The organism is Rhodopseudomonas sp. BAL398 (assembly GCF_033001325.1).
Taxonomy (GTDB): Bacteria; Pseudomonadota; Alphaproteobacteria; order Rhizobiales; family Xanthobacteraceae; genus JARJEH01.
Map to the genome: position 1 here is coordinate 5,174,257 of NZ_CP133111.1, position 57,110 is coordinate 5,231,366.

At 63.4% G+C, this 57,110-nt stretch carries 50 protein-coding genes (2 of these 50 only partly in view); 32 read left to right on the top strand and 18 right to left on the bottom strand.

Annotated features, from left to right (window positions below):
* The 3 genes in view from RBJ75_RS24325 to RBJ75_RS24335 are tightly spaced (at most 33 nt apart) and all read left to right on the top strand, a layout consistent with a single transcriptional unit that may run on beyond the window.
* On the top strand, positions 1–181 hold the 3' end of the coding sequence (locus RBJ75_RS24325; protein WP_044405191.1) for a M20 family metallopeptidase. It extends 1,091 nt beyond the left edge of the window; 181 of the gene's 1,272 nt are visible here — the last part of the coding sequence; the start codon falls outside the window, past its left edge; it ends in the stop codon at positions 179–181.
* Positions 182–214: 33 nt separating this feature from the next.
* Positions 215–1,879, top strand: coding sequence for an amino acid ABC transporter permease/ATP-binding protein (locus RBJ75_RS24330; RefSeq protein ID WP_044405188.1), 1,665 nt, complete (start codon positions 215–217; stop codon positions 1,877–1,879).
* A gap of 31 nt (positions 1,880–1,910) precedes the next feature.
* Positions 1,911–3,041 (top strand): M24 family metallopeptidase, encoded by a 1,131-nt coding sequence (locus RBJ75_RS24335; protein WP_044405185.1) that lies wholly within the window; start codon positions 1,911–1,913, stop codon positions 3,039–3,041.
* A 46-nt stretch (positions 3,042–3,087) separates the two neighbouring features.
* On the opposite strand, the gene RBJ75_RS24340 is transcribed toward RBJ75_RS24335, so the two are convergent.
* Positions 3,088–3,360, bottom strand: a complete 273-nt coding sequence (locus RBJ75_RS24340) for a GTP-binding protein (RefSeq protein ID WP_044405182.1) — start codon at positions 3,358–3,360, stop codon at positions 3,088–3,090.
* A gap of 303 nt (positions 3,361–3,663) precedes the next feature.
* Between RBJ75_RS24340 and RBJ75_RS24345 the strand changes: the two genes are divergently transcribed.
* Positions 3,664–4,860, top strand: coding sequence for an acyl-CoA dehydrogenase family protein (locus RBJ75_RS24345; RefSeq protein WP_052628789.1), 1,197 nt, complete (start codon positions 3,664–3,666; stop codon positions 4,858–4,860).
* A gap of 170 nt (positions 4,861–5,030) precedes the next feature.
* On the opposite strand, the gene RBJ75_RS24350 is transcribed toward RBJ75_RS24345, so the two are convergent.
* The 3 genes from RBJ75_RS24350 to RBJ75_RS24360 form a co-directional block, all read right to left on the bottom strand.
* The gene (locus RBJ75_RS24350) at positions 5,031–6,242 is read right to left on the bottom strand and encodes an ABC transporter substrate-binding protein (RefSeq protein WP_044405179.1); all 1,212 of its coding nucleotides are present in this window, start codon (positions 6,240–6,242) and stop codon (positions 5,031–5,033) included.
* 58 nt (positions 6,243–6,300) lie between these two features.
* Complete coding sequence (locus tag RBJ75_RS24355; protein WP_044405210.1) at positions 6,301–7,827, bottom strand: acyl-CoA synthetase; 1,527 nt, start codon at positions 7,825–7,827, stop codon at positions 6,301–6,303.
* Positions 7,828–7,940: 113 nt separating this feature from the next.
* On the bottom strand, positions 7,941–8,903 hold the full coding sequence (locus tag RBJ75_RS24360) for an AraC family transcriptional regulator (RefSeq protein ID WP_160297902.1): 963 nt from the start codon (positions 8,901–8,903) through the stop codon (positions 7,941–7,943).
* A gap of 229 nt (positions 8,904–9,132) precedes the next feature.
* Here RBJ75_RS24360 and RBJ75_RS24365 point away from each other — a divergent pair, with 229 nt between their 5' ends.
* Positions 9,133–10,149, top strand: coding sequence for an NADPH:quinone oxidoreductase family protein (locus tag RBJ75_RS24365; RefSeq protein WP_276156839.1), 1,017 nt, complete (start codon positions 9,133–9,135; stop codon positions 10,147–10,149).
* 65 nt (positions 10,150–10,214) lie between these two features.
* Here RBJ75_RS24365 and RBJ75_RS24370 read toward each other — a convergent pair whose 3' ends face one another.
* The gene (locus RBJ75_RS24370; protein WP_044416167.1) at positions 10,215–10,724 is read right to left on the bottom strand and encodes a MarR family winged helix-turn-helix transcriptional regulator; all 510 of its coding nucleotides are present in this window, start codon (positions 10,722–10,724) and stop codon (positions 10,215–10,217) included.
* Between the two features lie 174 nt (positions 10,725–10,898).
* Between RBJ75_RS24370 and RBJ75_RS24375 the strand changes: the two genes are divergently transcribed.
* The 3 genes from RBJ75_RS24375 to RBJ75_RS24385 are packed head-to-tail and all read left to right on the top strand — an operon-like array spanning position 10,899 to position 15,581.
* Positions 10,899–12,674 (top strand): N-acetylglutaminylglutamine amidotransferase, encoded by a 1,776-nt coding sequence (locus RBJ75_RS24375; protein WP_044416164.1) that lies wholly within the window; start codon positions 10,899–10,901, stop codon positions 12,672–12,674.
* Between the two features lie 13 nt (positions 12,675–12,687).
* The gene (gene ngg / locus RBJ75_RS24380; RefSeq protein WP_276156838.1) at positions 12,688–14,433 is read left to right on the top strand and encodes an N-acetylglutaminylglutamine synthetase; all 1,746 of its coding nucleotides are present in this window, start codon (positions 12,688–12,690) and stop codon (positions 14,431–14,433) included.
* Positions 14,434–14,444: 11 nt separating this feature from the next.
* Positions 14,445–15,581 carry an osmoprotectant NAGGN system M42 family peptidase gene (locus RBJ75_RS24385; RefSeq protein WP_317528549.1) on the top strand — a complete coding sequence of 379 codons (1,137 nt, stop codon included), beginning with the start codon at positions 14,445–14,447 and terminating at the stop codon, positions 15,579–15,581.
* Between the two features lie 349 nt (positions 15,582–15,930).
* Here the strand turns inward: RBJ75_RS24385 and RBJ75_RS24390 are convergent, their stop codons facing one another.
* From RBJ75_RS24390 to RBJ75_RS24405, 4 genes are all read right to left on the bottom strand, one after another.
* Positions 15,931–17,097, bottom strand: a complete 1,167-nt coding sequence (locus RBJ75_RS24390) for an acyl-CoA dehydrogenase family protein (protein ID WP_276156836.1) — start codon at positions 17,095–17,097, stop codon at positions 15,931–15,933.
* A 16-nt stretch (positions 17,098–17,113) separates the two neighbouring features.
* Positions 17,114–18,319, bottom strand: a complete 1,206-nt coding sequence (locus tag RBJ75_RS24395) for a CaiB/BaiF CoA transferase family protein (protein WP_044414470.1) — start codon at positions 18,317–18,319, stop codon at positions 17,114–17,116.
* Positions 18,320–18,524: 205 nt separating this feature from the next.
* A complete protein-coding gene (locus RBJ75_RS24400; RefSeq protein ID WP_044414471.1) occupies positions 18,525–18,869 on the bottom strand; it encodes a 5-carboxymethyl-2-hydroxymuconate Delta-isomerase in 345 nt (114 codons plus the stop codon).
* Positions 18,870–18,904: 35 nt separating this feature from the next.
* Positions 18,905–19,693 (bottom strand): IclR family transcriptional regulator C-terminal domain-containing protein, encoded by a 789-nt coding sequence (locus tag RBJ75_RS24405; protein ID WP_044414472.1) that lies wholly within the window; start codon positions 19,691–19,693, stop codon positions 18,905–18,907.
* 383 nt (positions 19,694–20,076) lie between these two features.
* Between RBJ75_RS24405 and RBJ75_RS24410 the strand changes: the two genes are divergently transcribed.
* The 13 genes from RBJ75_RS24410 to RBJ75_RS24470 all read left to right on the top strand — a co-directional run bounded on the left by RBJ75_RS24410 (position 20,077) and on the right by RBJ75_RS24470 (position 34,372).
* A complete protein-coding gene (locus RBJ75_RS24410) occupies positions 20,077–21,435 on the top strand; it encodes an aromatic ring-hydroxylating dioxygenase subunit alpha (RefSeq protein ID WP_044414473.1) in 1,359 nt (452 codons plus the stop codon).
* Between the two features lie 100 nt (positions 21,436–21,535).
* Entirely contained in the window at positions 21,536–22,972 is a 1,437-nt protein-coding gene (locus RBJ75_RS24415) for a glutamine synthetase family protein (protein ID WP_044414474.1), read from the top strand.
* Positions 22,973–23,109: 137 nt separating this feature from the next.
* Positions 23,110–24,585 (top strand): amidase, encoded by a 1,476-nt coding sequence (locus RBJ75_RS24420; protein ID WP_234707460.1) that lies wholly within the window; start codon positions 23,110–23,112, stop codon positions 24,583–24,585.
* Positions 24,582–25,388 carry an ABC transporter ATP-binding protein gene (locus RBJ75_RS24425; protein ID WP_044414475.1) on the top strand — a complete coding sequence of 269 codons (807 nt, stop codon included), beginning with the start codon at positions 24,582–24,584 and terminating at the stop codon, positions 25,386–25,388. The genes RBJ75_RS24420 and RBJ75_RS24425 overlap by 4 nt, the downstream gene beginning before the upstream one ends.
* The gene (locus RBJ75_RS24430; RefSeq protein WP_044414476.1) at positions 25,381–26,136 is read left to right on the top strand and encodes an ABC transporter permease; all 756 of its coding nucleotides are present in this window, start codon (positions 25,381–25,383) and stop codon (positions 26,134–26,136) included. Before RBJ75_RS24425 ends, RBJ75_RS24430 begins: the two co-directional genes overlap by 8 nt.
* Complete coding sequence (locus RBJ75_RS24435; RefSeq protein WP_276156835.1) at positions 26,133–27,143, top strand: ABC transporter substrate-binding protein; 1,011 nt, start codon at positions 26,133–26,135, stop codon at positions 27,141–27,143. The genes RBJ75_RS24430 and RBJ75_RS24435 overlap by 4 nt, the downstream gene beginning before the upstream one ends.
* Positions 27,144–27,145: 2 nt before the next feature.
* A complete protein-coding gene (locus tag RBJ75_RS24440) occupies positions 27,146–27,976 on the top strand; it encodes an ABC transporter permease (protein WP_160297949.1) in 831 nt (276 codons plus the stop codon).
* Positions 27,977–28,062: 86 nt separating this feature from the next.
* Positions 28,063–29,238: an ABC transporter substrate-binding protein gene (locus RBJ75_RS24445; RefSeq protein WP_044414478.1), complete on the top strand. Its 1,176-nt coding sequence runs from the start codon at positions 28,063–28,065 to the stop codon at positions 29,236–29,238.
* A 176-nt stretch (positions 29,239–29,414) separates the two neighbouring features.
* Positions 29,415–31,040 carry an amidohydrolase gene (locus tag RBJ75_RS24450; protein ID WP_044414479.1) on the top strand — a complete coding sequence of 542 codons (1,626 nt, stop codon included), beginning with the start codon at positions 29,415–29,417 and terminating at the stop codon, positions 31,038–31,040.
* Between the two features lie 9 nt (positions 31,041–31,049).
* Complete coding sequence (locus tag RBJ75_RS24455; protein ID WP_044414480.1) at positions 31,050–31,919, top strand: branched-chain amino acid ABC transporter permease; 870 nt, start codon at positions 31,050–31,052, stop codon at positions 31,917–31,919.
* Positions 31,916–32,917, top strand: a complete 1,002-nt coding sequence (locus RBJ75_RS24460) for a branched-chain amino acid ABC transporter permease (protein WP_044414481.1) — start codon at positions 31,916–31,918, stop codon at positions 32,915–32,917. The genes RBJ75_RS24455 and RBJ75_RS24460 overlap by 4 nt, the downstream gene beginning before the upstream one ends.
* Positions 32,914–33,678 carry an ABC transporter ATP-binding protein gene (locus RBJ75_RS24465; protein ID WP_044414482.1) on the top strand — a complete coding sequence of 255 codons (765 nt, stop codon included), beginning with the start codon at positions 32,914–32,916 and terminating at the stop codon, positions 33,676–33,678. Before RBJ75_RS24460 ends, RBJ75_RS24465 begins: the two co-directional genes overlap by 4 nt.
* The gene (locus RBJ75_RS24470) at positions 33,659–34,372 is read left to right on the top strand and encodes an ABC transporter ATP-binding protein (RefSeq protein ID WP_044414483.1); all 714 of its coding nucleotides are present in this window, start codon (positions 33,659–33,661) and stop codon (positions 34,370–34,372) included. Before RBJ75_RS24465 ends, RBJ75_RS24470 begins: the two co-directional genes overlap by 20 nt.
* Positions 34,373–34,425: 53 nt before the next feature.
* On the opposite strand, the gene RBJ75_RS24475 is transcribed toward RBJ75_RS24470, so the two are convergent.
* From RBJ75_RS24475 to RBJ75_RS24495, 5 genes are all read right to left on the bottom strand, one after another.
* Entirely contained in the window at positions 34,426–35,403 is a 978-nt protein-coding gene (locus RBJ75_RS24475) for an ABC transporter ATP-binding protein (RefSeq protein WP_276156696.1), read from the bottom strand.
* Positions 35,400–36,485 (bottom strand): ABC transporter ATP-binding protein, encoded by a 1,086-nt coding sequence (locus RBJ75_RS24480; protein WP_044415548.1) that lies wholly within the window; start codon positions 36,483–36,485, stop codon positions 35,400–35,402. The genes RBJ75_RS24475 and RBJ75_RS24480 overlap by 4 nt, the downstream gene beginning before the upstream one ends.
* A 2-nt stretch (positions 36,486–36,487) precedes the next feature.
* Complete coding sequence (locus RBJ75_RS24485) at positions 36,488–37,375, bottom strand: ABC transporter permease (protein ID WP_044415552.1); 888 nt, start codon at positions 37,373–37,375, stop codon at positions 36,488–36,490.
* Positions 37,376–37,395: 20 nt separating this feature from the next.
* Entirely contained in the window at positions 37,396–38,349 is a 954-nt protein-coding gene (locus RBJ75_RS24490; RefSeq protein WP_044415554.1) for an ABC transporter permease, read from the bottom strand.
* 227 nt (positions 38,350–38,576) lie between these two features.
* Positions 38,577–40,196 (bottom strand): ABC transporter substrate-binding protein, encoded by a 1,620-nt coding sequence (locus tag RBJ75_RS24495; protein WP_234707495.1) that lies wholly within the window; start codon positions 40,194–40,196, stop codon positions 38,577–38,579.
* 235 nt (positions 40,197–40,431) lie between these two features.
* On the opposite strand from RBJ75_RS24495, the gene RBJ75_RS24500 reads away from it, so the two are divergent.
* Positions 40,432–42,030: an ABC transporter substrate-binding protein gene (locus tag RBJ75_RS24500; RefSeq protein WP_044415556.1), complete on the top strand. Its 1,599-nt coding sequence runs from the start codon at positions 40,432–40,434 to the stop codon at positions 42,028–42,030.
* Positions 42,031–42,398: 368 nt separating this feature from the next.
* Here the strand turns inward: RBJ75_RS24500 and RBJ75_RS24505 are convergent, their stop codons facing one another.
* From RBJ75_RS24505 to RBJ75_RS24515, 3 genes are read right to left on the bottom strand one after another with little or no spacing between them, the layout of a single operon-like run.
* Complete coding sequence (locus tag RBJ75_RS24505) at positions 42,399–43,688, bottom strand: ArgE/DapE family deacylase (protein WP_044407978.1); 1,290 nt, start codon at positions 43,686–43,688, stop codon at positions 42,399–42,401.
* 38 nt (positions 43,689–43,726) lie between these two features.
* Positions 43,727–44,752, bottom strand: coding sequence for a histone deacetylase family protein (locus RBJ75_RS24510; protein WP_044407976.1), 1,026 nt, complete (start codon positions 44,750–44,752; stop codon positions 43,727–43,729).
* On the bottom strand, positions 44,749–45,456 hold the full coding sequence (locus RBJ75_RS24515; protein WP_044407973.1) for a GntR family transcriptional regulator: 708 nt from the start codon (positions 45,454–45,456) through the stop codon (positions 44,749–44,751). Before RBJ75_RS24515 ends, RBJ75_RS24510 begins: the two co-directional genes overlap by 4 nt.
* A 110-nt stretch (positions 45,457–45,566) precedes the next feature.
* Here RBJ75_RS24515 and RBJ75_RS24520 point away from each other — a divergent pair, with 110 nt between their 5' ends.
* The 6 genes from RBJ75_RS24520 (at position 45,567) to RBJ75_RS24545 (ending at position 52,477) form a co-directional block, all read left to right on the top strand.
* Positions 45,567–46,346 (top strand): class II aldolase/adducin family protein, encoded by a 780-nt coding sequence (locus tag RBJ75_RS24520; protein WP_044407970.1) that lies wholly within the window; start codon positions 45,567–45,569, stop codon positions 46,344–46,346.
* Positions 46,347–46,401: 55 nt separating this feature from the next.
* Entirely contained in the window at positions 46,402–47,952 is a 1,551-nt protein-coding gene (locus tag RBJ75_RS24525; RefSeq protein ID WP_044407967.1) for an ABC transporter substrate-binding protein, read from the top strand.
* 156 nt (positions 47,953–48,108) lie between these two features.
* Complete coding sequence (locus RBJ75_RS24530; protein ID WP_044407965.1) at positions 48,109–49,080, top strand: ABC transporter permease; 972 nt, start codon at positions 48,109–48,111, stop codon at positions 49,078–49,080.
* Positions 49,077–49,916, top strand: a complete 840-nt coding sequence (locus RBJ75_RS24535; protein ID WP_276156698.1) for an ABC transporter permease — start codon at positions 49,077–49,079, stop codon at positions 49,914–49,916. Before RBJ75_RS24530 ends, RBJ75_RS24535 begins: the two co-directional genes overlap by 4 nt.
* A gap of 1 nt (position 49,917) precedes the next feature.
* The gene (locus tag RBJ75_RS24540) at positions 49,918–51,537 is read left to right on the top strand and encodes an ABC transporter ATP-binding protein (RefSeq protein WP_044409673.1); all 1,620 of its coding nucleotides are present in this window, start codon (positions 49,918–49,920) and stop codon (positions 51,535–51,537) included.
* A gap of 4 nt (positions 51,538–51,541) precedes the next feature.
* Complete coding sequence (locus RBJ75_RS24545; protein ID WP_044409670.1) at positions 51,542–52,477, top strand: 2-hydroxyacid dehydrogenase; 936 nt, start codon at positions 51,542–51,544, stop codon at positions 52,475–52,477.
* 34 nt (positions 52,478–52,511) lie between these two features.
* Here RBJ75_RS24545 and RBJ75_RS24550 read toward each other — a convergent pair whose 3' ends face one another.
* Positions 52,512–53,414, bottom strand: coding sequence for a LysR family transcriptional regulator (locus RBJ75_RS24550; RefSeq protein WP_044409667.1), 903 nt, complete (start codon positions 53,412–53,414; stop codon positions 52,512–52,514).
* Positions 53,415–53,594: 180 nt separating this feature from the next.
* On the opposite strand from RBJ75_RS24550, the gene RBJ75_RS24555 reads away from it, so the two are divergent.
* The 4 genes in view from RBJ75_RS24555 to RBJ75_RS24570 are tightly spaced (at most 27 nt apart) and all read left to right on the top strand, a layout consistent with a single transcriptional unit that may run on beyond the window.
* The gene (locus RBJ75_RS24555) at positions 53,595–54,797 is read left to right on the top strand and encodes an amino acid ABC transporter substrate-binding protein (RefSeq protein ID WP_044409665.1); all 1,203 of its coding nucleotides are present in this window, start codon (positions 53,595–53,597) and stop codon (positions 54,795–54,797) included.
* Between the two features lie 27 nt (positions 54,798–54,824).
* Entirely contained in the window at positions 54,825–55,691 is an 867-nt protein-coding gene (locus RBJ75_RS24560) for a branched-chain amino acid ABC transporter permease (protein WP_044409662.1), read from the top strand.
* Positions 55,688–56,623, top strand: coding sequence for a branched-chain amino acid ABC transporter permease (locus tag RBJ75_RS24565; RefSeq protein WP_044409658.1), 936 nt, complete (start codon positions 55,688–55,690; stop codon positions 56,621–56,623). Before RBJ75_RS24560 ends, RBJ75_RS24565 begins: the two co-directional genes overlap by 4 nt.
* Positions 56,616–57,110, top strand: the 5' portion of a protein-coding gene (locus tag RBJ75_RS24570) for an ABC transporter ATP-binding protein (RefSeq protein WP_044409655.1). Its footprint extends 255 nt past the window's final position; the window shows 495 of its 750 coding nt (coding positions 1–495); its start codon is at positions 56,616–56,618; its stop codon lies beyond the right edge, outside the window. The genes RBJ75_RS24565 and RBJ75_RS24570 overlap by 8 nt, the downstream gene beginning before the upstream one ends.

Here is a 57,110-nt window from a genome sequence, read left to right on the forward strand (position 1 = left end):
TCTCGGCAATGTCGGCGACGGCAACATCATCGCCGCGTTGGGCATTCCGACCGTGCAATACGGGCCCGGGGACATCAGAATCTACAAGGAATGGCCGACCGCCGACGAACGCGTTTTGCTGTCTGATCTGGTCATAGCGGCGCAGGCTGTCGCCCATGCTACCGTCACCTTATGCGGTTGAACGACTCGCGGACCTCAAACGGAAGGCGCGCCTATGGCTGACCTAGAGGAGGCCGGCGCAGCGCGGCCGTCAAGGAACGTGATCTGGGCCGGCGCCGCGATATTGGCGTTGGCGGCTGTCATCGCGATCGGCTGGCGTTCCAATCTTGTGCCCGAGCCGGTGCGGGAAATGATGTCCTACGTGTTCTCGTCGTTCCTGCTCGACGGCGCGTTGACGGCGATCGAGATCGCCGCGCTGGCGATGCTCGGCGGCGTCCTGCTCGGGCTAGTTCTAGCGCTGATGCGGCTGTCTGCCTTGGCGCCGGTGCGCAATGCGGCTTGGTGCTACATCTGGTTCGTCCGCGGCACGCCGGTGATCCTGCAATTGGTGTTTCTCTACGATGCGCTTCCGGTGGTCGGCATCAGGCTCGACAGCTTCACCACCGCGGTGGTCGGCTTCATGCTCAACGAAGCGGCGTTCTGCGCCGAGATCATTCGCGGCGGCATCCTGTCGGTTGATCGCAGGCAAAGCCTCGCCGCGGCATCGTTCGGCATGGGGCCGTTCCTGACGCTGCGGCGGATCATCCTGCCGCAGGCGATGCGCGCGATTCTGCCGGGGATGGCCAATCAGAGCATCTCCATGATCAAGGGCACGTCGATCGCCTCGGTGATCTTCGTCAATGAGTTGACGTTCCGCTCGCAGCAGATCGTCGGCCAGAACTTCAAGTTCTTCACGGTGTTCGCCGCCGCCGGCATCATCTATCTGATCATGACCAGCGCGATCGCGGGGGCGCAACACTACCTCGAACGCAATTTCAACCCGGACGCCGAGCGCAAGCCGAAGCCGGCGGTTGCGCCGGAGGGCACGGAGTCGGCGCAGCCGGTCTCGCCGACGGCCTGGATGGATACGCTCAGCGCGGGCCGGGCGGAGGGCGATGCGGCCGATGCGCCGTTCGTGGTGTGCCGCAACGTGCAGAAATCCTACGGCAGCAAGCAAATCCTGTGCGGCGTCGATCTCACCATCAAGCGCGGCGAGGTGGTGGTGCTGATGGGGCCGAGCGGCTCGGGCAAGAGCACGCTGCTGCGGCTGGTGAATCATCTCGAACAATTGGACTGGGGCGAAATCACGGTCGACGGCCGGTATGTCGGTTATACCAAGCAGGTCGGCGACGGTCTCGTCCCAACCCGCAATCTCGCCAAGGCTCGCGCCGACGCGCGGATAGGCATGGTGTTTCAGCACTTCAATCTGTTCGACCATTTCACAGCGTTGGAAAATATCATCGAGGCCCCGACCCGGGTCTACGGCGAGTCGGCTGACAAGATGCACGCGCTGGGCATGAGCCTGTTGAACGCCGTCGGCCTGTCGGCGCATGCCTATCATTTCCCGCACCGACTGTCTGGCGGTCAGCAGCAGCGCGTGGCCATCGCTCGCGCGCTGGCGATTTCGCCGCGGTTGATGCTGTTCGACGAACCGACCTCCGCGCTCGATCCCGAATTGGTCGGCGAAGTTCTCGCCGTGATCCGCCGCCTTGCCGAGGCCGGCATGACCATGATCGTGGTCACCCACGAGGTCCGTTTCGCCCGGGAGGTCGCCGATCGCATCGTGTTCATGGACGAGGGCAGGGTGATCGAGCAAGGACCGCCCGATGACTTGCTGGATCGACCGAAGCACGAGCGGACCCAGCGATTTTTGCGGATGGTCGAGCGTCAGGCTGAATGATCTTGCGTCAGTCACCCCACGGAGTTTGGATATGAAAGCGTCAGCGAAGGATTTCGTGCAGCTCAAGCGCCTGGCGCAGCAAATGGATATGCTCGGTCTCGACGCCATCGTGGCGCGCGCCGGCATCAACTTTACCTATCTCGCGGGATTCGCCTATCCCGGCACGCTCGCGCGCCATCTCGATCTCGCCGACTCGCCGCGTGGCGTTTATCTGATCTGGCCGCGCAAGGGCGAGCCGCGCATCGTCGTCAACGCCATTGCCGAGGGGCTGGCGCGGCGCGATTCCTTCATCGAGCATTTCGACGTCTATGAAGGCTACACGGAGTCGCCGGTTGAAAAACTCGCCGAGGTAATCGCGGCGATGGGGCTTTCGGAATCGAAGATCGGCTTCGAGACCAATTTTATCAGCGCGGCTGATTGGGACGTCCTGCGCAAGCGCTTGCCGAGGATGCGAAATGTTGATTCAAGCCCGCTGATGGACGTCGTCCGCGCGGTCAAAACGCCCACGGAGCTCGCGGCGCTGAAGCGCGGCGCCGATATGCTCGATGACGCCTTTCTGGCCTGCCTGCAGATGGTGCGGCCGGGCATGCGAGAGCGGGATCTGCACGCCGCTCTGGTCGGCTATTGCTTGGCTCACGGATCGGAATTCACCCACGGCATCCTCAATTCCGAACGCAACACCATTCAATATGCCGGCGAAAGCGACTTTGTCTTCGCGGCGGGTGATGCCATTCGCACCGACTACGTCGCCTACATCAAGGGCTATCCGGGGCACCAGTCGCGCTGCGCGGTGGTCGGTAAGCCGAGTGCCGAGCAGGTTCGACAATACACCGTGATCCGCGACATCTATCGCGCCGCCTGCGATCAGCTCGTGCCCGGCCGCACTGCCGGCGATATCTATCAGTTCGTGGTGGAGCGCTTTGCGTCCGCCGGAATGACCTACAAGTCAATGCTGGCCGGTCATAGTGTCGGGGCGTGGTGGCATCAGCAAGAGCCGGTGATCGCCCGCGGCAATTCGCGGGTGCTCGAGGAGGGCATGGTGATCGCGATGGAGCCCCACATCAACCATTGGCACATCCAGGATATGTTCGTGATCCGGTCCGATGGACCGGAACTGATTTCCGATAAATTTCCGACGGACGAGATATTCGCTTGCGGTTAGTTCTGCTGCAGCTCTTTGTATGGCCGCGACAACTGCAGAAACCGCATCAGACTTCCTTCGATCGCGCCGCGACGAGGCCGCGGGTGATGAACACCAGCAATGATGGCTGCCCGTCGTCTTTGCCGACCAGATGCACTGGCGGGTGCATCGAATGCTGCACGCCGTGGATCACGATCAGATTGGCGCCGGCCGAGGTGCGGATTAGGCCCTTGACCCGCAGGATGCGATCGCCGTGCCGATCCAGCAGGGCCGATAGCCATAGCTTGAAGGCCGGCCGCGGCCGATCCGGATTCGCACGCCGATCTGCCTGACCTGGCATCCGGCGAATCCGCTGACGGCCGAGGAGGTGGTTGCCAAGGCGCGCGCGGTGCCGACGCCTGCTTGACTACTTTCATTTGTCCAGATGAGGCATGGGTCGGGCTGTTGCCTTAGGCGTCGGCCACTAGCTGGCCGCGCGCGACGCCCGTAGCTGGATCACGTGGTCCGGTGAAGCGGCCGCGATTCGGTGTGCCGCGTCTGAGTTGACGCAACAGGCCAATGACTTTGGTTCGGCCAGCCATGATCCGCCCCCATGCTGCGATGGTATCGATAGGCCTCACAATGGTCCGACCTGGAGCGAATTATGGATTTCGATCTTTCCCCCGAGCAAAAAGACATCAAGGCACGCGCTGCGGCGTTTGTCGCGGACGTATGCCGCCCGCTCGAAGCGGAATGGGGCATCGACGACTACGCCGTGCCCGAGGACATATTCATGTCCGTCGTTCGGAAATTCCGAGAAGGCGGCTTTCGTGGCATCGCTATTCCGAAAGAGGCCGGCGGCCAGGGGCTCGGCACAATCGCGAAATGTCTGGTGTATGAGGAACTGGTCACCTCGCCCGTCATGCATGGATTGCTGGCGACGTGGTCCGGCTTTCTCGACCCGCACCCGGCGCTTTACACCGCGCCGGAATGGCAGCGCGAAGCCTATTTGTATCCGATCCTGAAGGAAGACAAATTCTATCACATCAACATCTCGGAGCCTGGTGCAGGATCGGACGCCGCCGGCATCACCACCACGGCGGTCCGCGATGGCGACAATTACGTCATCAACGGAATCAAGCGCTGGGCGCCGCCGCCCAACCATCCCGGCATCGCGCCAAAATATCTACTCTGCTACGCCGTCACCGATCCGAGCAAGGGCTATGAGGGCATCAGCATGTTCCTCGTGGACTACCCGAATCCGGGCGTCAAACTCCTGAAAACCTATGAGACGATGGCGCCTGGAACATATCTGGGGCGGTCATGTGACTACGAATACAAGGATTGCGTCGTTCCTGCCAAGAACATGCTGGGCGGCGAGGGGATGGGCTTCCGTCACATGATGGATCAGCTCAACCGCAACCGCACCGTGATCGGTGCGCGTTTGATCGGCACCGCGCGCTGGGCCCAGCAGCAGGCGGTCGCTCGTGCGAAGTCTCGTGAAACCTTCGGCGCGCCGCTTTCGGAACGCCAGGCCATTCAATGGATGCTTGCCGAATCCGAGATGGATCTCGAGCAAGGCCGGCTGATGGTCTACAAGACTGCGTGGATGCTCGACCAGGGCCGTGACGCCCGGAAGGAGGCCGCGATGGTCAAGTGCTTCGCGCCGCTGGCGGCATGTCGGGTGATCGATCGTTGCATGCAGATCCATGGCGGCCTCGGCATGGTGCGCGAGAGCCGCTTCGGTCAGCTGTATTTCCAGAGCCGCATCGCGCAGGTCGCCGAGGGGACGACCGAAATCATGAAACTGACGATCGCCCGCGAGGTTTTGAAGGCGGATGGGCGGGCCACACACGGCTAACGCAGGATTCCGAAAACGCGATCCCGGCTTTCGGAAGAGATCGCGCGCACAATGGCGGGCAGGATGACAATGCGAAGATTAGTCATCCTGCCCCCGAAGACTAGGCCAAAATGAAATAGGGCGATCGGCTCGGATCGCCCTATTCTTATGAGTCACTGGACCGGCGCGTTCTATTCGGCGGAGATGATGTCGCTGATGGGGACCCATCGAACGCCGTCGAACTGGAAGATCTGCTCCTGATGCAGCGGCGTGTGTCGCTTGGGGCTGGTGTCCAGGGTAATTCCCGGCAACATCAATGGCAGCACGAGCCCATTGATATTCGTCGCCTGCTTCATCAGGTTCGCGCGGGTGAGATCGTCGCCGCATTTTTGCAGGACGTGCACGAATGTCTGGGCCGTCGCAATGCCGAAGATGTTGAACGACTCCATCGGATTGGCGTCCGGCATGTAGTCCTTCATGAATGCCAGATAGTCCTTCATCGCAGGATCGTCAGCCCATTTGGGATCGCTCGGATCCTTGCGAAATAGAACCGTGATGACGCCCTTCGAATTGTCGAGGCCGGCGGGCGTGAGGGTGCTTGCCACCGATCCGGAGGCATCGCTCAGCAGATGCAGGACCTCCCATTTGGTTTCCGCGATACGCTTGATCGCCTGCGCCGCAAATTTCGGCGTCGACAGATCGATCAGGACATCAGCACCACTGGCACGCAGCAGCTGCAATTGCGAGTTGATGGTCGGTTCGGACACCTCGTAGCTCTTCTCCGCGACGATCATCCTGGCGGCGTTGTCGCCAAGGCCGTCGCGAACGCCCTTCGCATAGTCCCTTCCGAAATCGTCATTCTGATAGAGAATGGCGATCTTGGCTTGAGGGCGCGTCTTCAGAAGGAATTTGGCGTAGATCCGGCCCTTGGCCTCGTTATTGGGTTGCCACCCCATCGACCATGGGAATTTCGCCGGATCGTCGATCCGGTTCGCGCCGGTCCCCAAAAACAGCGAGGGCACCTTCTTGATGTTCAGATATTTCTGGATGGCAAAATTGGTCGGTGAGCCGAATGTCCCGACGATCGCCAGAACTTCCTGGTTTTCGACGAGGTTGCGGGTCTGTTCGACCGCCTTTGGCGGGCTGTAGCCGTCATCCAGGGAGATCAGGTTGATCTTGCGGCCGTTGACGCCGCCTTCCTTGTTGATCTTGGCGAAGTAGGCCGCCATCGCCTTGCCGATGGTTGAGAAACTCGAAGCCGGGCCGCTATAGGGCATCGTCTGGCCGATCTTCACCTCGGTATCGGAGACCCCGGGACCATAGAGTTTTTGTTGCGCCCAAACCGGTGACGCGAGGATGCTGGTGGCCAGAGCAACGAGTAACGCCCGTTTCGATAGATTCATTTTTCTCTCCCTGTAGATTTATTTGCAACCGGCTGGCGTGAGCCTGGATGACCGCAGGTCAGCCGGCTGATGCGTAGCGTTTCTTCAAGACGTGCTTGAACAGCTTGCCATTCTCCAGCCGGGGCATGTCGGCCTCGAAGTCGACGCTCTTCGGGCATTTCACGCCGGACAGCTTGCCGCGGCAGTAGGCGATCAGGTCTTTCTCCATCGCCGGTGAGGCGAGGTTGGGATCATGCAATTGCACCACGGCTTTGACTTCTTCGCCGAACTCGACGTTTGGCACGCCGAAGACGGCGACATCCTGGACCGCCGGGTGCAATGCCAGAATGTTCTCGATCTCGGCGGGGTAGATGTTCACGCCACCGCTGATGATCATGTGCGCGCGACGATCGGTCAGGTAGAGAAAGCCATCCTTGTCGAGATAGCCGACGTCACCGACCGTGGTCCATCCCTGCACGTTGCGGGTGCGCTTGGTCTTCTCCGGATCGTTGTGATAGGCGAATTCCGGGCCATCAAAGAAGACGTCACCGATCTCTCCCGGTGCCACTTCAGTTCCATCGTCATCGAGAATATGAATCGTGCCCAACACGGCGCGGCCGACCGATCCCCGGTGCGTCAGCCATTCCTCCGCGGAAATGCATGTCACCCCGTTGCGCTCGGAGCTCGAATAATATTCCCAGACGATGGGCCCCCACCAATCGATCATTTGCTGCTTGATGTCCGCCGGGCAGGGTGCGGCGGAATGGATGGCGCAGCGATGCGACGACAGGTCGTAGGCCGCGCGCTCCGAGGCCGGCAAATTCAGCAGCCGAAAGAACATGGTCGGCACCCATTGGCTATGGGTGATGCGTTCATCCTGGATCGCCCGCAGGCAAGTCAGGGCATCGAATTTCGCGATCAGGACGACGGTGCCGCCACAGTCGATCGTTCTCATCGTGAAACGCAGCGGAGCTCCGTGATAGAGCGGCGCAGGCGACAGATAGATGCTGTCTTCGTCGAACTGGAATTTGTTGCGGACCCAGTCGCCCGAGGAATTGGCCTGTTTGAAGTTCGAGAACAGCGGCTGCTTGATGCCCTTGGGCTGGCCGGTGGTGCCCGACGAGTAGAAGAAATCCTTGCCGACCGGCCCCTCTGGAAATTCGGCATAGCGCTCAAAGCGAACGAGTTCAGCGGCGTAGTCGGAGCAGCCGGCGATCTGGCCGTGCAGCGCGATGATCCGGCAATGCGCCCCCGCGGATTGGGCGAGGTCGCGGGCGACGTCCGCGAACCGCGCGGCCACGAACAGCACCTTGGCGCCGCTGTCGCGGACGATGTAGGCGGCCTCTTCGGGCTTCAAGTGGGTGCTGATCGGCGTATAGTAGCAACCGATCTGGCGGGCGCCGTGAACGATTTCGAAATAGGTGAAATCATTGTCCAGCATGACGGCGACGCCGTCACCTTGCGAGAGGCCGAGCCACATCAGGAGCTGCGAGACCTTGTTGGCGTTCTGGTCGAGCGTCTCGTAGGTCAGCCTTTCGCCGGACGGATAGATCACGCATGCGGCCTTCTGCGGGTGCCGCTCTGCCATCGTTCTCAATTGCGTCATCGGTCCCTCTTTCGCGCGCCGAGGCGTGCCCAAGGCGATGGGGACTATGATGATCCCGGCCGACAGATCGAAATGGCCGGCGGTGACAAAACGATTGACGTTTCTTGGCAGGATCAGCCGGCGTCGTCGGGGGCATGACGGAATTCGCCGGGCGTGCGGCCGGTCCATCTGCGGAATGCGCGATGGAACGTGCTGACTTCCGAAAACCCCAGTGCCGCGGCGATCTCGTCGATCGGCGACTGCGAATATTGCAGCAGATTGACCGCAGCCGCAGACCGTACCCGGTCCTTGAGGTCGCGAAAGCCGAGATCGCTCTCGTCCTGCAAGCGCCGCCGCAGCGTCTGCTGCGTGATCGATAATTTGGCGGCGACATCTTCCAGCGAGAGGTCTTCGGCGAGATTGCGCTGCAACAGGCTCCGGACGCGCTCGGAGAAGCTCATTTCGTCGCGATAGCGCACCAGCAGCGCCGCCGGCATCGAGGCAAGGAAGCGGGACAGACGCTGCTCGTCCGGCATGATCGGCAAGGACAGCAGGCCGGCGTCAAAGGCGATTTCCGTGCGGCTTTGATCGAAATAGAGCGGGGCCTGATAATACAGCCGCAGATCTGCACCATAGGAAGCCTCGGGAAAGGCGTGCTGCACATAATGCAGCGGCAGCTTGCGGCCCACCAGCCAGCACATCAGGCCGAACACGAAGAAGATGATGGCGCCGAGCGCCATGCGGCGACGGGCGGGGTCGGCTATTTGATCCGAAATCCAGATGCGGGCGACGCGCCGATCCGAGGTCTGGCGAATCGCGAAATCGTCCACCATGAGGTGATAGAACCGGCATCCCTGCGAGATCGCTTCGCCGAGATCGCGGCAGCCGATCAGGATATGGCACAGCATGCGAAATGTGCCGGGCTTGATCGGGCGGCCGCACAGGCCCCAGAACTCGTCCTGCGACAGCCGGGCGATCGTACTGACGAGGCGGGCGAATTGCGCCTGGGTCAGGCGCGATTTCGGCTTGCGAAGCTCTGCCGGATCGAGTCCCGCGCGGCGCAGGACGGCGTCGGCGTCGAGGCCGGCGGTGGGCATTCCGCTCAGGATCAGCCAGACGAAATTGGCGTCGATGATCTTCCGTTCGGAAACGGAATCGATCGCTGTATTGGTGAGGGATATGGCTCGAACTCCCAGGGCGTTGGCCGAGTCTTGACGGCATCGTCCCGGGACATCAAGCATTTTGACATTTTCGGCCATTCCGACCCTCGGCGGAATCCCGGACCCTAGGCGTCCATCTTGGCCCTAGCAGTGCAAGGCAGTTCCCATGAAAGCCCTCATCAGTCGTGCCGCCGGCGGCCCCGAAACCACGACCGTGGAGGATGTTCCGGATCCCGAGGCGGGCCCCGGGCAGGTCGTCATCTCGGTCGCCGCCTGCGGGGTGAATTTTCCGGATCTGCTGTTTATCCAGGACCTCTATCAGGTGAGGGCGCCGCGGCCGTTTTCTCCCGGGGCCGAGGTTGCGGGTGTGGTCTCGGAGGTCGGCCAGGGCGTGACCGCGCCCCGTGTTGGCGACCGCGTCATCGGGCGCTCGGGTTGGGGGGGAATGGCCGAAAAGGTCGTCGTTGCGGCCGACCGTTGCACGCCGATCCCGGACGAGATGCCGTTCGATCATGCGGCCGCGTTCATCTTCACCTATGCGACGGCTTACTATGCGTTGCACACCCGGGCCAAGCTCGGGGCCGGAGAGACGGTCCTGGTGCTCGGCGCATCGGGTGGGCTTGGCGCCGCCGCGGTCGAGATCGCCAAGGCATTGGGAGCACGGGTGATCGCCGCCGCATCCACCGCGGCGAAGTTGTCTTTCGCGCTCTCCAAGGGCGCCGACGCCGGCCTCATCTATCCGGCGCGAGCCGAAGACAAATCAGACCTCAAGGCGCTCGGCGAACTTTTCAAGGAGCAGTTGGGCCAGCATGGCGCCGACGTGATCTTCGATCCTGTCGGAGGACCCTATGCCGAGCAGGCGCTCCGCTGCGCCGCCGAGAACGCCCGCTATCTCGTCCTGGGATTTACCGCGGGCATTCCGCGCGTGCCGTTAAATCTGGCTTTGTTGAAATCCTGCGACATCATGGGCATCAACTGGCGGACCTTCGTGATGTCGGAGACGATGAAAAGCGACGAGAACCATCACCAGCTGTTCGAACTATACAAGGCTGGAAAAATCCGGCCCGCCATCACGGAAACCTTCGAACTGAAAGAGGCCGCCAAGGCCCTTGCGCGTCTCGCCGACCGCACGGTCATGGGAAAAATGATCGTCCTGATGCCCCGGACCGACGCGACGCCGTGACGCGATGCCATGAGCGCGGGTACCGGTCGACGCGGTGAACGCGGAGATGGGTGGAGCTTGTTGGTCTAAAATTTCTCGGTCGGAGCGACCGCCTCGGCTGGCTGCCAGGCCTCGTCGGGGCCGCCCAAAGCCTGCGCGATCCATTCCAAAGCCGCGACAAGCTCGGCCTGTTCGCTGGCTTGCATGCGCTTGAATTCGGCGACGAGGCGGGTGTTGATGGCGGGCTCCGCGGCTGCCAGCGCCTGTTTCCCTGCTATCGTCAGACGCGAATGGACGATGCGCCGGTCATCGGCGCTGCGATAGCGCTCGACCAAATCCCGTTCCACGAGCCTGTCGAGAATCACCGTCACCGTCGGCTGGCTCAGGCTGACATCGGCCGAGATGCGGCCGGTCGTCACCTCCCCGAGATCGGCGATGGCCTGGAGGATGGCCAGTTGCGGCGCCGTCAGTCCGGTTTCCCGTGCGAGACGGCGCGATCGCAAATCGGCGGCGTGCATGATCCGCCGCACCGCCGCGAGCACGGTTCGCACCTGGGATTCTTCGGATCGGATTTGCGGTTTGAGCGTTGGGACCATGAATTGTGCGACTCCGGCCGAATGATTTGACATCAAAACATTCGTGTTGTAAATAATATTCTCAGAGCGGCGCGATCGGCGCCAATTTTGTTTAATCGCGCCCCAAGGGAGCCAGGAGGCACACCGGCTGGGCCAGTCGACAGGCCCCCAGAGCCGGGGGAGCGAGGGGCGCCGATGTGCGGACTATGTGGTGAGATGATGTTTGACGGCGCTGCGGTCTCGACCGCCGCGGTGGCCTCAATGAGTGCCGAGCTGGAACGGCGCGGGCCGGACGGTCGCGGTCTGTGGTCCAACGGCAAGATCGCGCTCGGCCACCGTCGCCTCAAGATCATTGATCTCAGCGAGCGGGCGCAACAGCCGATGGTCGATGCGAGCCTCGGCCTGTCGATCGCCTTCAACGGCTGTATCTATAACTACAAGGCGCTCCGATCCGAGCTCGAGGCCAAGGGCTACACTTTCTTTTCCAACGGCGACACCGAAGTCGTGCTCAAGGCCTGGCACGCCTGGGGCAAGGAAGCGCCGAAGCGGTTCAACGGCATGTTCGCCATTGCGATTGCCGAGCGCGACAGCGGGCGATTGATCCTGGTGCGCGATCGGCTGGGCATCAAGCCGCTGTACTACGCCGAAGACAAGGGCAAGCGCCTGCGCTTTGCCTCGAGCCTGCCGGCGATCCTGGCCGCGGGCGAGGTGGATACGTCGATCGATCCGGTCGCGCTGAATTACTACATGTCGTTTCACGCCGTGGTGCCGCCGCCGCACACCATCCTCAGCGGCATTCGCAAGATCGAACCCGGAACCGTGGTGAGTTTCGAGGCCGACGGGCGTCGCACCGACCACCGCTTCTGGACGCTGACCTATGATCGCAGCGCCAATGAGGCCAAGCGCTCCAGCGCGGATTGGCGCGACGCCATTCATGCCTCGCTGCGCGCCGCGGTAGACCGACGCATGGTCGCCGACGTGCCGGTCGGCGTGCTGTTGTCGGGCGGACTGGATTCCAGCCTGATTGTCGCGCTGCTCGCCGAAGCCGGCCAACAGCAGCTGAAGACCTTCTCGATCGGATTTGAATCGGTCGGCGCCGAGATCGGCGACGAGTTCAAATATTCCGACATTATCGCCAAGCATTTCGGCACCGAGCATCATCAGCTCTTCATCGAATCGAAGAAGCTGATCTCCAGCCTGCCCGAGACCATTCGCGCCATGTCGGAGCCGATGGTGTCCTACGACAATGTCGGCTTCTATCTTCTGTCCAAGGAAGTCGCCAAACATGTGAAGGTGGTGCAGTCCGGGCAGGGCGCCGATGAAGTCTTCGCCGGCTATCACTGGTATCCGCCGATGGTGAATTCGACCGATCCGCTCGGCGATTATGCGGCGCATTTCTTCGACCGCGATCACGCCGAATATCGGCAGATCATGGAGCCGGCCTATGCGGGCGGCGACCATGCGCAGGATTTTGTGCGCGAACATTTTTCCCGCGCCGGCGCCGACGACGCCATCGACAAGGCGCTGCGTCTCGATTCAACCGTCATGCTGGTCGACGATCCGGTCAAGCGCGTCGACAATATGACGATGGCCTGGGGCCTTGAAGCGCGGGTGCCGTTCCTCGATCATGAACTGCTCGAACTTGCCGCCAGATTGCCGGCGGCGGAGAAGATCCGCGACGGCGGCAAAGGCATTTTGAAGGATATCGGCCGCCAGATGATTCCTGCCGAAGTCATCGACCGGCCGAAGGGCTATTTTCCGGTCCCGGCGCTGAAATATATCGAAGGGCCGGTGCTCGATTTCGTGCGCCAGGCGCTCGATGCGCCCGCCGCCCGTCAGCGCGGGCTGGTCAAGCGCGGCTACATCGATAAATTGCTGGACGCGCCCAAGGATCACATCACCCGCCTGCGCGGCTCGAAGCTGTGGCAGGTCGCGCTTCTCGAGCTCTGGCTTCAAGAGCATCATATATAGGTCGGTGGTAGCCATGCAGACCAACAAGAGCGACTCTCAGAACAACGCGACCGATGACATGCTTTCGCTCAAGACCTGGGGCGATCCGCGCGAGCATACCGAGATCGTGCACGAGGCCTTTGTCGATTGCGGCTGGGGCCGGCTGCTGTTCGGCCAGACTTTCGGCACGGCGTTGGCGCTCGCCGATACACTCAACAATGAGGCCTCGACCGAGCGCGACATCGCGCTTTATGTCCGCGAACCGCATGTGGCGCTTGCCGCGGCGCCGCAGCAGCTGTTTCTCGATCCGTCGCATACCTATCGCCTCGATCTGGCGCAATTGCCCCATGCCGATACGGTGCCCGGGATGAACATCAGGCCGGCGACGCCGGATGATGCCGCCGAGATCAACCGTCAATATTTGTCACGGAACATGCTGCCCTTGCGCGACGGCTATTTGGCGAAAGGCGCGCGGCCGGATTGCGTGCAGCTGTTGGTCGCCGAATCGCCCGAGGGGGGCCTGTCGGGCGTCGTCATGGGAGTCGATCATAAGGCGGCGTTCAACGATCCCGACAACGGCTCCAGCCTGTGGGCACTCGCGGTCGATCCGCAGGCGCGCTGGCCCGGCGTCGGCAAGGCGCTGGTGCTCGCGCTGGCCCGCCTGTTTCACAAATCCGGGCGGGCCTTTATCGATCTGTCGGTCAAGCACGACAATGTCCAGGCCATTGCGCTTTACGAGAAGCTGGGATTTTCGCGGGTCCCGGTGTTCTGCATCAAGCGCAAGAACGCGGTCAACGAGAAGCTGTTTGTCGGGCCGGCTATCGCGTCCGGACTCAACGTCTATGCACGTATCGTCGTCGACGAAGCGCGCCGGCGCGGCATCGCGGTCGAGGTCGAGGACGCCGAGGCTGGAATCTTCCGCCTGTCATTCGGCGGACGCTCAGTGGCCTGTCGCGAGTCGCTCTCCGAGATGACGAGCGCGGTCGCGATGTCACGGTGCGATGACAAGGCGCTGACCCGGCGCCTTCTCGCCAAGGCCGGCCTGCGCGTGCCCGAGCAGCTTCGCCTGGAAAGCCCGGCCGAGGCCTCGTCGTTCCTGGAACGCCATGGAAGGGTGGTGGTCAAGCCGGCGCGCGGCGAGCAGGGCCGCGGCGTGTTCGTCGATCTGACCACCGAGGACGAAGTGACGCGCGCCATCGAGCACGCGCAACAGCTTTGCGATCAGGTTCTGGTCGAGGAGTTTGTCACGGGCGAGGATCTTCGCATCATCGTTATCGACGGCGCCGTGGTCGCGGCCGCCATCCGCAAACCCGCCGCCGTGACCGGCGACGGCCAGCTCAGCATTCGGACGCTGATCGAAAATCAGAGCCGGCGCCGCGGCGCGGCGACCGGCGGTGAAAGCCAGATCCCGCTCGATCGCGAGACCGAACGCGCGGTGGCGGCCGCGGGTTATTCGCTCGACGATTGCCTTCCGAAAGGCGTAAGCCTTGCAGTGCGCAAGACTGCGAATCTCCATACGGGCGGCACCATTCACGATGTCACGCCGGTCCTGCATCCGGATCTGGCGGCGGCGGCGATCGCCGGCGCCCGCGCGCTCGATATCCCGCTGGTCGGCTTCGACTTCCTCGTTCCCGACGTCGCGGCGCCGGACTACGTCATTATCGAGGCCAATGAGCGGCCCGGTCTGGCGAACCACGAGCCGCAACCGACGGCAGAGCGCTTTATTGATTTTCTGTTCCCGCATAGCCGCGCCAATCCCGAGACGACAACGAGCGCATGAAAAACAAACTGATGACGGCCAAAGCAACCAAGAAGATCGAAATCGATGAGACCTATCTTCTCGACTTTCTAAAGCGGCTGCTTCGGACACCAAGCCCCTCCGGCATGACCGACGTGATCGTCGCGATTGTCTGCGCCGAGCTTGAATCGCTCGAGATCCCGTTCGAGTTGACCCGGCGCGGGGCAATTCGCGCCACCCTCAAAGGCAAGACCTCGTTGCCGAGCCGGGCGCTGGTCGGTCATCTCGATACGCTCGGGGCGACGGTCAAGCATATCCGCGACAATGGGCGGCTCGAGCTGGTGCCGATCGGACATTGGTCCGCGCGTTTCGCCGAAGGCGCGCGCGTGACGGTGTTCACCGACACCAAACAGTTTCGTGGCACCATCCTGCCGCTGAAGGCCTCCGGCCACACTTATAATGAAGAGGTCGACGACCAGCCCTCGGCCTGGACCAATGTCGAGGTCCGTATCGATGCCAAAACGTCAAACGTCGCCGAGACGCGCGCGCTTGGCATCCAGATCGGCGATACCGTGTCGGTCGACGCGCAGCCGGAATTCGTCAACACCGGCTTCATCGCCTCGCGCCATCTCGACGACAAGGCGGGGGTCGCTGCGATGCTGACCGCCGTGCGGGCGCTGCACAAGGCCAAGGTGATCCTGCCGATCGATTGCCATCTGCTGTTCACCCTGTCGGAAGAAGTCGGCGTCGGCGCCAGCGCGGTGCTGCATGGCGACGTGTCCGAGCTGGTCGCGGTCGACAACGGCACCATCGCGCCCAATCAGAATACCTCGACCTATGGCGTCACCATCGCCATGCAGGATTCCTCCGGGCCGTTCGACTGGCATCTGACCCGAAGCCTGCTCAAGCTGGCGCAGGACAACGACATCGAGCATAGCCGCGACGTGTTTCGCTATTATCGCTCCGACGGAGCGGCGGCCGTCGAGGCCGGCAACGACATTCGCGCCGCGCTGGTGTGTTTCGGTCTCGACGCCAGCCACGGCTGGGAGCGAACCCATAAGGACTCGCTTATCGCGCTGACGCGACTGTTGGTTCTCTACATGCAGAGCGAACCGCTGTTCCGGCGCGACCAACAGGCGCTCGGCCCGGTGGGCGATTTGCCGCCGGCCGAAATCGAGCCGCTGACCTGACGGTCTGATACCAACGGTCGTTGCCTCTCGTTCGTCATGCCCGGCCTTGTGCCGGGCATCCACGCCTTGAAAGCAGTGCCTGATCAAAGACGTGGATGGCCGGGACAAGCCCGGCCATGACCAGATTGAGAGTCAACGGCAAAGTCCGTTGGTATGACTTAAAAAGAGATCAATAGATCAAGCCCTCGCGGGCGTCATTGCGAGGAGCACTTGCGACGAAGCAATCCAGTCTGTGCTTGCCGCTCTGGATTGCTTCGCATTCGGACGGCGCGATGCGCCGTCCTCGGCTCGCAATGACGAAATCCAGTTCAAAGCGGTGCACCCGCCATCGGTGACCGCAGGTCTCGACTCAATAGGATTTCGGCAGGCCCAGCACTTTTTCGGCGATGAAGCTCAGCACCAGTTGCGGGCTGATCGGCGCGATGCGCGGAATCAGCACTTCGCGCAGATAGCGTTCGACGTGATATTCCTTGGCGTAGCCGAAGCCGCCATGGGTCATCACCGCCTGTTCGCAGGCCTGAAAGCCAGCCTCGCCGGCGAGATATTTCGCCGCATTGGCGGCGGCGCCGCAGGGCAGGTTGTTGTCATATTGCCAGGCCGCCGACAGCACCATCAGCCAGGCGGCTTCCAGCTCCATCCAGTTCTTTGCCAGCGGATGCTGGATCGCCTGATTCATCCCGATCGGCCGGTTGAACACGATCCGGCTGTTGGCGTAGTCGGTGGCCTTCTTCAAAGCCAGCTGGCCGAGCCCGACCGCTTCGGCGGCGATCAAGATCCGTTCCGGATTCATGCCGTGCAGGATGTATTCGAAGCCGCGGCCTTCCTCGCCGATCCGATCCTCCATCGGGATCTCGAAATCCTCGAAGAACAATTCGTTGGAGTCGATCACCTTGCGGCCCATCTTCTCGATCTCATGGACCTTGACGCGCTGCTTGTCGAAATCGGTGTAGAACAGGCTGAGGCCATGGGTCGGCTTCTTGACCTCCTCGAGCGGCGTGGTCCGCGCCAACAGCAGGATCTTGTGCGCGACCTGCGCGGTCGAGATCCAGACCTTCTGGCCGTTGACGATGTAGCGATCGTTCTTGGCCACCGCGCGGGTCTTCAATTGCGTGGTGTTGAGGCCGGTGTTGGGTTCGGTGACGGCGAAGCAGGATTTCTCGCGGCCGTCGATCATCGGCGGCAGCATCCGCATCCGCTGTTCGTCGGTGCCGAACACCACGACCGGGTTGAGCCCGAACACGTTGATATGCACCGCCGAGGCGCCCGACATGCCGGCGCCGGATTCGGCGATGGCGCGCATCATGATCGCGGCTTCCACCACGCCTAATCCGGAGCCGCCGAAGCGTTCGGGAATGCAGATGCCGAGCCAGCCGGCATCCGCCATCGCCTTGTGGAAGTCGTGCGGGAAGCCACCCTCGCGGTCCTTCCTCAGCCAATAGGCGTCGTCGAACGGGCTGCAGGTCTTCCGCACCGCATCGCGGATCGCTTCCTGACTTTCGCTCAGCGCAAAATCCATGAGTTTCGTTGTCCTGTTAGCAGAGCGGCGCGGCGGCGCGCACCACCTCATCGGTGAGGAGCTTGGCGATCTGCTCGGCGTTGTAGCCGGCTTCTAGGAGAATCTCGCGACTCTGCTCGCCCAGCCGTGGCGCCAGCCGCGACGGTTCGGCATGGGTCTCCGACCAGGTCGCCGCCACCCGCATGCTGCGGATCGGGCCTTCGCTCGGATGTTCGGTGATCGGAAAGAAGCCGGTCTCGACCAGATGCGGATCCTCAAGCACGCTCTGCAGATCGTGCATCGGCATCACCGGCACATCGGCGTCGTTGAGCAGCGTCATCCATTCGGCGGTCGGCCTGGTCAGAAAGATCCGGCTGAGCTCGGCATAGACCTTGTCGATATTGGCAAGCCGCGCCGGGAAGCTTGCGAACATCGGATCAAGCCGAAGATCCTCGCGCCCGGCGGCGGTGAAGAAGCCGCTCCATTGCTTGTCGGTGTAGACGATGACGCTGATATAGCCGTCGCTGGTTTGGTACGGCCGGCGATCCGGCGACATGTGCCGGGCGTAGCCGCCCTGGTCGAGCGGCGGCTCATAGGTCAGGCCGCCGAGATGATCGCCCATCACGAAGCCCACCATGGTCTCGAACATCGGAATGTCGACGCGCTGGCCGCGGCCGCTGCGGTCGCGATGCAGCAGGCTGGCGAGAATCGCCCCGACCGCCGACAGGCCGACGACGCGATCGGCCAGCGCGGTCGGCACGTAACGCGGGGTGCCGTCGCCGGCGCGGGCGAGCAGATGCGACAGGCCGGAGCCGCCCTGCAGCAGATCGTCATAAGCCGGCTTCGCCGCATAGGGGCCGTCCTGGCCGAAGCCGAACATCCCCGCATAGACGATCCGCGGATTGACCGCGGCGACGCTGTCATAGTCGAGCCGCAGCCGCGCCATCGCCTGCGGCCGCACATTATAGACCAGTACATCGGCGGTGGCGGCGAGCCGCAGCAGCACCTCGCGGCCGGCCTCGGTCTTCAGGTCGAGCGCGATGCTGCGCTTGCTGCGATTGGCGTTGAGATACACCGGCCCCATCTGCGGGTTTCGGGTCGGTCCGATCTGCCTTGTGATGTCGCCGTCGGGCGATTCGACCTTGATAATTTCGGCGCCATAATCGCCCAGCGTCTGCGTCGCGAACGGTCCCATCAGCACCGACGTCATGTCGATGATTCTGATGCCTTGAAGCGGTCCCATAAGCCTGCCCTGTTCCCACCGCCGGTGCCAGGGCGATCAGTTTATGATTGGATCGGCCGCAACGGCCGACCGGCATTGATTGGCGCCGAAGCTAGCGAGTCCGGCGCCGTCCGGCAATTCCGGAATCGCGGCCGCCTATGCATCATTGGGCCGCGCCGCGAGCATGGCGAGCTCCGGCGATGTCACAACGCCTTGCCGATCCTTGTCAGTCGGAAGCCTTCAGCCGCTTCTTGTAGGCAAATGCGTCCATGTCGCGAATGTCGACGCTCAGGCTCTTGGTGTCGGGCAGCAACCGGACCATCGCGGCGCGCAGCGCTTCGCTGACCGCGACCTTCTGCTCCGGCGTGCGGCCTTCCAGCATGGAGACGCAAACGTGGCAGAAGCTGTCGCGCGCCCCGGCCACCAGATAGTCCGAATAGGGGATGACGCGGATCTTGAGGTCCGCGGCCTGCACCACGCCGGTCGCCGCCGCCGCGTCGTGCAGCGCGCGCATCAAGCTGGGCGCGTTAAAATCGGCGTGGCCTGAATGTTCGATCACGATATGCGGCATGTTGTTGTATCCGGTGTGATGAAAGGGCGCCGCCGTTATAGCAGCATGGATTTCACCGAAGCCGCGGCGTCACGCAGCAGCGGCAGGAAACGGTCGATCATCTCGCCGGTAGAGACGCGGTCGGTATGCGCGCCCATATTGATGGCCGCCGCGATGGTGCCGTCATAGCGCAACACCGGCACCGCGATCGAGCGGAATCCCGGCTCGGCCTCACGATCGACCAGCGAATAGCCCTTGTCGCGATCGGTGATGATGGTGGCGATCAGCAGCTCGCGATCGGTGACGGTGAAGGGCGTCAGCGGCTTCAGCTCCGTGCCCTCCAGCGCCGCCGCCAGCTCGCTGTTGGAGAACTGTCCGAGCAGGACGCGCCCGACCGAGCTGCAATAGGCCGGCAGCCGATAGCCGAGATCGATGCCGGCGGAGAATACCCGCGCCGGACTGCTGCGCGCGACGAAGACCACGTCCTTGCCGTCGAGAATTGCCAGCGAGGAAATCTCCTGCGCGGCGCGCGACACTTTATCCAGCATTGGCTGCAGGACCTGCACCACCTGGTTGGAGGTGAGGTAGGACGACGCCAGCGCCAGCACGCGCGGCGTCAGGGTGAATACGCGGCCGTCGCTGACGACATAGCCGGCGCGCATCAGCGTCAGCAGGATGCGGCGCGCGGTGGCGCGCGGCAGGGCGGCGGCCTTGGCAATGTCGCTCAGCGTCATCGCCTTGGTATCGGCGCCCAGCAGTTCGAACACCCGCAGACCGCGATCGAGGCTCTCGATGAAGTCGGTGCCGCCGTGGCCGTCGCCCGGCTGGCGTTTCAACTTCGGCATCGCGCGCTCTTATGCGCCACCCGGCAATTCGCCACGCCCGCCTGGACCGCGTGCCGACAGCGCCGTGATGTGTCTAGCTGCCTGGCATTGAGGGAATCGCAGGTCACCCCGCCAAAGAGCCCGCCGGCTTCTTGGTTCTTCAACACATTGAAACTCGATGCACTTTGTCTTCCTCGTTCAGTAGGTGAACATAAATTCGTTGGACGCAGGAGGCAAGCGGATGGGCAACCGGACCCGCGACCCGGCGCTGCCGCTTATCGCAGCAGTCACGCGTTAAAAATCAGGCTTGCAGCTAGACGCGAATTAGAGGCAGTATCATCAATAGCGCACGGATGTTCGCGTATTGAACAAGCTGAGCGGACATCTGAAGGGAGGATTTCACCATGATGAGCCAAGAGCAAAACGATCTGATCACCAGGATCGGCCCAAAGGCGCCGGCCGGCAAGTTGATGCGGATGTATTGGCAGCCCGCCGCGCTGGTTGATGAGCTCGTAGGTGAGCGCCCGATCAAGCCGGTCAAGCTGCTGGGCGAAGACTTCGTCCTGTTCCGTGACGAAGCCGGCCGCTACGGCCTGCTCGACCGCGACTGTCCGCATCGCGGAGCCGATCTCGCCTTCGGGCGTCTCGAAGGCGGCGGCCTGCGCTGCGCCTTTCATGGCTGGCTGTTCGATGTCGAGGGCAAGTGCCTGGAGACTCCGGCCGAGCCGGCGACATCGAAACTCTGCGCCGGCATCAAGCAGCGCGCCTATCCGGTGGTCGAAAAGGGCGGCATTCTGTGGACTTATCTCGGCGCCGGCGAGCCGCCGGCGTTTCCGGAACTGGATTGTTTCGCCGCGCCCGGCGCCTACACCTTCGCCTTCAAGGGCCTGTTCGAATGCAACTGGCTACAGGCGCTGGAAGTCGGCATCGATCCCGCCCACGCCTCCTTCCTGCATCGCTTCTTCGAAGACGAGGATACGTCGGCGGCCTATGGCAAGCAGTTTCGCGGCGCCTCGGCCGGCACCGAATTGCCGATGACCAAGATCCTGCGCGAATATGATCGCCCAATTATCAATGTGGAAAGCACCGAATACGGATTGCGGCTGATCGCGCTACGCGAACTCGACGAGCAGCGCACCCATGTCCGCGTCACCAATCAGGTGTTTCCGCATGGTTTCGTGATTCCGATGAGCACCGAGATGACGATCTCGCAGTGGCATGTCCCGGTCGATGACGAGAATTGTTACTGGTATGCGATTTTCACCAGCTACACCAAGCCCGTCGACAAGGATAAGATGCTGGCCCAGCGGCTCGAACTCTACGAACTGCCGGATTACAAGTCGCGCAAGAACCGCAGCAACGATTACGGCTTCGATCCGCACGAGCAGGCGCACGAGACCTACACGGGCATGGGCGCCGACATCAATGTTCACGACCAGTGGGCGGTGGAATCGATGGGCAGGATCCAGGACCGCACCCGCGAACATCTCGGCTCCAGCGACAAGGCGATCATCGCCTATCGCAAGCTGTTGCGCCAGGAGATCGAAAAGGTCGCCGGCGGCCAGAAGCCGATGATGACACTCGACGCCGACAATGCCCGCAGCATTCAGGGGCCAGGCACGATGGACGGCATCGGCCCCACCAGCGGCTGGGAAACCTACTGGATGGAAGTCGACGTCGCGCGCCGTCGCGGCGCGCCATGGGCGGCGCCGGTGCCGAACGAAACCTCGGCCACCGTCACCCGCATGACGGCCGCGGAATGATGGCGCGCGCAAGCGAGTCTCACCTTCCCCCTTCGGGGGAGGGTGAAGCGACCACGCAGCATCGATCTGTCGGAGCGACGTCTACCGCGAGGAGAGTGCATTGAGTTTCGTCGAACGTCACGGGTTGTGGTCCGCAGAGCAAAAGGACGCCGCCGTTCGGCTGAGACGAATGGCCGAGGAGCATAAGCTCGAGGTGATCCGGTTGTCGTTCCCGGATCAGCACGGCATCCTGCGCGGCAAGACCCTGATCGCCAGCGAGGCGCTGCGCTGCCTGGAGAATGGCTGCAGCATCACCACCACGATGTTCGCCAAGGACACCTCGCACAAAACCGTGTTTCCGGTGTTCACCGCCGGTGGCGGCTTCGGCATTCCGGAGATGCAGGGCGCGGCCGACGTGTTGATGATCCCGGATCCGACCACGTTTCGCGTGCTGCCTTGGGCCGACGCCACCGGCTGGCTGCTGTGCGACGTGCATTTCGCCGATGGCCGCCCGGTGCCGTTCGCCACCCGCAACCTGTTCAAGGGCGTGCTCGCCGATCTCAACAAGCGCGGCTATGATTTCGTCGCCGGGCTCGAGGTCGAGTGCCACATCTTCAAGAACGAAGAGACCCGGATGGCGCCCGAAGACGCCGGCCAGCCCGGCCGCCCGCCGGATGTCAGCCTGTTGTCGCACGGCTATCAATATCTCACCGAGCAGCGCTACGACCAGATGGAGCCGGTGCTCGAATTCATCCGCCGCGACGTCATGGCGCTCGGCCTGCCGCTGCGCTCGGTAGAAGTCGAATACGGCCCGAGCCAATGCGAGTTCACCTTCGCGCCGACCGTGGGTCTGACACCGGCGGACAGCATGGTGTTGTTTCGCAGCGCCGTGAAGCAGATCTGCCATCGCCGCGGTTATCACGCCACTTTCATGTGCCGGCCGAAGATCCCCAACGTGGTGTCGTCGGGCTGGCATCTGCACCAGTCGATCGTGTCGCGCGCCACCGGCGAAAACGCTTTCATGTCGGATGATAAAGCCGAAGCGCTGTCGCCGTTCGGCCGCGGCTATCTCGCCGGGCTGCTGGCCCATGCGCGCGCCGCAACCGTGTTCACCACGCCGACCATCAATGGCTATAAGCGCTATCGCTCCTATTCGCTGGCGCCCGATCGGGCGATCTGGGGCCGCGACAACCGCGGCGTGATGCTGCGCGTGCTCGGCGGCGCCGGCGATGCCGCGACGCGGATCGAAAATCGCGTCGGCGAGCCCGCCGCCAATCCCTATCTCTATATGTCGTCGCAGATCCTCGCCGGGCTCGACGGCGTCGACCGCGCGCTCGAGCCGGGTCCCTCGGCCGATACGCCTTATGAAACCGAGGCCGCGCTGCTGCCGAAGTCGCTGCGCGAGGCGGTGTTCGCCCTGAAGGACGATCCCTTCTTCCGCGAGGCGATGGGCTCGACCATCGTCGATTACTACACCCACATCAAACTCGCCGAGATCGAGCGCTTCCAGTCGGAAGTATCCGATTGGGAGCAACGCGAATATTTCGAGATGTTTTGACCATGGGTTCAAAAATGGATGGCAGCTGTTCATAGCGGAGCGAGGTGAGACCCTGCGCTGGCATGTGATCTGCATAACAACTGGCGGCGCATCTGACTGGCATGTCAGACCAAGCTGTGCCGAAATGGAGTGAGGGAATGGCTGTATCATCGGTCGCTATGCCATCGCGCGGATTGAGCTTCGCGGACTATGTCAATCACGACGCCATCGGACTCGCAGGCCTGGTTCGCAACGGCGACACCAGCGCCGATGAACTACTCGATATCGCGGTCGCGCGAATCAAGGCGGTGAACCCGGCGATCAATGCCGTAGTCGACCTGTTTGTCGACAAGGCCAGGAAGGTGATCGCAAAGGGCCTTCCCGATGGTCCGTTCACCGGCGTCCCCTTCTTGCTCAAGGATCTGTTCATTGATCTCGAAGGAACCACCACCACGAGCGGCGCGGTATTTCTGAAGGATACGGTTGCGAAACGGAATAGCACCGTTGCCGATCGCTACAACGCAGCCGGGCTGGTGATCTTTGGCAAGACCCATAGCTGCGAGTTCGGCGGGTCGCCCACCACCGAGAGCCAGCTCTACGGCGTCACGCGCAATCCCTGGAATCTGAACTACAGCGCCGGCGGTTCGAGCGGCGGATCGGCGGCTGCCGTTGCGGCGGGCATTTTGCCGGCCGCAAATGGCAGCGATGCCGGCGGCTCGATCCGTTCGCCGGCATCTGCCTGCGGCCTGTTCGGCCTGAAGCCGAGCCGCGGCCTGGCCCCGCTCGGCCCGGCACGCTTCGATGGCGGGGGCGGCATCGCCACGGTGCATGCGCTGACGCGCTCGGTGCGCGACAGCGCCGCACTGCTCGACGCTGTCGCCGGTTACGAGCCGGGCGGGTCGTATGCCAGTCCGGCGCAGGCCCGTCCGTTTCTCGATGACGTGTTGCAGGAGCCGGGGCGCTTGCGCATCGCGGTGATGCCGCAGTCGCTGTTTGGCGAGGAGGTGGCGCCGGATTGTGTGGCGGCGGTCGCCGATGCAGCGGCGTTGTGCGCCACGCTCGGCCACATCGTCGAGGAAGCAGCGCCGGCTATCGACGTCGAATTGTTTGCTCGGACCCGGCTGGTTCTGAAGGGCGCCGCAGCCGCGACCGGCATCCACGCCGCCGAGCGCGGCCTTGGCCGCAAGGCTACCGAGCGGGATTTCGAGGCTGCCACCTGGGAAGCCTATCGCCTCGGCCTCACGATCACCGGCGAGGACGTGATGCGCGCGCGCGAGGGGATGTTTGCGCTGCATCAGCAGGTCGCGCAGTTCATGACCGGCTACGATATGATCTTGTCGCCGACCACCGCGTTCGGCCCGTTTCCGGTCGGCATCATGGGCCACGAGCATCTAGACGAGGCAGCCGGCGCCTTTCGACGCCGGGTGTCGTGCTTCACGGCACTGGTCAACATGACCGGCCAGCCGGCGATGTCGGTGCCGCTATTCTGGAACGCCGCCGATATGCCGGTCGGCGTCCAGTTCTGGGGCCGCTTCGCAGAGGAGGCGACCTTGTTCCAACTCGCCGGCCAGCTGGAGTGCGCGCGCCCCTGGTTCAATCGACTGCCCTCCATGACTCGGAAACTGGCATCATGACCGAAACCGGCTCGCCCTATCTGAACATCCGCGAGGTCAACAAGGTCTATGGCGGCCGACACGGGGACGCAACGACCGCGCTGAAGAGCATCAGCTTCGACGTGAAGCAGGGTGAATTCGTCGCCATCCTCGGTCCGTCCGGCTGCGGCAAGTCAACCTTGCTGCAGATTGTTGCCGGACTCATCGATCGCACCGCCGGCGACGTCACGCTGAACGGCAAGGCGGTGACGTCGCCACCGCCGGAAATGGTCTATCTGTTCCAGCAATACAGCAAGTCGCTGCTGCCCTGGCGCACCGTCGAACAGAACGTTGCCTTGGTTTTCGAATCGAAGCGCATGAAGAAGCGCGAAATCGCGGAACGCTGTGGCGAGTACCTGCAGATGGTGGGGCTCGGCAGTTTTCGCAGCCATTACCCTTGGCAGCTCTCCGGCGGCATGCAGCAGCGCGTCGCGATTGCCCGCGCGCTGGCGGCGCAACCCCGCGTGCTGCTGCTCGACGAACCGTTCAGCGCCGTCGATGCACTGACCCGGATCGAGCTGCAATCGCTGGTGCTCGATCTTTGGGCCCGGCAGGGCCTGACGGTTCTGCTGATCACCCACGACGTCGACGAGGCCGTTTTCATGGCCGATCGAATCGCCGTGCTGTCGTCGCGCCCGTCGACCGTGGAGATGATGGTGAGCACTGAGCTGCCACGGCCGCGCGACGCGATGGACACCCGCGAACTGCCGAGGTTCCTGCAGCTTCGCCATGAGCTGGTGACCCATCTGCTGAATCGCCAGAACGCGGGGCGCATCGATGCCTGAACTCGGCCGCAAGGGATTTGGGGTACTGTCGGTGCTCGGCGCGCTGTTGCTATGGGAACTGATCTGCCGCGCCGGACTGGTGAATCTGTTTCTGTTGCCGCCGCCGTCGCAGATCGCTCCGGCGCTGTGGAATATCCTGGCCTCGGGGAGCTTCCTCGCCCCGCTCGGGCAGACACTGGGCATGCTGCTGATCGGCTACACCATCGCCTGCACGGCTGGCATCGGTCTCGGACTGCTGATGGGCTGCAACGACTATGCCTATGGCCTGCTGGAGCCGCTGGTCGAGGTGATCCGGCCGATTCCGAAGCCGGCATTGATTCCGGCCATGGTGGTGTTTCTCGGCATCGGCGCCGGCATGAAAATTACCATGGTGGCGCTGGCGGTGCTGTTTCCGGTGCTGATCAATACGCTACAGGGCGTCCGCGGTGTCGATCCGGTATTGCTCGGCACTGCGCGCACGCTGGGCTGTTCGCGCGCCGAGACAATTCGCAAGATCATCCTGCCGGCCTCGCTGCCGATGATCCTGACCGGCATGCGCGTCAGCCTCAGCATGGGGCTGGTGCTGGTGATCCTGGCCGAAATGCTGGCGGCCGACAGCGGCATCGGCTTTCGTATTCTCGATCTGCAGCGCTCGTTCCAGGTTCGGCCGATGTACGCCTGGATCGCCATTCTGGCGGCCGTCGGCCTGCTATTGAATACGCTGTTTGAAATGGTCGAAGACCGCGCCGTGCCATGGCGAGCGAAATGATTGCCCATGCTGAAGAAACGACCCCCAATGTGGACCTCGAGAAAGGATCTTGGATGATTTGGATGAAATCACTGCGTGCCGTCGCGCTCGCCGCCTCGCTGCTGAGCTGCGCCGCAGCTTCCGCGGAGACTGTGCGCGTCAACTATATCCCGATCGCCGACGTAACACCGCTTTTCGTGGCGATCGACAAGGGATATTTCACTGCTGAGGGCCTGACGATTGTGCCGACACCGTCGACCGGCGGCGCCGCGGGCATACCCGGACTGATGGCCGGTGCCTTCGACGTGATGTATGGCAACGTAGTCTCCACCATGCTGGCGCAGCAGCAGGGGTTCAAGCTGGAGGTGATCAGCGCCGGCACCAAGCAAACCGAGAATCCAGTTAATACCAACGGACTGGTTGCCCGCGCGGGCGAGTCGGTCAAGACCGGCAAGGATCTCGAAGGCAAGACCGTTGCGGTCAACACGCGTAATGGCATCATCTGGTTGTTCGCGCGGGCTTGGATCGCCAAAACCGGAGGCGACCCCAGCAAGGTGACCTTCAAGGAAGTGCCGTTTCCCCAAATGCCGGACGCGTTGCGTGGCAAGCAGGTCGACGCTGCCTTTATGGTCAATCCGTTTTTCAATGCCGCCATTGGCGATCCCAAGACTTTCGCCTTTGTGGCGGCGCCCTATCGCGTGGTGCAGCCGGGCGTCGAGGTCGGCCATTACATCTGTACCCAGGAATATTACGCGGAGCACCGTGAGACGATCGCCAAATACTACCGCGCCTTCCGCAAGGGCGTGCAGTGGTACAACGCCCATCTGAAAAGTCCGGACCTGATTCCGATCATCTCCGGCTTCACCAAGATGAAGCCCGAGCTGGTTGCCACGTTAAACCTGCAGCCACTGCCCGAAACCATCGATCTCGATGCGGTGGCGACCACCGTGAAACTGATGAAGGATGCCGGTCTGCTGACCAAGGATATCGATCTCAAGGGCATGACCAATCCGGCAGCCCTGAAATGACCATGGCGGCGTCGATCACAGCGGACGAACCGGCGGCGGCTCCGCCGGTTCGACGCCACCTGCTCGGAAACATCGCCCGAAGCAGGCTGAGCGGGACCATCCTGATCGCGTTGCTGCTGCTGCTGTGGGAAGCGTCGGCGGCGCGCGGTTGGATCGTGAGTGACAATTGGCCGCGGTTCAGCTCTGTGCTGGTTGCGGCATGGGTGGGATTGTGGTCCGGGGAACTGGCTCAGATTCTCGGCTCGACGCTGTACCGGATGCTGGCCGGCTATGCGGCCGGTTGTGCCCTCGGGGTGTTGTTCGGCGTGCTTCTCGGCAACATTCGCCTTCTCGACTGGCTGATCCGCCCACTGCTCGAAATTCAGCGCACGCTGCCGTCACCGGCGATCATTCCGCCGCTGATCCTGTTTCTGGGCGTTGACGACACGCTGAAGATTGTCATCATCATGCTGGCGGTGTTTCAACCGGTGTTCGTTAACACCTATGGTGGCGTCCGCGGGTTGGATGAAACCATGTTGATGACGGCAAGAACTCTGAGCCTCAATCGTTTCGACACGTTGCGCAAGATCGTGTTGCCCGCAAGCTTGCCGGCGATTGCGGCCGGCATGCGGATAGCGCTGTCGCTGGCTTTGATCATGGCGGTGATCGGGGAGATGATCTCCGGCTCAAGCGGAGTCGGCAATTACCTGATGACGATGCAATATGCCATGCGTGCGGACTCGATGTATGCTGCGGTCATCTGCCTGGCGGCGGCGGGCTATATCATGAACCGTATCTTCCTCGTGGTCGAAAGCGCTGCGCTGCATTGGCATCATTCGGCACGGGCCGAGTGATGCGACGATCGCCGATCGGCGGGTTGAGCGTGTCTGACCTGCCGATCGAAACCCACTCATCGACTTCGCAACAAAGGACTCACGCAATGAACCGACGCTCCTCCTCGCTCCTTGCTGTAGCTATCCTGGCTCTGATGAGCGGCACGGCTTCCGCCGACGTCGTCAAGGTTGGCGTGATCGGCACCATGTCGGGGCCCTACGCCCTGTTCGGCAAGAATTTCAAGATGGGCATCGATGCCTGGGTGGCCGATCACGGCAACAAGGTCGGCAGCCACGAGGTGGAATTCATCTACAAGGACGAGGAAGGCCCGAACCCCGCGAAGTCCAAGGCGCTGGCGCAGGAATTGATCGTCAAGGACAAGGTGCAGTATCTCGCCGGGGTGTATTTCACGCCCAACGCCATGGCGATCGCGCCATTGTTGGAAGAATCCAAGACGCCGCTGGTGGTGATGAATGCCGCGACCTCGTCGATCGTGCAGAAGAGCCCCTATATCGTGCGCACCTCGTTCACGATGTGGCAAAACACCGTGCCGGCCGCCAACGTTGCCTGGAAGGCCGGCTCCAAGAAGGTCGCCATCGCGGTCGCCGATTACGGCCCGGGTATCGACGCCGAAGCCGCCTTCAAGAAGACCTTCGAGGCCGACGGCGGCAGCGTGGTCGAGGCCGTGCGTATTCCGCTGGCCACCACCGATTTCAGCCCGATCATGCAGCGCATCAAGAATTCCGGCGCCGACACGATCTTCACCTTCCTGCCCTCCGGGCCGCCGACGCTCGGTTTCGTCAAGGCCTATATCGATAACGGCCTGAAGGCTGACGGCATCAAGCTGATGTCGACCGGCGACGTCGTCACTGAGCCCGACCTGCCTAACATCGGCGACCAGGGCATCGGCATCCTGTCGACCTATCACTACGCCGTGTCGCATGATTCGCCTGAGAACAAGGCGTTTCTCGCCACGCTGCAGAAGGACGGCGCGAAGCTCGACGACGTCACCATGACCTCGGTCGCGGCCTATGACGGCGCCCGGGTGATCTACAAGATGATCGAGGCCACCGACGGCAAGCGTGACCCGGAAAAGGCGATCGCCGCCGTCAAGGGCATGAAGTGGACCAGCCCACGCGGTCCGGTGTCGATCGATCCCGACACCCGCCACATCAGGCAGAACGTCTATCTGCGCAGCGTCGAAAAGGTGGACGGCAACCTGATTAACAAGGAAAGCCAGACCTTCGCCGATCAGCCGGACTGGGCGCTGAGCACAAAGTGACGGCTCGATAGTCGCGAATGTCGACCGGGGTGGCGCGCGGCATGGCCGCGCGCCACGGTGTCTAGATCGATGAACGGCTTCGGCTTGCAGTTTCGGATGGCAGTCGTTCGCCGTCGACGTGCCCATGAAAGACATGACGGCGATCTCGGCCGTTGAACATTGAGGTTGTGTCCAGGATGTCCGCTGCCGCCCGTTCCATCCTGCTGGCCAACGGCCGGATCTATCGTTCGGCATGGGACGAGTCTCCGGCCGACAGCATGGTCGTGCGCGGCGAACGGGTGGTGTGGAGCGGCGCAAGGGGAGATGCGCCGACGGCGGACGATCGCATCGACCTTGGTGGCGCCACCGTTATCCCCGGCCTGACCGATGCGCATATCCATCTGTTCGCCATCGCCCATGCGCGATTGCAGATGTCGGTATCGCCGCGCGACGCCGACGATATCGCCGGCGTGCTGCAGCGGCTTGCCGTCCGCGCGCAGTCGATCCCGGCGGGCAAGTGGGTCTACGCGGCCGGACTTGATGAAAATGGCCTGGCCGAACGCCGGCTGCCGACGCGGCATGAGCTTGATGCCGCGCTGCCGGATCATCCGGTGCTGGTGCGCCGCTTCTGCGGCCATGTCGCGGTCGTCAACAGCGCGGCGCTGCGCCTGCTCGGCATCGACGATTCGATCGCCGATCCAGAGGGCGGCAATTTCGGCCGAGACGCTGGCGGCGCGCTCGACGGCTGCGCCAAGGAAAGCGCCGCCGAACTGCTGTTTCGCGCTGCGCCGCCTCTGGATCGTTCCGATTTGGTCGCGGCGCTGCGGCTGACCATCGCTGATAGCGTGCGGTTCGGCATGGTGGCGGCGGTGGAGGCGGCGGTCGGCTTCACCATCGGCTTCGATGCCGAATTCGCGATCTGGCAAGAGTTGCGCCGCGGCGACAGGCTGCCGTTGCGGCTCGGTTTCATGCATCAGCTCGATCCAGCCGAGGCCGCCGCGCGCGGGTTGACGCCGACGCCGCACGCGGACTGGCAATCGATGACGCTCAAATATTTCGCCGACGGCATCGTCGGCGCGCGCACCGCTGCGGTCAGCGAGGATTACTTCGATACGCCGAGCCGTGGCTTCTTCATGCGCGACGAGGCGGAACTGACGCGGGTAATCGGCGAGGCCCATGCGGCGGGCTGGCAGATCGCGGTCCACAGCGTTGGCGACCGCGCCAGCGATTGCGTCATCGCCGCCTATGAGGCGGCGCAGGCCGCCACGCCCCGCGACGATGCCCGGCATCGGATCGAACATTACTTCGTGCCGCCCGCCGACGGTCTGGCGCGGATGCGCCGGCTCGGCGCGCTGGTGGTGATGCAGCCGAGTTTCCTGACCAGGATGCGGCGCTCGATCGCCGGCGCATTCGGCCCGCGGGCCGAGCGCTGCTATCCGGGACGCTCGGTGATCGATGCCGGCGTTGCCTATGTGGCGACCTCGGACGCGCCGACCGGCGCCTGGTCGCCTTGGGACGGCATCGCCGATGCGGTCGGCCGCGCCTGCGACAACGGTGCGGCGATCGGCGCCGGTGAGGCGATCACGGTGCGCGAGGCGATCCATAGCTACACCGCGGGCGGCGCCTTCGCGATGAAGCAGAACGGCTGGCGCGGCACGCTGGCGCCCGGCATGGCGGCCGACCTGATCGCGCTCGACCGCGATCCCTTCGCAGCGGACGCGGCATCGCTGCGGCAAACAAGCGTGTTGTTGACGATGACCCGCGGCGAGGTGGTCCATGACTCGTTGTCGTCGCAGTGGCGCGCCGCCACGGCTTTGGCGTAGGGTTGCCGCATGCGCACAGCACTCAGCATCGCGATCGACGCCCTGGCCTATGGCATGGTGCTGTTCATCATCTCGATCGGCCTGTCGATCATGATGGGGCTGATGCGCGTGGTGAATCTGGCGCATGGGGCGTTCGCGATGATCGGTGGCTATCTCGCCTCCTATGCGATCCGCGATTTGCATGTCCATTACAGCGTGGCGATCCTGATCGCGGTGATCGGCACCATCATCGTGTCGATCCCGTTCGAGCTGCTGCTGTATCGCCGGATCTATCGTAAATCCGATCCGCTGATCCAGGTGCTGATGACGATCGGCATCACCTTCTTCATCATCGGCGTGGTCAATTTCACTTTCGGGCCGTCGCTGAAGACGATCCCGCTGCCGGCGCTGCTGAGCGGCCCGCTCGACATCGGCTTCCGCTCGCTGCCGACCCATCGGCTGTTCGTGATCGCTTGCGGCGTGGTCACCGCGCTGGCGCTGTGGCTGCTGATCGAGAAGACCGGATTCGGCATCAAGCTGCGGGCGTCAGTGGATCATAGCGACATGGCCGATGCGCTCGGCATCCGCACCGAAATCATCTATGCGGCCACTTTCGCGCTGGCGATCGGGCTGGGCGCGTTCGGCGGCGTGGTCGGCGCCGAGATCCTACCGATCGAGCCGTTTTACGCGCTGCGCTATATGGTGACATTTCTGGTCGTGGTCTCGGTCGGTGGCGCGGGCTCCATCACCGGCGCGCTGTCGGCGTCGCTGCTGCTCGGCCTCGCCGACACCACCGGCAAATATCTGGCGCCGCAATATGGCGAGTTCTTCTTCTATCTCACCGTGATCGTCATCGTGTTTCTGTTCCCGCACGGTCTGTTCGGCAGGAAGCACGCATGACCGACCTTGCGATCGATCACCTGCCGCGCAGGCGGAGCATTCCATTGGTTCATGAGGCGATCAGTGCGCTGGTCATCATCGCCCTCGGCGCGGCGGGTTATGTGCTGTTTCCGGACGATCTGGCGTTCCTGACGCGGCTGATCGGCATCTCCTTCCTGGTGTTGTCGCTGGACCTGGTCACCGGCTATTGCGGCATCGCCACGCTGGGCCATGCCGCGACCTTTGGCGTCGCGGCCTATGCGGCCGGAATTGCCTGCGTGCGCGGCATCACCGATCCGCTGGCGCTGCTCGGCATCGGCATCGTCGCCGGCGCGTTGATGGGGCTGATCTCCGGCGCGCTGATCGCGCGGTTTCGCGGGCTGCCGCAATTAGTGCTGTCGATCGCGGTCGGGCAATTGGTTGCGGCGCTGGCCAACAAACTGCATTTTCTCACCGGCGGCAGCGATGGCCTGGCCAGCATCGAGGCTGGCAAGGTGTTCGGCATCTACCATTTCGACATGTACAGCCGCACTGCCTATCTGTTCTCGCTGGCGATCCTCGTCGTGGTGTTCGTGGCGCTGATGCGTTTCGTGCGCTCCCCATTCGGACTGCTATGCCGCGGCATCAAGGACGATGACCTGCGCGCCAAGATGATCGGCGTTATGGTCTATCCGCGGCTTGTCATCATGTATGGGGTGTCCGGCGCGGTGGCCGGCGTCGGCGGCGCGTTGACAGCGATGAGTACCGGCGTGGTCGGGCTCGACAGCGTCAGCTTCGAGCGCTCCGCCGAGGTGCTGGTGATGCTGGTGCTCGGCGGTGCCGGGCATTTGTGGGGTGCGCTGGCCGGCGCGGTGTTGTTCCAGATCTTCGAGCATATCGTGGCGGCCGCCAATCCGTTCCACTGGATGACGCTGGTGGGGTTGTTGCTGATCCTGATCGTGGTGTTCGCGCCGAAGGGCTTGATCGAGCCGGTGCTGAATCTGGCCCGGCGCCTGGCGCGCAAAGGCAAGGCATCATGACGGCGCTGCTCGAAGCCCGCGGCATCTCGCGCGCCTTCGGCGGCTTGCGGGTCACCGACAATGTCAGCTTCGCGCTGCGGGGCGGCGACCGCGTCGCGCTGATCGGGCCGAACGGCGCCGGCAAGACCACTTTGGTCAATCTGATGACCGGCGACCTGGCGCCAAGCGCGGGCCAGTTTCTGATGAGCGGCGACGATATCACCGGCGCCAGCATTCCCGATCGGGTGCAGCGCGGCCTGGTGCGCACGTTCCAGACCACGCGCTTATTCCAGAGCCTGACCGTCGCCGACAATGTCGCGCTGGCGATCATGCAGCGTCGCGGCATCACCAGGAGATTCTTTACGCGTGCGACGGAGCGGCCCGATGTGCGCGCCGAATGGAGCGGGATTCTCGCCCGCCTCGGCCTCGATCGGCTGGCCTATCGCCCGGTCTCGGAACTGGCTTATGGCCAGCAACGGCTGATCGAGCTGGCGATCGGCATTGCGCTGCGGCCGAAGGTGCTGCTGCTCGACGAGCCAGCGGCCGGCGTGCCCCATGACGAGGCACCGAAGATCCTCGACGCCATCAACCAGTTGCCCGGGGACATCGCGGTGCTGATGATCGAGCACGACATGGACCTGGTGTTCAAATTCGCCAGCCGGGTGCTGGTGCTGGCGGCCGGTCGGCTGATCTTCGAAGGATCGCCGCAGCAGGTCACCGCCGACCACGAGGTCCGCCGCGCCTATCTCGGGAGCTATGCCGATGCCCGCCGCGTCACTTGAAATCCACGGCCTGTGCGCAGGCTATGGCCCGACCCGCATCATCGAGGAGGTGTCCTTTGCGGTGAAGGCGGGCGATCGCCTCGCCGTGCTCGGGCGCAACGGCATGGGCAAGACCACGCTGCTGGCGACGCTGATGGGGCTGACGACGCGCCATGCCGGCCAGATCAGGATCGGCGACGAGGACGTGGCCGGCCGCCGCACCTCGGCCCGCGTCGACCTTGGCATCGGCTATGTGCCGCAGACCCGCGACATTTTCGCCTCCCTCACGGTCGAGGAAAATCTGCGCACCGGACTGAAGGGGCGGCCGGCCTCGGCGCTGGACGAGGCCTATGCGATGTTTCCGCGGCTGCGCGAGCGCCGCGGCAATTACGGCATGCAATTGTCCGGCGGCGAGCAGCAGATGCTCTCGATGGCCCGCACGCTGCTCGGCAAGCCGCAGATTCTGTTGCTCGACGAACCGCTCGAAGGCCTGGCGCCGGTGATCTGCGACGAGCTGATGGCGCAGTTGACGACGCTCGCGGGCAGCCGCGAGGTGACCATCGTGCTGGTCGAGCAGCAGATCGAGCGCGCGCTGGATTTCGCCAACGCGGTCATCGTGATGGAGCGGGGCCGCACCAGCTGGTCGGGCGCGCCGGACGCATTGCGATCCGACCGCGCGCTGGTCGATCGCCTGGTCGGCGTCGGTATTCACTGAGCCGGCGTTATCGGACGTCTCGCCCGATATTCGCGCAGACGGCGACGATTGAATCAGGCATCGGCTGTTTCGGGATCCACCAACACGCAGCGCGCGGTGCGGTTGGGGCCGACCACGATGTCGGGCGGCAGCGCCGCGGTGCAACGCGGCTGGGTATGAGCGCAGCGCGGCGCGAAGGAGCAGGCGGTCGGCGCCTTGTCGAGCGACGGCGGGGTGCCGGGGATCGTCTCCAGTCTGGCGCCGCGCTTGGCGCCGTGCACCGTGGAGGCGAGCAGGCCCTGGGCATAAGGATGCAGCGGCGTGCGCACGATCTCGCGCAAGGTGCCCTGTTCGATGATCTGCCCGGCATACATCACCGCGACGCGGTCGCAGATCTCGATTGCGACGCCGATGTCGTGGGTCACGAAGATCACCGACATGCCGAATTCGCGCTGCAATTCGCGCAGCAGCAGCAGGATCTGGATCTGCACGGTGGCGTCCAGCGCGGTGGTCGGCTCGTCGGCCAGCAGGATCTTCGGCTTGCAGGCCAGTGCCAGCGCGATCATCGCGCGCTGCCGCATGCCGCCGCTCATCTCATGCGGATAGGCGTCGAGCCGTCGCTTGGCGGAGGGAATCCGCACCACTTCCAGCATCTCCAGCGCCCGCGCGGTGGCGTCCTGCTGGCTCTTGCCTTCGTGGCGCATCACGGTTTCGGCGATTTGCTGGCCGATGGTGTAGACCGGATCCAGCGCCAGCGCCGGCTCCTGAAAGATCATCGAGACGGTCTGGCCGCGAAACGTTGACAGATCCTCGTCGCCGAGCGCCAGCACGTCGCGGCCCATGACCTGCACCGAGCCGGAGATCTGCGTGCGCTTCCTTGGCAGCAAGCGCATCAGCGCCCGCAGCGTCACGCTCTTGCCGGAACCGGATTCGCCCAGCAGACCCAGCACCTCGCCCTCGGCGAGCGTGAAGCTGAGATCGTTCACCGCATGGACCGTGCGCTCGCCGGTGAAGCGGATGTTGAGATTGTTGACCTCGACCAGATTGCTCATGACAGCGTCTGCGCCTTGCGTTGAAGATTGTCCGTGGCTGGCGCGCGGCTGTGGCCCGAATTCGGGATCGCCATATAGCAGGCGGCCTGATGGCCGAGGCCGTCGAGCTCGGTGAGTTTTGGCGTGGCGCCGCCGCACATCGGCTCGGCGAAGGGGCAGCGGGTGTGAAACCTGCAACCGGCCGGCGGGTCGATCGGATTCGGCGGATCGCCGGAGATCGGCGGCACTTCGGTGCGTTTGTCCGGGTCCGACGACGGCATCGCCGCCAGCAGCGCCTGTGTATAGGGATGCGCCGGATGATCCCAGACGCTGTCGACCGGGCCGAGCTCGACGACTTCGCCGAGATACATCACCAGCACGCGGTCGGAAATGTAGCGTACCACATTGAGGTCATGGCTGATGAACAGATAGGTCAGGCCGAATTCGCGCTTGAGATCGACCAGCAGATTGAGCACCTGCGCCTCGACCGATTTGTCGAGCGCCGACACCGCCTCGTCGAGAATGACCAGCCGCGGTGACAGCGCCAGGGCACGCGCGATGTTGACGCGCTGACGCTGGCCGCCGGAAATCTCGTGCGGATAGCGCGCGGCGAAATTTTCCGGACGCAGGCCGACCTTGCCGAGCAGCTCGCGCGCCAGCTGGCGCGCGGCGGAATCGGCCATGCCGTGCACCTTGGGGCCGAACGCGATCGATTCCTCGATGGTGAGGCGCGGGTTCAGCGAGGCGTAGCTGTCCTGAAACACCATCTGCATGCCGCGGCGCAATTCCCGCAGACTGAGCTCGCGGCCGACCTGGCGGCCGTCGAAGATGATCTCGCCGGCATTGCGCGGCATCAGATGCATCAACAGCCGCGCGGTGGTCGACTTGCCGCAGCCGGACTCGCCGACAATGCCGACGGTCTCGCCCTTGGCGATCGAGAAGCTGACGTCGTCGACTGCGCGGACTGTCTTGGCGGCGGCGAACAGCCCGCCGCGCACCGGGAAATGCTTGGTCAGGCCGCTGACCTTGAGCATCGCCTCGGCGACGCCGCCGATGTCCTGGATCGGCTCCAAACGGTCGATGGGTTCGAGAATCTCGCTCATCGTCAATTCCTGATATCCATGGCGCTGCGCATGCCGTCGCTGAGCAGATTGAAGCAGATCGACACCGCGAAGATCATCGCGCCGGGCAGCGCCGCCACCCAGGGATTGACGTAGATCGCGGTGCGCAGCGTGTTGAGCATCAAGCCCCATTCGGGCTCCGGCGGCTTGGTGCCGAGCCCGAGAAAGGACAGGCCGGCGGCGAGGATCATCGACACCGAGATCAACCCGGTGGCGTAGACGAAGATCGGCCCCAGCACGTTGCCCAGCATGTGCACCCGCATGATGGTGAAGGCGCCGGCGCCCGACGCTCGCGCGGCCTCGACGAAATCCATGTTGCGCACGCCCGTGGTGACGCTTTCGGCGACGCGGGTGATCTGCGGCATGAACACCACGGTCAGCGACACGATCGTATTGGTGATGCCGGCGCCGAGCGCGCCGGAAATCGCGATCGCCAGCAGCACCGAGGGAAAGGCGTAGAACACGTCGATGGTGCGCATGATCGCAGTGTTGACCTTGCCGCCGACATAGCCGGCGATCAGGCCGAGCGAGGTGCCGATGGTGAAGGCGAGGATCACCGGCAGGATGCCGATCAACAGCGACAGTCGGCCGCCATAGATCAGTCGCGCCAGCATGTCGCGGCCGAGTTCGTCGCTGCCGAGCGGGTAGTTCGGCGTGCCGATTGGTTTCAGCCGGCGGATCATCGAGCCGTGATAGGGATCGGCGAGGCCGAGCCACGGCGCCAGCAGCGCCGACAGGAAGATCGCCAGCAACACCACCGCGCAGGCGATGCTGATCTTGTCGCGCGATAGCCTGCGGCCGACGGTGGCCCAATAGCCGCGGGCGGGCCCGGCGGGGGCGGCTTGCAGTGCGGAGTCGGTGATTGCGGTCATGGGCGAAGATCCAACATGCTTTAAGCCCGCTTGATGCGCGGATCGATCGAGGCTTGCGCGATGTCGACCACCAAATTGAGGAACACGAAGAACAGCGCCAGCACCAGGATGGTGCCCTGCAACAGCGGCAGGTCGCGCTGGAAAATCGCGGAGTTCAGCAACAAGCCGCTACCCGGCCAGGAAAACACCGTCTCGATCAGGATTGAGCCGCCGAGCATGTAGCCCAGTTGCAGCCCCATCACCGCCATCGCGGTCGGCGCGGCGTTCTTGATGACGTGGCGAAACACGTAGGTCTCGCGCAGCCCCTTGGCGCGCAACGCCTCGACGAAATCCTGCGACAGGATATCGCCGGTCAGCGCCCGCACCGTGCGGGTGACGATACCCATCGGAATCACCGAGGTGGTGATCGCCGGCAGCACCAGATATTTGATGTGCTGCCAGTCCCAGCCCCATTGTCCGGAGCCACCGGGACCGGCGCCGACGGCGGGCAACCAGTTCAATTCCACCGAGAAGATGATGACCAGCACCATGCCGAGCCAGTAATGCGGCACCGAGACGCCGGCGATCGCGATCGAGGTCGACACCTTGTCGATCCAGCTGTCGCGGAAATAGCCGGACAGCAGGCCGAACATCAGGCCAAGGGAAAAGCCGATGATCGAGGCGGCGATCGCCAGCGTGACGGTGTTGCCGACGGCGCGCATGACTTCAGTCAGCACCGGCCGCCCGGTGGCGATCGAGTTGCCGAGATCGCCATGCATCGCCTTCCACAGCCACAGCCAGAACTGCACCGGCAGCGGCCGGTCGAAACCATAGGCGGCGCGCAGCTGGGCGGCGAGTTCCTGCGAGGCGTCGGCCGGCAGAATGGCGACCAGCGGATCGCCGGGCGTGATGTGGACCAGCATGAAGCAGACCAGTGCCACGCTGAGCACGATCGGGATCACATAGACGATGCGGCGGGCGATATAGATGAACACGTGAGGCCTTTGCTGAGTAGCGCGACTTGAAGGTGGGCGCGTGTGCCCAAACTGAATTTGCTCGACCGGCAATCTCTCGTTCGTCATGCCCGGGCTTGACCCGGGCATCCACGGAGCCAAGCGACGCCGTGCCCGTTGCCGTGGATGGCCGGGTCAAGCCCGGCCATGACGCGGAGAGGTGGTAGCTTAACCTCGGCCACCGACCGGCGGCCGAGGTTGTGGTCCGACTACGGCGCCATCGACACCGGGGAGAAGTCGACGAACCAGCTTTTCGGCTGCACGAAGCCTTTGACCTTCGGGCTCAGCGCGCGCGGTCCGACGTCGTGGGCGACATAGAGGAAGGCCGCGTCGTCGATCGAGGCTGCGTTCAGTTCGGCGAGCGCGGCGTCACGCTCCTTGTCGTTGAAGCTGGTGCGGGCCTTCTTCACCAACTCGTCGAATTTGGGGTTGTTGATGTAACCCCAATTGTTCGACACCGGCGGCGCCATCGAGGACTGCAGGAAGCGGACCAGCGCGAAGAACGGGTCCATCGCCGCATAGGTGACGTTGGTGGCGTTGGCGCCGTTGGCGGAGGGGTCCTTGGCGCCGCGGCGCCAATTGGTGAACAGCGTATTCCACTCGATGACGTCGAGCTTGACGTCGAAATAGCACTCCGCCAGCGCCTGCTGCAGATACTCGTTCATCGGCAGTGGCAGCATCTGGCCGGATCCCGAGGCCGAGGTCTGCACCTTGACGCTGAGCTTCTTGTCGGGGCCGTAGCCGGCTTCCTTCATCAGCTTCTGCGCCGCCGGCAGATCGTATTTGATCTGGAACGTCGGATGTCCGCGCCACGGATGGCCGGGCTCGAAGGTGCCGGTCGCCGGCACCATCAATCCCGCCAGCAAACCGTCGCGCAGGCCGTCGCGATCGATGCACAGATTGGCGGCCTTACGGACCCGGATGTCGTTCCACGGCGATCCTTCGATCCGGGAAAACTGCCACGGCCAGACATGCGGCTGTTCGTTCTTCTCGATCTTGAAGCCGCGGGCTTCGATCTCCTTGACGGCGTCGGGCGCCGGCGCTTCGACCCAGTCGACCTGTCCGGACAACAGCGCGGCGGTGCGGGCGCTGGCTTCGGGCATCGGCAGCAGCACCATGCGGTCGACATGCGGCACCCGGGCCTTATCCCAATATTTGTCGTTCTTCACCAGTTCGAGCCGCTCGCGCGGCATGAATTTCGACATTTTCCACGGGCCGGTGCCGGACGCATCCTTGGAGAAGGCGGTCCAGGCGGCTTGCGATTTCGCCTTGGCGTCGGCGCCATCGGCCTTGTCGTACAGCGCCTGCCATTTGGTCGGGCTGGCGATGAACAGATTGGTCAGATTGATCGGAAGGAAGCTGTCGGGCTCCTTGGTGGTCAGTTCGACGGTCATGTCGTCGATCTTCTTGGCCGAGACCAGCGTCGGCATCCGCGATGCGGTGACGCCGACCTGGCTCGGATCGTATTGCGGCGCGTCCTTGTTCAGCACCTTGTCGACGTTCCAGACCACGGCGTCGGCATTGAACTTCGAGCCGTCGTGAAACGTCACGCCGGGGCGCAGCTTGAAGACCCATTTGGTCTTGTCGGAATCGTCGACCTTCCATTCGGTCGCAAGGCCGGGAATGACGACGCTCGCCTTGGTCGCCGATGACAGGTCCCACATCGTCAGGCCGTCATACATTGTGAGCCCGGTGAAGCGATTGCCTTCGAAGCCCTGGTCCGGCTGACCCAAGGTGCGCGGAATATCCGCGGCCGTCATGCCGATCCGCAACACGCTCTCGGCGCTGGCGAATTGCGGCAAGGCGACTGCGCTTGCCATCGTCAACATCCAGAGCGCTGTGGTCGTCCGGATTGCAGGTCTCATCATACGCATCGTGTCCATTCCTCTCGAACTTCGATGACTAAAACTTATGCAACGGTCGTGCCAGCGGGGCCGAATCGGCCGATTACCGGCGGATCGCCCGCATTTTGTATGCAATCGCAGTGGCTTTGTACGAGGTGCCCCGGGTGGCACTGGCTTTGCATTGGTTATTCAATATCCCACCAATGGAGACCTCGGGTTCATGCGCGTGCTTAAAACGATTACAATTGCGGCTGTTGCCGCCCTTTTGGGAGCAGCGCTGCCGGCGCGGGCCGAGTCGGTGGTGCGCTATGGCATATCAATGGCGGACATCCCGCTGACCACCGGGCAGCCCGATCGCGGCGCCGGTGCCTATCAATTCACCGGCTATACGATTTACGATCCATTGGTCGCCTGGGAGATGAATGTCGCCGACCGGCCCGGTAAGCTGGTGCCGGGTCTGGCGACGTCGTGGAAGGTCGATCCCGCCGACAAGACCAAATGGCGGTTCACCCTGCGCCAGGGCGTCAAATTCCACGATGGCAGCGACTTCAATGCCGATGCGGTGATCTGGAATCTCGACAAGGTGCTCAACGAAAAGGCGCCGCAATTCGACAAGCGGCAAAGCGCCCAGGTCAAGACCCGGCTGCCCTCGGTGAAGAGTTACGCCAAGATCGACGATTCCACGGTCGAGATCACCACCAAGACCGTCGACTCCTTCTTCCCCTATCAGATGCTCTGGTTCCTGGTCTCCAGCCCGGCGCAGTATGACAAGGTCGGCAAGGATTGGGACAAGTTCGCGATGAACCCGTCCGGGACCGGGCCGTTCAAACTCACTAAGCTGGTGCCGCGCGAACTCGCCGAACTCAGCAAGAACGCCGATTATTGGGACAAGGCGCGGATTCCCAAGGTCGACAAACTGGTTCTGGTGCCGATGCCGGAAGCGCTCACCCGCACCAACGCCTTGCTGGCGGGCCAGGTCGATCTGATCGAGACCCCGGCGCCCGACGCTGTCCCCCAGCTGAAGGCCGCCGGGATGCGGATCGTCGACAACGTCACCCCGCATGTCTGGAATTATCATCTCAGCATGCTGCCGGGCTCGCCCTGGACCGATGTGCGTCTGCGCAAGGCGCTCAATCTGGCGATCGATCGCGACGCCATTGTCGGGCTGATGAACGGCCTGGCGAAGCCCGCCACCGGCCAGGTCGATCCGACCAGCCCCTGGTTCGGCAAGCCGACCTTCAAGATCAAATATGATCTTGCCGAAGCCAAGCGGCTGGTGAAGGAAGCCGGCTATTCGCCTGAGAAGCCGTTGAAGACCACCTTCATTATCGCCAATGGCGGCACCGGCCAGATGTTGTCGCTGCCGATGAACGAATTCCTGCAGCAGAGCTTCAAGGAAATCGGCATCGACGTCGACTTCAAGGTGGTCGAGCTCGAAGTGCTGTACACCGCGTGGCGCAAAGGCGCGGCCGATGACAGCATGAAGGGCATCACCGCCAACAACGTCGCCTACGTCACCTCCGACCCGCTCTATGCCATCGTCCGCTTCTTCGATTCCCGTCAGGTGGCACCGGTCGGCGTCAATTGGGGTTATTACAAGAACCCGAAGGTCGATGCGCTGATCGACGAGGCCAAGCAGAATTTCGATCCGGCCAAGCAGGACGAATTGCTGGCCCAGGCCCATGGCCTGATCGTCGACGACGCGCCGATGGTCTGGGTGGTGCACGACACCAACCCGCACGCGCTGTCGCCGAAAGTGACGAGCTTCGTGCAGGCCCAGCACTGGTTCCAGGACCTGACCACGATCGGCGTGCAATAGAAACGACGGGCGCGCGCGGCCTGGCTGCGCGCGCCGACCATCCCAAGAGTGTTGTCCTCTCGTTCGTCTCGCCCGGCCTTGTGCCGAGCTTCCACCGTTTGAAAGCAGTGCTGCACCTCAGATTCTGAATGAACGAGAAACCAATAAGATCAAGTTTGATTCCGTCATTGCGAGCCGAGGACGGCGCATCGCGCCGTCCGAGCGCGAAGCAATCCAGGAGCGCCACACACAGACTGGATTGCTTCGTCGCTTCGCTCCTCGCAATGACGACCTCGAAGGCTTGATTCGATTGATCCCTTCAAGTGAGCGCCCAGGCGTGGATGCCGGGACGACCCCGGCCATCACGACGCGGATGGGGCGGTGCAGGTCTAACCCGCGATCTGTTCCAGCCCGCACCATTCGGCGATGAACAGCGCCATCGCGGTGGTGGTCTTCTTCAGCGACGGCAGATTGACGCCCTCGTCGACGCCGTGGACGCCGCGCGAGATCGCGCCGTAATTCAACGCCGGGATATCGTCGAACAGCACATAGACGCGGCTGTCGAGATAGGCCAGCGAGGTCACGGTCTCCAGCTTGCGGCCGAACACCGCCTGATGGGCGCGGCCGAGCACGGCCTCGGCGTCGGAGCCGGGCTTCAGCACATAGCCCTCGGCCTGAAACCCGTTGAAGGTGACGGTCGGCGGCATGTTGGAAAGAAAGGCATCGTCGCGGGTGAAGGCGGCGACGCGCTCGACGATCTCCTTCTTGGCTTGTTCGGCGCTGGTGCCGGGCAGGATCGAGATCCGGCAGTCAACCTTGCACCAGCTCGGCACCGACGACGCCCAGTCGCCGCCGGCGATCTTGCCGACATTGAGGTTAATCGGCTTGTCGATGTCCTTGAAATATTCGAGGCCGTCCTTCTTCTTGTTCCACTCCATCTCCATTCGGCGCAATTCGCCGATCACCCGATAGGCGGCGTCGATGGCGTTGGCGCCGGTGCCCATGCGCTGGACATGCACCGGCACGCCGCGCACTTCGAGCTGAAACCAGATCACCCCGATATTGGCGCGGGTCAGCGTTTCATGCGAGGGCTCCGACACCAGCGCGGCGTCGGCCTTGTAGCCGCGCAGATGCGTCATCAGTGCGCCGTCGCCGGTGGATTCCTCCTCGACCACGGATTGCAGATAGACCGTGGCCGCCGGCTGCAGGCCGAGGCGCTTGAGCGCATCGAGCGCGAAGATGTTGGAAGCGGCGCCGGCCTTCATGTCGGCCGCGCCGCGGCCCTGCATCCAGTCGCCGTCGATCACCGGCTCAAAAGGCGGCGTCGCCCACATGTCGGCGGCGCCTTCCGGCACCACGTCGACATGGCCCTGCATGATCAGCGAGCGGCCCTTCTCCTCGCGCGGGCGATGGATGCCGACCACGATCGGCGCCCGCGAATGCAATTCGTCGAAGGCGCCGCTGCCGGGGTGGCGCGCCAGCGCCTCGCGGTCCATCTCGAACCGCTCCATGGTGTAGCCGCGCTCCTTCATGGCGCGGAACATGTAGTCCTGCATGGTGTGTTCATTGCCGCGGGTGGAGACGTGGCGCACCATCTCCTGGGTGAATTTGACCTGGGCGTCGAAGCCCTGCTCCACCGCGGAGATAATCTGGTCGCGCAGTTTGGAATCCAGCGTCATTGGCAGACAGCCTTTGTTGTTGTGGGGAGGTGTTGCAGTCAGCGCGCGGCTTCGAAGCCTTTGAGCGTCGCGGTGAGATTGGCGCCAAGAGAATCGGACAGATAGCCGCCTTCCTGGACCAGGACGGTGGGCAGGCCCAATCGCGCGAGCGCCTCGCCGATCCGGCCGAAGCCGGCGGTGGTGACCTTCAATGCTGCGAGCGGATCATGCTCGGAAGCGTCGAGGCCGAGCGCCACCACCAAGGCGGTGGGGGCGAAGGCCGCGATGGTGCGGGCCGCGATCGTCATGGCTTCGATGTAGCCGTCATCGCCGGTGCCGATCGGCAACGGAATATTGAGGTTGGCGCCGAGCCCGTTGCCTTCGCCGCGTTCATGGGCGTAGCCCCAAACGAAGGGATAGTAGCTGGTGGGATCGGCGTGGATCGACACCGTCAGCACGTCGGGCCGCGCATAGAAGATGCCCTGGGTGCCATTGCCGTGATGCACGTCGACGTCGAGGATGGCGACGCGCTCGTGGGTCTGGCGCAGATGGGCCGCGGCGATCGCCGAATTGTTCATGAAGCAGAAGCCGCTGGCGATGTCGCGATAGGCGTGGTGGCCGGGCGGGCGGCACAGCGCATAGACCGCGTCCTCGCCGTCCAGCACCATCTGGGCGGCGGTGGTGGCGACATCGGTTGCCGCGCAGGCGCCAGCCCAGGTGCCGGGGCCGATCGGCGCCGCCGTATCCATGGTGTGCCAGCCGAGCTTGCCGGTAATGTGGCTGGGATAGGTCGCGGCATTGCGCACCGGATGCACATTGGCGATCATCTCCGCGCCGTAATCCGGCAGCTTCGTCCACTCGCTCCAGGCGTCTTCGAGAAAGCGCAGATATTCCGGCGAATGCACCCGCGTCCGCGGGCCTTGTCCGAATTCGTGAGCGTCGACCAGCGTATGGCGGCCATCGTGCAATCCCTTGAGCAGCCGATCGGCGCGCTCGGGCTGTTCGGTGGTGCGCTTGACCTGGCCGCGGACCAGAAAGAATTGCGGATCATGGCTGCGGTGCTTGTCGGAATAGACGGCCTTCACGTCGCGGCTCCTTTGGTTGATGAGGGAATGTCGCGCACCAGCCTGGCGACTTCACGCCACGCCGCGCCGATGTGATAATCGAGACGCGCCTCGATGATGTCGGGATGGCCGCCTTCGAGCGCCTCCAGGATCGCCTCATGGGTCTCGGCGATGCGGCGCGGATCGTCATAGAGTCGGCCGATCAGGCCGATCACCATGCGCAATTCGGAGGCGAGGTCGTCGAACAACCGCAGCAGGCGCGCGCTGCCGGCGATCTCGCAGATCATGCGATGAAACTTGTAGTCCTCTTCGACTTGCCGCGCGGGGTCATCGAGGCTCGCGGTCTCGTGCAGCACGTCGATCTGGCGCCGCAGCGCGTCGCGCGAGCGCGGCGTCAGGTTTTTCGCCGCCAGCACGCCGGCGTGGCACTCGACACAGATCCGCAGATCGTAGATTTCGTCGATGTCGGTGGCTTCGAGTTTGCGCACGAAGAAGCCGCGGCGCGGATGCGCGACCATCAGTCCCTGGCGCTCCAGCAGCCGCGCCGCCTCGCGCACCGGCGCCCGGCTGATGCCGAGTTCGCGGGCGATCGCAGCCTCCACCACCTTGGCGCCGGGCTGCAAATGTCCCTGAACAATCGCCTGAGTCAGGATGCGTGCGACCTGACCGACAAGGTCGGTATCAGTCAGCGCAGTGAGTCCGACGGGAGGAGTAATGAGGCGCATGCGGGGACCTGTTCGATCCAGCTGTACAAGATTTAAGCGTCGATTGTCGACAGTTTAGTCTTGTAACACTTCGCGCGACTGTGTTTGCTGGTGATATCGAAACGGGAAACATGCTCTTGAATGTCCATGCAAGCGTTACGTCGTCACATGATGAAGTGCAGCAAGCACGGGTCGATCTGGCTGCGGCCTATCGACTGATTCACCGATTAGGCCTCGACGACAGCATCTATACGCACATCTCGGTGCGGCTTCCGGGGCGGGACGATCGCTTCCTGATCAACCCTTACGGGATGCGGTTCGAGGAAGTAACTGCCTCTAATCTGGTCACCGTCGATGTCGACGGCAAGGTGATCGACGATCCGCTCGGTCTCGGCATCAATCCTGCCGGGTTCACTATTCACAGTGCGGTTCATGCCGCGCGTCATGATGTGTTCTGCGTGTTGCACACCCACACCGTCGCCGGTGTCGCGGTGGCGTGCCAGAAAGATGGGCTGCAGCCGCTCAATCAATGGTCAATGCAGTTCACCGACCGCATCGCCTATCATGATTTCGAGGGCATTGCGCTCGATCTGTCCGAGCGTGAGCGGTTGGTCGCCGATCTTGGCGAGAAATTCGTGCTGATCCTGCGCAACCACGGATTGCTGACATGCGGCCGTTCGGTCGGCGAAGCCTTCAAGCTGATGCATAATATGGAGCGATCCTGCCGCGCCCAGCTGGCGTTGCAATCTTCCGGCGTCGAGATCGTGCGGCCGTCGTTGGCGGTGGCGCAGCACACCGCCGGCCAATATGAGCGCGGCTACGCCAAGATCGAAATCGAAGGCCAGCCGGATAGCGAATGGGCGGCGTTCAAGCGCATGCTGGAACGCACCGACCCGGACTTCGTCCGCTAAATTTACTACGTCATCATGGGTAACGCGTCGTCAGGCGCGGGGGGAGAGACACGACATGCTGAAGCAAATTGCCTTGGGTCTGATGCTGAGCTGCTGCGCCGTCACCATGGTCAACGCGCAGACCCCGAAACTCGGCGGCACCATCAACGCGGTGATTCAGCCCGAGCCGCCCGGCTTGATGCTGGCGCTGGTCCAGAATGGCCCGACCCAGATGGTGTCGGGAAATATCTACGAAGGTCTGCTGCGTTACGACAAGAAGCTCAACCCGCTGCCGGGCCTAGCCGAAAGCTGGACCGTCAGCCCTGATTCAAAGGTCTACACGTTCAAGCTCAAACCGGGCGTGACCTGGCATGACGGCAAGCCCTTCACTTCGGCCGACGTGCTGTTCTCGACCGAGATGCTGAAGCAGACCCATGCGCGCGCCCGCAACAATCTCAGCAAGGTCGAAAAGATCGAGGCGCCCGACGATCTGACCGTGGTATTCACCCTCAAGGAGCCGTTTGGCCCGTTCCTCGGCATCTTCGAGGTCGGCTCGATGCCGATGATCCCGAAGCACATTTACGAAGGCACCGACTACAAGACCAATCCCGCCAACAATAAGCCGATCGGCACCGGCCCGTTCATGTTCAAGGAATGGCAGAAGGGCTCGTTCATCCGCCTGGTGAAAAATCCGAACTATCACGAAAAGGGCAAGCCCTATATCGACGAGATCTATTGGCAGGTGATTCCCGATGCGGCGGCGCGTTCGGTGGCTTACGAAACCCATAAGGTCGACGTGCTTCCCGGCGGTTCGGTGGAGAATTTCGACGTTCCCAGGCTGAGCAAATTGCCCAATACCTGCGTCACCGGTGATGGCTGGGAGTTCTTCAGCCCGCTGGCGTGGCTATGGCTCAATAATCGATCCGGCCCGACCTCGAACAAGCTGGTTCGGCAGGCCATCATGTATGCGATCGACCGCAACTTCGCCAAGGATGTGATCTGGAACGGGCTCGGCAAGGTGGCCACCGGTCCGTCGGCGTCGACGATCAAATTCTACACCGACGACGTCAAGAAATATCCGTTCGATCCCGCCAAGGCCAAGGCGTTGTTGAAGGAGGCCGGCTACAAGGGCGAAAAGATCCGCCTGCAGCCATTGCCCTATGGCGAGACCTGGCAGCGCTGGGGCGAGGCGGTGAAGCAGAACCTGATCGATGTCGGCTTCAACATCGAGACGATCGCCACCGACGTCGCCGGATCGAATGAACGAATCGGCAATTGGGATTACGACATCGCCTTCACCTATCTGTACCAATATGGCGATCCCGCGCTCGGCGTCGGCCGCAACTACGTTTCGAGCGCGATCGCCAAGGGCCAGCAGTTCAACAATGTCGAGGGCTATTCCAACCCCGAGGTCGACAAGCTGTTCGCCGACGGCGCGGTGGCGACGCCGGATTCCAAGCGCAAGGAAATCTACGAGAAGGCCCAAAAGATTCTGGTCGAGGACGTGCCGGTGGCGTGGTTGCTCGAATTGCAGTTTCCGACCATCACGAACTGCAAGATCAAGAATCTGATCACCACCGCGATCGGCGTCAATGACGGCTTCCGCGACGCCTGGATCGACCAATAGGCCGGGCCAGTCACAGGCGATGTCAGTGCGTGCGTCGTCATTGCGAGCACAGCGAGGCAATCCGGGGCCGACGGCGCAAACTGGATTGCTTCGTCGCAGCACTTGCCGCGATGACGAAGCGATGCGAACGGAAATTGTAATTGCGATGGACCTTTGATGCTGACATTCGTGGCCCAGAGGATTGTAAAGGGCGTCGTCGTCCTGCTGGCGATCATCGTGTTGAATTTCTTTCTGATCCGGCTGGCTCCGGGCGATCCCGCGGTGGTGATGGCCGGTGAGGCCGGCGCCAGCGATCCATTGTTCGTCGCGCAGTTGCGGGAGAAATTCTCGCTGGACCGGCCGCTGCCGGAACAGCTGTTCAAATACGTCAAGGGCGTTGCGCAGCTCGATCTTGGCTTTTCGTTTCGTCAGCAGGTCCCGGTGGCCAAGCTGATCGCCGACCGGCTCGGCGCGACGCTGTTGCTGACGTTGACGGCGTTCGGCATTTCGCTTGCGCTTGGCGTTCTGTTCGGAACGCTCGCCGCGCGATTTGCCGGCAGCTGGGCGGATAGCGCGATTACGGTGGCGGCGCTGATCTTTTACGCCACGCCGCTGTTCTGGGTGGCGCTGATGGCGATCCTGTTGTTTTCGGTCTATCTCGGCTGGCTGCCGAGCTTCGGCTACGAAACGGTCGGCGCCAATTACACCGGCCTCGAACACGTTCTCGATGTCGGCGCCCATCTGATCATGCCGGCGATGACCATCGGCCTGTTCTTCATGGCGACCTATACGCGCATGACGCGGGCCTCGATGCTCGAGGTGCAGCGGCTGGATTTCGTCAAGACCGCGCGCGCCAAGGGGCTGCGCAATAGCGTGATCCAGCGCCGCCACGTCTTGCGCAATGCCCTGCTGCCGGTGGTGACGCTGGCCGGCGTGCATTCCGGCACTTTGATCGGCGGCGCCGTGCTGACCGAGACGGTGTTCGCCTGGCCGGGAATCGGCCGGCTGATGTATGAGGCGCTGCTGCAGCGCGACTACAATCTGCTGCTCGGCGTGTTCGTGGTCTGCTCGGCGATGGTGCTGATCTTCAACCTGATCACCGATCTGGTCTATCGCCTGGTCGATCCACGCATCGAATTCGCCTCATGAACCGGTTCTGGAAATCGATGCTGCGCAATCCCGGCGGTATGATCGGCCTCGTTATCCTGACTCTGGCGATCGTGATCGCGGTGTTCGGGCCCTGGATCTTCCCCAATTCGCCGTGGCGGATGGTGCAAAGGCCGTTTCTGCCGCCATTCACACTATCGACCGTGCCGCTCGGCACCGACGCGCTGGGGCGAGACGTCTTTGCCGGCATCATCTACGGGGCGCGGGTGTCGCTGCTGGTCGGCCTGGTCTCCACCATCATGGCGCTGCTGGTCGGCGTGCCGCTCGGCGCTATCGCCGGGTTTTTCGGCGGCCGCATCGACGACGCGCTGATGCGCTTCACCGAGTTCTTCCAGACCATTCCGAGTTTCGCCCTGGCGATCGTGCTGGTGGCGATCCTGCAGCCGTCGATCTATTCCATCGTCGGTTCGATCGGCATCGTCAGCTGGCCGCCGGTGGCCCGGCTGGTGCGCGCCGAGGTGTTGTCGCTGCGCAGCCGCGAATATGTCCAGGCCGCCATCGTTACCGGGCAGAGCAATAGCTGGATCATCTGGCGCGAGATTCTGCCCAACGCGCTGTCGCCGGTGATCGTGCTGTCCTCGCTGATGGTCGCCACCGCGATCCTGCTGGAGTCGTCATTGTCCTTTCTCGGGCTCGGCGATCCTAATCTGATCTCCTGGGGCTATATGGTCGGCGCCGGCCGCACCGTGATCCGCCAGGCCTGGTGGATCACCGTGTTCCCGGGCGTCGCGATTCTGATTTCAGTGCTCGGTCTCAACCTGATCGGCGAGGGCCTCAATGACGCGCTCAATCCACGCCTCGGCAAAGATGGACGCTGAGATGACGAGCGCACCCGCGATCTCCATCAAGAATCTCAAAATTGCGCTGCCGACCGGTGGCGAGCGCAGCTATGCCGTCAACGGCATCTCGCTCGATCTGATTCCCGGCGAAATCGTCTGCGTGGTCGGCGAATCCGGCTCCGGCAAATCGATGTGCGCCCACGCGCTGATGGGCCTGCTGCCCGACAGCGTCACCACCGAAACCGGCGAGATCCTGCTCGACGGTCAGGACCTGTTGAAGCTCGACGAGGATGGCTGGCGCGACGTGCGCGGCCGCCGCGTCGCCATGGTGTTCCAGGAGCCGATGACCGCGCTCAATCCGTTGATGCGGATCGGCGCGCAGATGATGGAAATGTTCGAGGCCCATGGCTTGCTGACGCCGAAGCAGCGCCGCGCCAAGGCATTGGCGCTGACCCGCGAAGTCGGGCTGCCGGATCCCGAACGCATCATTCGCGCCTATCCACATCAATTGTCCGGCGGCCAGCGTCAGCGCGCGATGATCGCGATGGCACTGGCGCTGGAGCCGAAAGTGCTGGTGGCCGACGAACCCACCACCGCGCTTGACGTCACCACCCAGGCGCAGATCCTGAAACTGATCCGCGACCTGCAACGCAGCCACGACATGGCGGTGATGTTCATCACCCATGATTTCGGCGTCGTCGCCGATATCGCCGACCGCGTCGTCGTGTTGCGCCATGGCCAGGTGGTGGAGCAGGGCAGCGCCGAGGAGGTGTTGACCCGCCCGCAACACGACTACACCAAGGCGCTGCTCGCCGCGGTGCCGTCGATGCATCCGCCGGTCCGGGCCACGTTGGAAGGTCGCGCCAAGGCCGTGGACGTGATTGGCCTCGACAAGACCTACGTCACCGCCGGCGGGTGGTTTCGGCCCGACCGCAAAGTGCAGGCTGCCAATGGCGTGAGCTTTACGATCCACAAGGGCGAGACGCTGGGATTGGTCGGCGAGTCCGGCTCCGGCAAATCCTCGGTGGCGCGGCTGGTGATGCGGCTGATCGAGGCCGACCGTGGCACCGTCCGGATCGGCGATGTCGATCTCACCGAACTCGAAGGCAAAGCGCTGCGCGATCAGCGCCATCGCATCCAGATGATCTTTCAGGACCCGTTCGCCTCGCTCAATCCCCGCCGCAAGGTCGGAAACATCATCAGCGACGGCCCGATCGCCCATGGCGCCGAGCCGAAGGCGGCGATGCAGCGCGCCACCGATCTGCTGGCGATGGTCGGGCTCGATGCCGGCGCGATGCAACGCTATCCGCATGAATTCTCCGGCGGCCAGCGCCAGCGCATCGGCATTGCGCGGGCATTGGCGCTCGATCCGGAAATCATCGTCGCCGACGAGGCGGTCTCGGCGCTCGACGTCTCGGTGCAGGCCCAGGTGCTGGCGCTGCTCGAGGACCTCAAGGCCCGGCTCGGCCTGTCGATGCTGTTCATCACCCATGATCTGCGCGTCGCTGCGCAAATCTGCGATCGCATCGCGGTGATGCAGCGCGGCGTCATCGTCGAGCTGAAACCGACCGCGCAGCTGTTCGCCGCGCCCGAACATCCCTATACACGCGAATTGCTCGCCGCCGTTCCGGGCCAGCACTCACCGTCGCAGGCCGCCTGATTCCATGCATTGCGTTCTCCTCAGTACAACGGTCGATCTGCGCCGCTACCTCGCCGACCAGATCAAGCGGCTCGAGGGCCAGGTCAGTTTCGTCGATCATCTCGACGGCACCGATCCCGCCGCTATTCGCATGGCGGTGAGCTGGCAGCCCGCGGCCGACGCGTTCGACCATTACCCGAATTTGCAGGCGGCCTGCTCGATCGGCGCCGGCGCCGACAGCATTCTGCGCTGTCCCAGCCTGCGCGATGGCATCGCTGTCGTGCGTGTGGTCGAGCCGGCGCAGGCGCAGATGATGTCAGGCTTCGTGATCTGGCACGCGATCTGGCACCAGCGCGGCTTCGCCACCTATCTGGCGCATCAGCGCGACCGGCTCTGGCAGCGGATGGGCCAGCGCACTGCCCAGGAAGTCCCGGTTGGCATTCTAGGTTACGGCGCGATCGGTGCCCGCGTCGCCGCGGATCTCGCAGCTCTCGGTTTCCCGGTCAAGGTCTGGAGCCGCAGCGCGAAGGCGACGCCGCCCGGCATCGCCGGCTATCATGGCGCCGACGGTCTCGACGCCATGGTCGAGGACACCGAGATTTTGGTCAATCTGCTGCCGCTGACGCCCGCCACCCGCAACATTCTCAACGGCGCGCTGTTTTCCAGAATGCGGCGCGGCGGTTATCTGATCCAGGTCGGGCGTGGCGAGCATCTGGTCGAGCAGGATCTGCTCGACGCGCTCGACAGCGGGCAATTGGCCGGGGCCGGGCTCGACGTATTCCTCGCCGAGCCGCTGCCGCCGGCGCATCCATTCTGGAGCCATCCCGGCATTGTCCTCACCCCGCACGATGCCTGCGATGTCAGCATGGCGGCGATCGGCGAGACCGTTCTGGCCACCGCCGCGGCATTGCAGGCCGGCCTCATGCCCAAGGACGCCGTCGATCGCCAACTGGGCTATTGATGCCGGCCCGTAGCTGAAGGAGCGACGGCCCCGGTCAGGTCTTGCGCGCCTTCATTCGGTCGACCAGGAGTTGGGCGACCAGAAGTCCGGACGGCGCCGCATCCCTGGTCGCCAACCGCACCAAAGTCACCTGCGTGGCTTCAAGGCGCTTGTCGCGCAGCGGCACCGCCACCAATCTGCCGGCGGTCAGTTCCTGTAGCGCGGCGTCGCGTGGCAGGAAGGTGCCGACATTGGCCCGTGCCGCCATCGTGCGCAGGAATGCAATGGAATTGGTCTCGCCGTAAAGATCGAGCTGGACATTGGCCTTGGCACAGGCGCGGTCGATCTCCTGACGAATGCCGAACGACCGGTCGGGCAGGATCACGCGCAGCCCGGCGAGATCCTTGACTGCGCAATGACCCTTGTCGGCGAAGGGATGGTGCGGCGCGACCATCAGGCACAGCGATTGCCGCATCCGCGCCAGTTCGATCAGATCGTGTCGCGGCGCGCGGCCGAACACCAGACCGAGATCGACATCCTGCCGTCCGACCATTTCGGCGACGCCGCTGGACCCGACCGTCGTCACCGAAATCGAGATCCCGGGATAGTCGCGCGACATGTCGACGACAAAATCGGACACAAAACTCGCCAACAGCCCTTCGACGGTCGCGAGCCTCACATTGCCGCGGTGCAACGCCTCGAACTCCTCGACCTGCGCGCGGATGCGGTCGAGCTTGCTCTGATTGTCGATTGCGTAGCGATACAGCAAGTGGCCGGCATCGGTCAGGCTCATGCCCCGGGCGCCGCGCTCGAACAGTTTGACCGACAATTCATCTTCCAGCCCCTGCACCTGGCGGCTGATCGCGCTGGGGGCGATATGCAGAGATTCGGCGGCCTGTTTGATCGAGCCGCGCAAGGTGACCTCCCGGAAATATTTCAGCGCGGTGGATTCGATCATGAGGCCGCCCTCCAGCGACGAAGCCGATCTGCCCGGAAACCAAGCATCCGCTGCACAGCGTTCTAATTTTTAGAGCTGCTTGATCGAATTTCAATGCTTTTATTCGATCCCCTAATTTGCCATGCTTTCGATCAGGTCACGCCCACCGTCCATGCCCTCGGTCCACGAAGGAGAAACTTGATGGTTCGTTCTCGGCTTTTGTCTCGCTCGCTTGTGGTCGCAGCCTGTTTGGGATTGTCCATCTCGGCGGCGTCCGCGCAGGACGTCATCCGCTTCGGCGCGCCGCTTCCGCTCACCGGGCCGCTCGCCCCCGAAGCGATCAAGCAGCAGCAGGGCTATGATCTGTGGGCCGAGCAGGCCAACAAGGCCGGCGGCATCGCGGTCGGCGGCAAGAAGTACAAGGTCGAGATCGTCTATGCCGACTATCAGTCGAACACTCCGCGCGCGGTGCAGACGACCGAGCAGATGATCACCCAGAACAACGTCAACTTTCTGTTCAGCCCGTTCGGCTCCGGCGCCGCCAAGGCCGCCAGCAGCGTTTCGGAAAAGTACAAGATCCCGACCATCGCGGCGACCGCGTCGTCGTCGCAGGTCTACGACCAGGGCTACAAATATCTGTTCGGCACCTTCACGCCGAACGACACCTTGACCACGCCGCTGACCAAGATCGTCACGGCCAAGGCTCCGGACGTCAAAAAGGTCGCGATTCTCGCCCGCAACGATCTGTTCCCGCTGGCGATCGCCCAGGAAATGGAAAAGTCGGCCAAGGCGGCCGGGCTCGAAGTGGCCTATTTCGAGAAATACGCGATCGGCACGCTCGATCACTCGGCCACGCTGTCGCAGATCAAGTCGCTGGCACCGCAGTGGATCTTCGTCACCGGCTACATCAACGACCTGCTGCTGGTGCGCAAGCAAATGGCCGACCAGCAGATCAAGGCGCCGGTGGTGTCGATGATCGCAGGGCCGGCCTATCAGGAATTCATCGACGCAGCCGGCGCCTCTGCGGAGAACGTCACCAGCGCGGCGTGGTGGCACCCGGCCGCGCAATATGACGGCAAGGACATCTTCGGCACGTCCGCGAATTACGTAAAGCTGTTCCGCGACAAGTATAAGTCCACGCCGGATTACGCGCAGGCGTCCGCCTCGGTGGCCGGCGCGCTGTTCCAGATGGCGATCGAGAAGGCGGGATCGCTGGACAAGGACAAGGTCCGCGACGCACTTGCCAAGCTCGACGTCGTCACCTTCTTCGGCCCGGTGAAGTTCGGACCGAACGGGCAGATCGATTCGCTGGAGCCGCCGGTGTTCCAAATCCAGAACGCCAAGCCCGTCGTGCTGTCCCCGCAGGTGATCAAGCAGGGCGACTTCAAGCTCGGCGTCAACTAAAGCGAGCCGCGGAGAGACGAGGCCGACATGCTGGCAGCCCAGATCCTGATCAACGCGCTGGTTCTGGGCTGCCTCTATGCCTGCATCGCGATCGGATTCTCCTTGGTGTGGGGCGTGCTCAACGTCATCAACCTCATGCACGGATCGTTCATCGTTCTGGGCGCCTATCTGGCCTGGGGCCTGTATCGATCGCTGCACATTGCGCCCTGGTACGCGCTGTTGCTCGCAGCGCCGCTGTTCTTCGCGATAGGCTATCTGATCCAGCGTGTGATCCTGAATCGGGTGATCACCGCGCCGGTTCTGGTGACATTGACCCTGACGTTCGGGCTCGACCTGATCCTGAACAATGCGATGATCTATTACCTGAAGGCCGACTACCAGAAGCTGAGCCTGGTCCCGCCCATGGGCTCGGTGTCGCTGTTCGGCGTCGTGGTGCCGGTCGATCGGCTGGTCGCGACCGTGGCGGCGCTGGGGCTGACCTTCGTGCTCTATCTGATCTTGCGGCGCTTGCGGGTCGGGCGCGCGATCGTCGCAGTCCGGCTTGATCGCGACGCGGCGGTGCTGATGGGCGTCGACGTCAACGTGACCTATGCGGTGGCCTTCGGCCTCGGCGCGGCGCTGGCGGGGTGCGCCGGCGTGCTGATGGCGCTGATCTTCCCGATTTCGCCGCTGACCTCCACGGCCTATCTCGGCAAGGCCTTCGTGGTCTGCGTCCTCGGCGGCCTCGGCAGCGTGTCCGGCGCGCTGGCGGGCGGCATTCTTCTGGCGCTGATCGAGGGGGTGGGCTCGGCCATGATCGGTCCGGCCCACGCGACGACATTGTCCTTCGCGCTGTTGATCGTGTTTCTGATCGTGCGGCCCCAGGGCCTGCTCGGCCGAAAGGGGTTTGAATGACGCGATCGAACCTGATCCTTCTGGTGCTGGTCGCCGTCATCGCGGCGTTGCCGATCTTCGGCGAATCCTATGCGCTGCGGCTGGGCACCACCGCCTGCATGTATGGCATTCTGGCGTTGTCATGGAACGTGGTCGGCGGCTTTGCCGGCTATCCGTCGTTTGCCACCGCGGCGTTTTTCGGCTTCGGCGCCTATGCATCCGGCATCCTGATGGCGCAGGGCTTGCCGCTGCCGCTTGCGGTCGCGGCCTCCGCCGCGGCGTCCTTCGTGCTGGCGGGGGTGCTGGGTGCGGCGCTGCTGCGTCTGCGCGGCCATTATTTCGCGATCGCCAGCCTGTCGCTGGTCGAGGTGTTTCGCGAACTGGTCAACAATGCCACCGATCTGACCGGAGGCGGCATGGGGCTCAATATCCCGCTGTCGGCCGGGACCGACGTGATGGCGGATGCACGGTTCTTCTTCTACGCGATGTGGGCATTGCTGGCGCTGACCGCGCTGATGGTCATTATCGTCGCCGGCTCGAAGCTCGGCTTCGGTCTGGCCTGCATCCGGCAGAACGAGACGGCGGCCAATATGGTCGGGCTCAATACCACGCTCTACAAGAGCATCGCCTTCGGCCTGTCGGCGTGTTTCGTCAGCGCTGCCGGCGGCGTCTATGCCGCATGGGTGCATTACATCGATCCCTCGGACGTGTTCGACATCCTGTATTCGGTCAAGCCGATCGTGATGGCGCTGATCGGCGGGCTCGGCTCGCCGCTGGGCGTGTTGTTCGGTGCGCTGGCCTATCTCGGGCTGGAGGAGGTGGTGTGGCGCAACTACATCCAGATCCATAGCGGCGTGCTTGGCGTCCTGATCGTCGTCCTGCTGTTGTTCCTGCCGCATGGTCTGATGTCGTTCCGCTCCCGCCTGTTTGCGCGGAGGCCCAAATATGTCTGAGATCCTGCAATTGCGCGGTGTATCGCGTCGTTTCAGCGGCCTGCAGGCGCTGCGCGAAGTCTCGCTGACGATCAACAAGGGCGAAGTGCTGGGCCTGATCGGGCCGAACGGCGCCGGCAAGACCACGCTGGTCAATGTCGTGACCGGCGTCACGCCCGCAAGCTCCGGCACCGTGATCTTCCTGGGACAGGACATCACCCGGCTGAAGACCTATCAATCGGCGCGGCTCGGCCTGGCCCGGACCTTCCAGATCGTGCAGCCCTTCGCCGAATTTTCCGTGCTCGACAATGTCGCCGCGGCGGCGTTGTTCTCGCAGCCGGGCGAGAGCCTCAAATCCGCCCGTGAAGCGGCGCGCGAACATCTCGCCTTCGTCGGCATCGAGGCGCAAGCGGCCGAATCGGCCGCGACGCTGACGCTGGCGATGCGCAAGCGGCTCGAACTGGCCAAGGCGCTGGCGATGCGGCCGCAATTGTTGTTCCTCGACGAG

Coding starts and splice junctions, on each gene's coding strand:
- RBJ75_RS24330 (WP_044405188.1), top strand. CDS start 215: ATGGCTGACCTAGAGGAGGCCGGCGCAGCGCGGCCGTCAAGGAACGTG.
- RBJ75_RS24335 (WP_044405185.1), top strand. CDS start 1,911: ATGAAAGCGTCAGCGAAGGATTTCGTGCAGCTCAAGCGCCTGGCGCAG.
- RBJ75_RS24340 (WP_044405182.1), bottom strand. CDS start 3,360: ATGCCAGGTCAGGCAGATCGGCGTGCGAATCCGGATCGGCCGCGGCCG.
- RBJ75_RS24345 (WP_052628789.1), top strand. CDS start 3,664: ATGGATTTCGATCTTTCCCCCGAGCAAAAAGACATCAAGGCACGCGCT.
- RBJ75_RS24350 (WP_044405179.1), bottom strand. CDS start 6,242: ATGAATCTATCGAAACGGGCGTTACTCGTTGCTCTGGCCACCAGCATC.
- RBJ75_RS24355 (WP_044405210.1), bottom strand. CDS start 7,827: ATGACGCAATTGAGAACGATGGCAGAGCGGCACCCGCAGAAGGCCGCA.
- RBJ75_RS24360 (WP_160297902.1), bottom strand. CDS start 8,903: ATGCCCACCGCCGGCCTCGACGCCGACGCCGTCCTGCGCCGCGCGGGA.
- RBJ75_RS24365 (WP_276156839.1), top strand. CDS start 9,133: ATGAAAGCCCTCATCAGTCGTGCCGCCGGCGGCCCCGAAACCACGACC.
- RBJ75_RS24370 (WP_044416167.1), bottom strand. CDS start 10,724: ATGGTCCCAACGCTCAAACCGCAAATCCGATCCGAAGAATCCCAGGTG.
- RBJ75_RS24375 (WP_044416164.1), top strand. CDS start 10,899: ATGTGCGGACTATGTGGTGAGATGATGTTTGACGGCGCTGCGGTCTCG.
- ngg (WP_276156838.1), top strand. CDS start 12,688: ATGCAGACCAACAAGAGCGACTCTCAGAACAACGCGACCGATGACATG.
- RBJ75_RS24385 (WP_317528549.1), top strand. CDS start 14,445: ATGACGGCCAAAGCAACCAAGAAGATCGAAATCGATGAGACCTATCTT.
- RBJ75_RS24390 (WP_276156836.1), bottom strand. CDS start 17,097: ATGGATTTTGCGCTGAGCGAAAGTCAGGAAGCGATCCGCGATGCGGTG.
- RBJ75_RS24395 (WP_044414470.1), bottom strand. CDS start 18,319: ATGGGACCGCTTCAAGGCATCAGAATCATCGACATGACGTCGGTGCTG.
- RBJ75_RS24400 (WP_044414471.1), bottom strand. CDS start 18,869: ATGCCGCATATCGTGATCGAACATTCAGGCCACGCCGATTTTAACGCG.
- RBJ75_RS24405 (WP_044414472.1), bottom strand. CDS start 19,693: ATGCCGAAGTTGAAACGCCAGCCGGGCGACGGCCACGGCGGCACCGAC.
- RBJ75_RS24410 (WP_044414473.1), top strand. CDS start 20,077: ATGATGAGCCAAGAGCAAAACGATCTGATCACCAGGATCGGCCCAAAG.
- RBJ75_RS24420 (WP_234707460.1), top strand. CDS start 23,110: ATGGCTGTATCATCGGTCGCTATGCCATCGCGCGGATTGAGCTTCGCG.
- RBJ75_RS24425 (WP_044414475.1), top strand. CDS start 24,582: ATGACCGAAACCGGCTCGCCCTATCTGAACATCCGCGAGGTCAACAAG.
- RBJ75_RS24430 (WP_044414476.1), top strand. CDS start 25,381: ATGCCTGAACTCGGCCGCAAGGGATTTGGGGTACTGTCGGTGCTCGGC.
- RBJ75_RS24435 (WP_276156835.1), top strand. CDS start 26,133: ATGATTGCCCATGCTGAAGAAACGACCCCCAATGTGGACCTCGAGAAA.
- RBJ75_RS24440 (WP_160297949.1), top strand. CDS start 27,146: ATGGCGGCGTCGATCACAGCGGACGAACCGGCGGCGGCTCCGCCGGTT.
- RBJ75_RS24445 (WP_044414478.1), top strand. CDS start 28,063: ATGAACCGACGCTCCTCCTCGCTCCTTGCTGTAGCTATCCTGGCTCTG.
- RBJ75_RS24450 (WP_044414479.1), top strand. CDS start 29,415: ATGTCCGCTGCCGCCCGTTCCATCCTGCTGGCCAACGGCCGGATCTAT.
- RBJ75_RS24455 (WP_044414480.1), top strand. CDS start 31,050: ATGCGCACAGCACTCAGCATCGCGATCGACGCCCTGGCCTATGGCATG.
- RBJ75_RS24460 (WP_044414481.1), top strand. CDS start 31,916: ATGACCGACCTTGCGATCGATCACCTGCCGCGCAGGCGGAGCATTCCA.
- RBJ75_RS24465 (WP_044414482.1), top strand. CDS start 32,914: ATGACGGCGCTGCTCGAAGCCCGCGGCATCTCGCGCGCCTTCGGCGGC.
- RBJ75_RS24470 (WP_044414483.1), top strand. CDS start 33,659: ATGCCCGCCGCGTCACTTGAAATCCACGGCCTGTGCGCAGGCTATGGC.
- RBJ75_RS24475 (WP_276156696.1), bottom strand. CDS start 35,403: ATGAGCAATCTGGTCGAGGTCAACAATCTCAACATCCGCTTCACCGGC.
- RBJ75_RS24480 (WP_044415548.1), bottom strand. CDS start 36,485: ATGAGCGAGATTCTCGAACCCATCGACCGTTTGGAGCCGATCCAGGAC.
- RBJ75_RS24485 (WP_044415552.1), bottom strand. CDS start 37,375: ATGACCGCAATCACCGACTCCGCACTGCAAGCCGCCCCCGCCGGGCCC.
- RBJ75_RS24495 (WP_234707495.1), bottom strand. CDS start 40,196: ATGTTGACGATGGCAAGCGCAGTCGCCTTGCCGCAATTCGCCAGCGCC.
- RBJ75_RS24500 (WP_044415556.1), top strand. CDS start 40,432: ATGCGCGTGCTTAAAACGATTACAATTGCGGCTGTTGCCGCCCTTTTG.
- RBJ75_RS24505 (WP_044407978.1), bottom strand. CDS start 43,688: ATGACGCTGGATTCCAAACTGCGCGACCAGATTATCTCCGCGGTGGAG.
- RBJ75_RS24515 (WP_044407973.1), bottom strand. CDS start 45,456: ATGCGCCTCATTACTCCTCCCGTCGGACTCACTGCGCTGACTGATACC.
- RBJ75_RS24520 (WP_044407970.1), top strand. CDS start 45,567: ATGCTCTTGAATGTCCATGCAAGCGTTACGTCGTCACATGATGAAGTG.
- RBJ75_RS24525 (WP_044407967.1), top strand. CDS start 46,402: ATGCTGAAGCAAATTGCCTTGGGTCTGATGCTGAGCTGCTGCGCCGTC.
- RBJ75_RS24530 (WP_044407965.1), top strand. CDS start 48,109: ATGCTGACATTCGTGGCCCAGAGGATTGTAAAGGGCGTCGTCGTCCTG.
- RBJ75_RS24535 (WP_276156698.1), top strand. CDS start 49,077: ATGAACCGGTTCTGGAAATCGATGCTGCGCAATCCCGGCGGTATGATC.
- RBJ75_RS24540 (WP_044409673.1), top strand. CDS start 49,918: ATGACGAGCGCACCCGCGATCTCCATCAAGAATCTCAAAATTGCGCTG.
- RBJ75_RS24545 (WP_044409670.1), top strand. CDS start 51,542: ATGCATTGCGTTCTCCTCAGTACAACGGTCGATCTGCGCCGCTACCTC.
- RBJ75_RS24550 (WP_044409667.1), bottom strand. CDS start 53,414: ATGATCGAATCCACCGCGCTGAAATATTTCCGGGAGGTCACCTTGCGC.
- RBJ75_RS24555 (WP_044409665.1), top strand. CDS start 53,595: ATGGTTCGTTCTCGGCTTTTGTCTCGCTCGCTTGTGGTCGCAGCCTGT.
- RBJ75_RS24560 (WP_044409662.1), top strand. CDS start 54,825: ATGCTGGCAGCCCAGATCCTGATCAACGCGCTGGTTCTGGGCTGCCTC.
- RBJ75_RS24565 (WP_044409658.1), top strand. CDS start 55,688: ATGACGCGATCGAACCTGATCCTTCTGGTGCTGGTCGCCGTCATCGCG.